Genomic DNA, 50,512 nt, shown 5'->3' on the forward strand with positions numbered 1-50,512 from the left:
GTGGAGCAACTCCACCTGCTGTTGACTTCAATGGCGGTGGATGTGGACGGGCGTCCCGGCCCGGATGGTTTCGGGGTGCGGCTTTACGCCAGTCATCGCCGGGCCAAGGAAGCCACTCCGATCGAATCCGGCACGCTGGAGTTGATGATGTTCGACGGGCGATTGGCCGGTGGTGAGCTTGAGGCGGCGACCCCGCTCAAGACGTGGCGGTTTGCCGCCCAAGAACTGAAGGCTCGCGCCCAAAAGACGGAAATCGGGACCAGCTATCGCTTCATTCTTTCCTGGGGTGCTCAGCGACCCACCAAGGGCACGATCACGATTGTGGCTCGTTACGAGCCTCTGCGGGGAAGGCCCGTCCGCTCGGGACCGGGAACCATCCCCATGTCCGTGCCTTGACCTTTGACCGTCCGGATCCCCCCGGGTCAATCAGCCCGCGGTTGCTTCCAGCATTTCCGGATTTCGCCGGTTGCGCCAAGGCCGAATTGCTGTAACCTCCTCCCGGTCCAGTGGTCTCATCGAAAGTGCGCTTCGCATGAAAGAGGCGTTTGGAACCTGATTTTGGATCCCTGAGGGTTATGCTTATGATGTCGAGTGAACGTGGTGGCGGCATGGTGAAATGGCTGGTCGTCTTGGCCTTGCTGGGCGGCGCGGGTTGGGGGGGGTATCTGTATTGGCAGAAGCCAAAAACCGACGTCCCCGAGTTGAAGAAATCGAAAGTGGCCCGCGGGAACGTAACCCAATCCGTGACCGCAAATGGCTCGATCACTCCCGTGCGATTGGTCGAGGTCGGGAGCCAGATCTCGGGAGTCATCACCAAGCTGAAGGTGGACTTCAACGACAAAGTCAAATCCGGTGACGTCATTGCCCAGATCGATCCTGCCACTTACGAGAGAGCTCTGGGGCAGTCCGAGGCGGAACTGGCGAACTCCCAGGCGGCTCAGGAACTCGCCCAGCTCAATTTCGAACGGGGCAAGGAACTCTTCACCGGCAACCTGATTTCAAAATCCGAGTATGATCAGCTCCGGGTCAGTCTAAGCCAAGCCCAGGCGAACGTGAAAACCCGCCAGGCCAACGTAGAACGCGCCAAAGTCGATCTCAGCCGCACCACCATTTACGCGCCGATGGACGGTGTCGTGATCTCTCGTAAAGTCGAGGAAGGCCAGACCGTCGCCGCCAGCATGAACGCTCCCACCCTTTTTGTCATGGCCAACGACTTGACGAAAATGCGCATCGAAGCCGCCGTATCGGAAGCCGACGTCGGTGGACTTGAAGAAGGACAGGCCGTGCAATTCACGGTCGACGCCTTTCCCGGACGCAACTTCCAAGGCAAGGTCCAGCAAGTCCGCTTCGCCCCCACCACCAATCAAAACGTGGTCACTTACATCACGGTGGTCGAAGTGGATAACAAGGACATGAAGTTGCGACCCGGCATGACCGCCAACGCGAAGTTCATCACTGCCGAGCGAAGAAACGCACTCACGATCCCCATGGCGGCAGCGCGTTTCAAGCCGCCCGCCGGCTTTGCCGTTGCGGGTGCCACGAACGCAGCTCCGGGAGCGCCTTCTGCGGCGGCCGGAACCGGTGCCGTCACGTTGATCGAAAGCGGACCCTTTGCGGGATTGCCCGTCATGCCTTGGACCACCGGCGGGGAACGGCGCCGTCCAACCGATCAGGAACGCGCCGATTACATGGCCTCCCTGACGCCTGACCAAAAAACGAAGTATGAGAAAATCATGACCGACATGCGCGCCCGCTTTGCCCAGCGCGGCGGTGGCGGTGGGGGCGGTGGGGGCGGTGGGGGCGGTGAAGGCGGCGGGGGCTTTGGGGGTGGAGGCGGGTTCGGGGGTGGAGGCGGCGGCGGCGAGCGAAGGAGGAGCACGGAATCCGAGGGTCCACGAACCGCAACCCTCTACCTGGTTGAGCAAGAGAAGATGCCCGGGGGAGGCGAACGGGAGATCCTCAAACCGGTGACCGTCAAACTGGGGATCAGCGACGGGACAAACATCGAAGTGCTGGAGGGATTGAACGAGGGAGACACGGTCGCCAGCGGAACCGTGGTCGCCGCGACCGCGGCAGCACCGGCCAGTCCCCTGGCCAATCCGTTCGGGCCACAACGTCGCCGCTAATGCCGGCGGCCCCTGCGGGTATGGATCCCATCATCAAGCTGGAGGATTACCGGCGAACCTATCGCAATGGCAGCTTGGAAGTTCATGCCGTGCGCGGGGTGAACTTGAGCATTTTCCCGGGCGAATTCGTCGCGATCATGGGCGCCAGTGGATCCGGCAAATCGACCATGATGAATACCATCGGGTGCTTGGACCGGCCCACCGGCGGGAAATATTTGCTCGACGGAGTGGATATCAACTCGCTGAACCGCGATCAGTTGGCGGACTTGCGGAACCAGAAGCTCGGCTTCGTTTTTCAAGGGTTCAATCTGCTGACCCGCACTTCCGCCAGCGAAAACGTCGAACTCCCCATGCTTTACACCCGACCTCCCATCCCGGCTCAAGAACAACGAATCCGGGCTTTGGAGGCGTTGAAAATGGTGGGGCTTGCCGATCGCGGGGATCATCATCCCAATCAGTTGTCCGGCGGACAACAGCAGCGCGTGGCCATCGCTCGCGCCCTGGTGAACCGTCCCCGGGTATTGCTGGCCGACGAACCCACCGGAAACTTGGATACCCGCACCAGCATCGAGGTCATGGGAGTTTTTCAGTCCCTCAATGACCAAGGGATTACCATCGTGATGGTGACCCACGAGCTCGATATTGCCCGGTTCGCCAAGCGCAAGGTCGTCATGCGCGACGGCCTCATCAAGACGGACGAAGCCGTGGCCGATCGCTCCTTCGCGGCCGAGGAACTGGGCAAACTGGAGGCGGAGCAAAAAGCGGTTCATCTGGACTGACCCATGTTCGCGATCCTCAAAACTTCACTGCGCGCCATCCGGCGCAACATCTTGCGTTCATTTCTCACGATGCTGGGCATCATTGTCGGCATTTCCGCCGTCATCGTCGGCGTCAGCATGGGGGCTGGCGCCAAGGCGGAGGTGGACAAAGCCATCGCCAGCATGGGGAACAATCTACTGATGATTTTTTCTGGGAACATGTCTCGGGGAGGCGTTCGCGGCGGCTTTGGCGGTCAAGCCTCTTTGACGGACCGTGATTACGAGGCCTTGCGTCGCGATGTTCCCGGGGTGGCGGCGGTCAGCCCGGAAGTGCGGGATTCCGCCCAAGTGATGGCCGGCAATCAAAACACGCGCGTCAACGTGACCGGGGTCAGCGAGGAATACGCCGACATCCGCGCTTGGAAATTCCTTTCGGGTGAGAACTTCACCGATGTGGATGTTCGGTCCGCGAACAAAGTCGCCTTGATCGGAAAGACCACCGCGACGACACTTTTCGGCGAGGGCATCGATCCGGTGGGCCAAATCATCCGGATCAAGAATGCCCCCTTTACCGTGGTGGGTTGGCTGGCTCCGAAAGGGGCCAACGCGTTTGGATCCGACCAGGATGACGTCGTCCTTGTTCCCTATACTAGTGCGATGAAGCGATTGACCGGCGACACGCGCTATCGATCCTTCAGCGTTCAACTGGAAAGTCCGCAAGCCATGACCGAGGCCACCAATGAAATTACCACCGTGCTCCGCCAGTTACACCAAATTACGTCGGACAAGGACGACGATTTCACCGTTCGCAGCCAGCAGGACATGAATGAGTTCATGAACGCGAACAATCGCATCATGACGGTGTTGATAGGGGCTTTCGCGGGAATCTCGCTCGTGGTGGGCGGCATCGGCATCATGAACATCATGCTGGTGAGCGTGACCGAGCGCACACGGGAGATCGGGATCCGGCTCGCGGTGGGGGCCAGGGCGCGGGACGTATTGCGCCAATTCCTGATCGAGGCCGTGGTGTTGAGTGTGGCGGGTGGTTCCCTGGGCATTGCCACAGGTTACTGGCTGGCGCCTCTGCTCACGAAGTTCGCGGGGTTTCCCACCTTGATTTCGAGCGGTTCCGTGGCGCTGGCTTTTGGCGTGAGCGCCGTGATTGGCGTGGTCTTCGGTTTTTTCCCCGCGCTCAAAGCCGCCAATCTCGATCCAATCGATGCCCTGCGCTACGAGTAACCCTGCGGTCTTGAGCGCCACGGTTTCGGGTTGAACTCTCGCGCTTCCGCCCGCGCCAACCTGCCGCGGCGATCTCCTCCCGCTCCATGGCCCGCCCTGGGTGGATGCCTGCGCCCCCTGGCAGCACCCTTGCCCGTTGAACTTGCCTTGCCCCTTTGAAGACACGCCCTGAAGCGGCGTGATGAACGCCACGCCCCGGCGCTGCCGCGTGCATCAGCGAAAACCTGTGGATGCCCGGCTCTTCAAGTCCCGATCCGGTGCCTCCCGAAGCCGTTGTCTGTCGTGTGGCACAGGCTGCCCAGCCCCGTGCATCCCGATGTTGTTGGTAGGGCGGGCCTGTCCCAGCCCGCCGCCTACTGGATGCAAAACATCATGCTCCGGCGGCGCGCCGGGACGGACGCGCCCTACCTGCATCACCGGCAACATCGGGATGTGCCGTGCCCAGCCTGCTATATCGCCGACGGTCCGTCGGCCCGGCGGGTGAAGAACGAGGCCCTGCCATTTTCTCCACGTGCCAGGTCCCTTCGTCGCCCCGCAGGTTGCGGCAGCTTGCGCCACAACAGACAGGGCTGTCTGTGTCAACATGACAACCCGGTCACCGAGAACCTCTGGATGCACCATCATCTCGGCAACAGGTGAGAAGAATCTCGCCTCTTCCACTGAGGAGTCCCATGTTGACCGGCTCATGGGAACCTTGATCGCCGCGAACGAGATCTCCGTCGCCTTCGACCACCGGGTCGTTCTCGACCGGGCCTCCCTGGCCATTCACGAAGGCGACCGGGTGGGGTTGGTTGGACGCAACGGTTGCGGCAAGACCACCTTTCTGCGGTTGCTGGCCGGCGAGCGAATTCCCGACGATGGCGAAATCACCCGCCGCCGTGAGTTGGTGGTCGGTTACCTTCCGCAGGACTTCGCCCTTGATCCCGCCGCCACGGTGCATGAGAACGTGCGTGCCGGCGCCCGCCACGTGATCGACCTGATCGGGGAATTCGAAGCCTTGCCTCACGACTCCCCCCGCCACGCCGACCTTGAGCATCGTATTCAGGCGCTGGAGGGATGGACCCTCGACCAGCGCCTGGCCACAGCCATGGCGCGTCTGAATTGTCCTCGTCCCGACGCGCGAGTGGGGCCGCTTTCCGGAGGCGAAAAACGGCGGGTAGCCCTCTGCCGCGCCCTCGTGGCGCGGCCTGATTGTCTCATCCTCGACGAACCGACCAACCACCTGGATCCGGATGCCATCGAATGGGTCGCGGAATTCCTCGAGGAATTCCGCGGTGCTTTTCTCGTGGTGACCCACGATCGCTATTTCCTGGATCGAGTCGTCCACCGCATGGTCGAGCTCGCGAACGGGAAATTTTTCTCTCACGAGGGGAATTACTCCGAATATCTCCTGGCCAAGGCGGAAAGGGAATCCTCGGACGCGTCGGTGGAACGGAAGAGGCAGGCGTTTCTGCGCCGGGAACTCGAATGGGTCCGGGCCGGAGTCCGAGCTCAACGTCGCAAATCGAAGATTCGCTTCGAGCGTTACGACGAGGTCGCTGCGAACGAGGGGGTTCGGGTGGAGGCGGACATGGAGTTGGTGATCCCCCCGCCGCCACCGCTTGGCAATCGCGTGGTCGATATCACCAATCTCGGAGTCGAGTTGGGTGGAAAACGGCTGATCCGGAATTTTTCTTTCTCGTTCGAGAATGGACGGCGGGTCGGTGTGGTGGGAAGAAACGGACTCGGCAAAACCACGTTTTTGAAAGTCATTCTGGGGGAAATCGAGCCGATCGAAGGAACGGTGAAGCCCGGTTCACTGACGAGATTCAATTATGTGGACCAGGGCCGGATGCAGCTTCGGGAGGAATTCACCGCCTTGGAAGAAGTCAGCGATGGCACCGAATTTGTGATTTGGGGCGAGGCCCGGCTGTCCTTGCGGGCCTACTTGAAGCGTTTCTTATTCGATGACGACCGCATGACCACGCGCGTCAAATACCTCAGCGGGGGAGAGCGGAGCCGGTTGCTCCTGGCGAGGATCCTCAAGAACGGCGGCAACTTCCTGATCCTCGACGAACCCACCAATGACCTGGATCTTTCCACGCTGCGTGTTTTGGAAGAGGCGTTGATTGCGTTTCCGGGCGCCGTGCTGGTGGTCAGCCATGACCGCTACTTTTTGAACCGGGTTTGCACCGACGTGCTGGCTTTCGAAGGAGAGGGACGGGTTGCGCACAGCGTGGGGGACTACGACTATTATCTGGAAAAACGCGCCCGAATGGAGGCTGGTTCCGCGAGGAAGATTGAAACGGATCGTAGAGCAGGAACCCAATCCGCGCCGACTTCGAACCTGACCGCGAAGCCCCGGAGACCGGGAAAACTCTCGTTTCAAGAGGGCCGGGAACTGGAGGGCATGGAGGGTCGGATTCTGGAAGTCGAAGCGGAGATTGCCCGGATTGAAGGCCTCTTCGCCTCGCCGGATTTCTACCGCACGCACACCACCCAGGCGAAAACGATGACCGAAACCCTGGACAAACAACGCCAAACGCTCGCCCAACTTTACCTGCGCTGGGAGGAACTCGAGCAGATCAAAGCAGGGAGTTGAGGTTTTCATTTGACTTCAAAGACATGACATTGTATATACAAAGCAAGTACATGGCGTATTCAATGTCATCTCAATATCCAGAAAGTCTGCGATATGGAATTCGATTGGAACAATCCGCCGATTGAGTGGAGCAATTCTTTAACGTTGCGCGACATCGAGGAGTCGTTTGAAGATCCCTTTGCCATCCGTTTACTGCCCGATTCGCCACGGTTTGCCGTGCAGGCGCGGTATTTCAATCTGGGACGAAGTTCGGGCGGGGTGGGAATTTTTAGCGTTTACCGAACCAACGGCAAACAGATCCGGGTTATTTGCGCTCGGATCATGGAAGCCGAAGAGAACTTTTTTTATCAACGCAAGCTGAACGTCGCACTGGCCGCTTAAAGCGCAAAGCATTGCCATGCAAGTGTTAACCAAATGGGAAGAGGTTCCGGTGTTCGACAGTGAAATGTCGGAAGCCGCCTATTGGGCCGAAACCCGGGTCGATCTTCGTTTGATGGAGACGTCCGTGGCTGCCGGTGCGGAAAACACGGAGTCCGTGACCATGAGTCTGCGTATCGATCCGCGAATGCTGTCCAAGATCAAGCGCCTCGCGCGGTCGCGCTACCTGAACTACCAGAGCATGATCAAGCAATGGTTGAGCGAACGGTTGGAAGAGGAGTTGAAGTGAATTGCTTACGCCGGCCCAAACTCCCATGAGATCCCTTTGCCACCCCATCGAAGCTCGCCTCGGGAAGGCGTTCACGTTGATCGAGCTCCTGGTGGTGATTTCGATCATCGCGGTTCTGGCAGGATTGACCACTTCGGTCGCGGGGCGGGCGACTTCGGCGGGACGGATTTCCCGGACCCGCGGAGAGCTTCATCAGCTCCAAACCGCCATTGACGCCTATCAATCTCAATTGAATTTCTTTCCCCCGGACAACCGGATGAATCCCGCGGTCAATCCCCTGTTTTACGAATTGAGCGGGGTGGTTACGACCGATGGTTTGACTTTCCAGACCAAGAACAGTTCGGAGAAAATCTCCTCGACGGCCTTGAAAAACTATTTCGGCGTGGAAGGCATCCTGAACCAGGCCAAGGAGTCTCGAAATGCACGATCTTACGCCAACTTCAGGTCGAGTCAGTACGCCGAAATCAGCGTGAATCCCGACGTGGAAGTGCTGGTCGCCCCGGTCAAGATGCCTTTGGCGATCCAGGGACGAACCCTTGTCCAGCCCATCCCCAACAAGCCGGGGTTGAATCCATGGAAATACGTTTCAACCAGTCCGACGAACAATCCGTCCCGCTACGATCTTTGGGTAGATTTGATCATCGCGGGCAAGACCAACCGCGTGGGCAACTGGTGAGGCGCCGAAGACTTGAACCTATCATTCCTCGAACCATGAACTGTAAAACACTACCTCTTTCCGGGCTTCGCCGCGGCTTTACGCTCATCGAGCTGTTGACGGTGATCAGCATCATCGGGGTGCTGGCGGGTTTGCTCATCCCGGCCGTTTCAAAAGCCAAGGTCAAAGCACAAGTGGCGCGGGCCAAGACCGAAATCAAGGGAATCGAGGCCTCCATCGCAAGCTACGAGGCACATTATCACCGATACCCGTCGTCTCCTGCCGCCCGCAGAGCCGCCAGCCCTGACTTTACCTACGGCACCGCGCACGACGCCGAAGGAGACGGGAGTTTCATCATTCTGAACGACAAAAAGGGCAGGCCCCTCGCCTCGATCGGCAATAACGATCTAAGGCTGTATCAGAATAGCAACTCGGAGGTGGTCGGCATCCTGCGGAACCTCACCAAGTTCCGAGATGGACGCGAAAACACCGCCAATCGCAACTCGTCTCAGAACCCGGACAAGACCGACTTTCTCAACGCCAAGGACGTCGAAGGATTTCTGCCCGGTGGGATCGGACAAGACGGCGTCTATCGCGATCCCTGGGGCGCTCCTTACATCATTTCCATCGATCTGAACGCCGATGGCAAATGTCAGGACGGATTCTACCGCAAACAAGCCGTTTCGATGATTTCCGGCAACAAAGGACGCAACGGATTGTCGCGTTTGAACGGAGTGGACACGTTTGAATCCAGTTCGCCCATCATGGTCTGGTCGTTGGGGCCGGACGGCAAAGCCGACGACAAGATCTCCGGTGACTTGGGCGTGAATAAGGATAACATCGTAAGCTGGTGATCCCTGTCATGGTTGGCCCTGTCTCTGCTTTGATTTGAGCATGAATCTTCACCTCCCACTCTCCGCCCGGTCCGGGCGCGGGCTCCGGCTCGCGTTCAGTTTGATCGAGTTGCTCGTGGTGATGGTGATCATCGGCATTCTGGCGAGGATCGCACTGCCGGCGTTCAAAGGATTGGGGCAGGGCAATGTCTCCGCCTCCGCGAATCGACAATTGCTGGACGAACTGGCTTTCGCCCGCCTCACCGCCATCAACGAGCGGACCACGGTTTACATGGTCTTCGTGCCGTTGTTGAGCCAGGCCGACGCCCAGGCTCATCGCGTCAAGTTGCGCACCCCGCGCCAGCTCCGGCAAATGACCAATGTGTTAGGCAAGCAACTGACGGGCTATGCCCTCTTCACCAAGCGGGGGGTAGGTTCACAGCCAGGCCAGTTGAGCCCGCGCTATCTTACCGAGTGGAAAGCATTGCCGGAAGGAATGGTTTTTCAGCAGGGAAAGTTCGTACCGGCTACCGGCAGGATGAACGTCTATCAGAAGCCGTTCTGGTTTGATGCATTCCCGTTTCCGTCCGCCGATGCACCGGAATTCAGGCTGCCCTATCTCGCGTTCAATTCGTCCGGCCAGCTCGTGGGTTCCCAGGATGAGATTATCCCTCTCAGCCGCGGGACCGTGTTTTTCGGCCGCGATGCCGAGGGCAACGCCGTGGGGCAGGCGGACGTGGACATTTCACCGAAGGATAATACGAACTCCGTGCTGCGCGTCGGCTGGCTGACGGGGCGCGCGAACGTGATCAAACCCGTGCTGCCATGAAGATTCCATCGCTGCACCGATCCCGAATCCGAAGCGCCAGCGGCTTCACCATGATCGAAATTGCGCTCGCCCTGGGCGTGGTGGCCTTTGCCTTGGTGGCGCTGATCGGGGTGCTTCCCACGGGGTTGACCGTGCAGAAGGACAATCTCGAGGACACGATCATCAATGAGGATGGAACCTTTCTGCTCGAAGCCATCCGCAGCGGTTCCCGGGGGGCGAATGAACTGACGAATTTCGTCGAGGCCATCACCGTGTCCAATCGAGTCGACGGCTCCACGACATTCACCAACGACCCTCTCGCGACTCGCTTTCTCACCAATGGAGCGGCGGTGATCGGGCGGCTCAGCACGCCCAAGTACAGCGTTCGATCCGACGGGACCTTTCTGGAGAACCGCGTTACCGCGCGTGTGCGCGCCATCAGCGGCTCCGCCATCAGCCGGGATCCGGCGTTGAAGGATTTTGCGTTTGTCTATCAGGCGACGGTGGAGGTCGTGCCTTTCCAACTGTTGCCGCGAGAGGCGCTCGATGACCAGGCGGGAGGCTTGTCGGCCTTCGAGCGGGAATCGCGGGCGGCGAACCGGCGTCTGACGGAGCAAATGAGCGTCAATTCCTGGGAGATCCGCTTGAGCTTGCAATGGCCGCTTTATCAGGAAAAGGGCCAGTGGCGGGTGGGCCGGAACCAGAAGACTTTCCGCACCTTCGTCGCGGGCCAGCTTGTGACGCAGAACGGACTTTCCTTCATCGTCCCGAACACCTTCACGCGTTTGGAGCCTCCCAAAGCATCTGGAAAATGAGCGCCCCTGTTTCCCATCGCGCGTCCAAACGAGTGGCCGGCTTTACGGTGATCGAGCTGCTGGTGGCGGTGTCCGTGCTCTCCATCATCGTCTATGTGCTCTTCAGCATTTTCAACCAAACGCAAAAGGCGTTGCGAAGCAACATCGCCCAGGTCGATGTGCTCGAATCGGGGCGCGCCGCCATGGAGTTGCTCATTCGCGAGGTTTATGAGATGAGCCCCACGCCGGCGCCGCTGGTGGCGGAAAGCGAGCTTCGCAACAGTTTTCCATTTCAAATCAACTTCATGAGTTATTTGAGCCCGCGGAACAGGCGAAGTCCCGTGGGCATTCCCTTTCCCCCGCCCCCTGCAGTCCAGCCCCAGGAGCCTTATCCCGCGTTGATCCAGGATCTGCTGACGCCGCCCCTGATCCGGAACAATGTCGTGCAAGACCTGTTTTTCATGACCCATCAGCAGCGGAGTTGGAAAGGCATTGGCTTCCGTGTGCTGCCCGACCATACGCGGACGAATGATGATTCCTGGCGGCAACGGGAAGTGCGCTCACTGTATCGATTCGAAACGCGCGCTCGTGAATTCGACGTGACCACGTCCACCCGCAATCCGGGTTGGAGTTTTCTCCGGGCGGCGCCCCTGCCGGAGAACGACCCCACCAATTTTTTCAAGATCGCGGACGGCGTCGTTCATTTTCGAGCCACCGCCCTGGATTTCAAGGGCCGCCCGTACGATTACCTGATGCGCCGGACCAACGCCCCGGCACCCCTGGGGCTCCCGGCAAACCTGTTCGTGAACGACCCCTTGTACGCGAGCAATGTTTATGTGCTCAGAGACTCGCGCGACTTTGAAACCGCGACGGTCTTCGTCATGGACGCATTGCCCAGCTATGTGGACATCGAACTGGGAATCCTCGAGCCGAAAGTGGTCGAGCAGTATTATGCGATTCCCGATCTGAACCAGGGACGCGAATTTTTGCGTAAACAAGCCAGCAAGGTTCACCTCTTTCGCAAGCGAATCCCCATCCGCGCCGGCAACCGATGAAGAATAAGAATCAAAGCGGAGTCGCGCTCGTTCTGACCCTGGTCCTCCTCGCCGTGGTCACGTTGATGTCCGTCCTCTTTCTCGGCATGAGCCGGCGGGAGCGCGCTTCCATCCGCGTCACGGAGGATCAAACCGATGCTCGCCTTGCCGCGGACACCGGCCTGGCGCGCGCTCAGGCGGAAGTGGCGGGCCGCATCATGGCGGAGAGCAACTTCTTCAAGTACGACTTGATGGTGTCCACCAACCTCATCCGCGCGGCCGGATTCGACCGTTCGTTGGGCACCAATCCTTTGAACGTGGCCTATCTCAACGCGGACAATGGAGGCGCGTTGGGGGGTGATGACCTGCGGCGGATGCTGTCGAATCTGCGCTATTCGCCTCGGGCCCCTGTTTTCGTGCCCACCAACGGGCCGAACACCAACGATTTCCGATTCTATCTCGACCTCAACCGCAACGGCAGGTTTGAGGAAAACGGGCTGGTGACGATGGTCGATGACCGCGGGGTGGCGATTCAAGGCCAGGATGGGCGGCCGTCCCGGACCCCGATGGTAGGGGATCCGGAATGGGTCGGCGTGTTGCAGCATCCGGACAGCCCCCATTCGTCCACGAACCGTTTTATTGGACGCTACGCTTATATCGTGATGCCCGCCGGCAAGTCGCTGGATCTTAATTTTATTCATAATCGGTCCAAGTTCACGACGGACCGGATCCTGGCCAACGAAGGGTATCATCGAAACCAGGGTTTTGGGTCCTGGGAATTGAACCTGGCGGGTTTCCTGAGGGATCTGAACACGAATATGTGGGACTACGCCTATGCCTATCAGAATTTGGCATCTCCTAGCAGCGGGTTTGCCTTCAATGACGCCAATGCCTTGCTGGCCTATCGTTACCAGGACAGTCTGAACAACCTGGCCAGTGTGCGGGCCATCTTTACCCAGAACGGCGCCAATGCGTTTCGATTCGACCGAATCGACGGTTATGCCCGGGCGGTTCAGGGGGACACCCCGCCGGGCGCCAGCGATCCCGACAATCCGGACTTTCGATGGGCGGGCAGCGACAATCCGAGGGATTTTATTGACATCATGGAACTGTTCGACGGGGACGATTCCCGCGGAGGGTTCACGAACCGTTTTCGGACCCCTAGTTTCCGCCGGAGCACCTATGATCGATACACCACGTACCGCGCTTTCGCGCAATTGGGGGTCGATTCGGCCCCGGTGAACCGGGGCAAGATTCATCTTCACTATGATACGGTCGCGGCACGTCCGACCAACTCGATCGCGTGGGAGCCGGTGGCCTTCTTCACGAATGCGGCGCTCCGGATTTTGCGGTCTGAGTTGGTGGCCGTCACCAATGGCAATACCAAGGATTATTACATCGGGGAGTATCTTTTCCGGCCCGGAATCCCAGTGACCCATGAACTCGTCCTGACCAATCTCTCGATCCCCATCTTTCCCTTCAACGCTTACTCCCCCGCGGTTCATCGCGCGTTGCAGTTGTCGGCGAACATTTTCGACGCCACGACCAACCGTGTTGATAATGGCTTTGTTTTCCCCTCCGTTTTTCGTCCGGTGTTCATTCGAAGCGGAACGAACATTTTTATCTCGGGTTATCGTGAAGTGGGTCGCGGTGGCGGCGATGGAAGAGGTGAATGGAGCAGTCTTCCCTGGCTCGATGTGCGCGTGCCGAACCAGAATTCGCGCATCGGGAACACCACCCACGCCAACGTCCTTGGTGTCCCGTGGATCATCGGGGCCAAGAAAGGGTTTCCCAATTTCAACGAATACCAGCTCCAAACGGCGGCTCAGGTCACGCGGAAGCTTGAGTTTCGCAAAAAGTCCTTCACGGACCGGGGACCGTTCGATGTGCATCAGATGTACATCGTGGGGGTTTCCAACACGTTCGGCGTTGAAACATTTCATTCCTACACCAACGATTACACGCGCCCCACGCGCCTGCTGATCACAAACTCCGTGGCGGGCGCCTTATGGGACCGGCGAGCCAACCGGGCGTTGGGCACCCTCAACCGGACCATCTCGCGGAACGAGATTCGGACCTGGCGGGCGGGCGAGATTTACGTTCCGTTTGCCACCAACATGGTGTTCATTCCCGATTCTGCTTACTTTTCGCTGCCGAGCGGTGACTTGCGTCCGCTCTCCACGCGTCCCACCTTCGATCCCAATCCGCAGCATCCCACTCCGGAATGGGATCTGATCATCACCAATCGACTGACCATGATCGCGATCGATGAGGCGACCCGGCGAGTGGTGGATTTCGTCAACTTCGATCAATTGCCCAGCGGATTCAATGTGACGACGAATCTGCTCAAGGAGCCAAACGTGCTGAGCAGCCGTGAATACTCCGACAGCTCTTTTTGGCTCAGCAACCGGCTGAGTAACGCCGAGCTTCCGGCGGGTCACACGAACCAGATCTATGTCTCGTCGAACGATGTTTTGTCGGATACCGATTGGGCCAGTTTTTCACTCAATCCCGTGTCGGGTGCCGACAAACGTAAGGCCATCGACGGCTTTCGCATGTTCCTTGGCTTGACGCCGTTGTTCTCGAGCGGACGCCTTCAGCCTTCCACGAACTTGGTGGTGCAAGTGCCGTTTTCACCGTCCCGCAAGTTCCTCCAGACCATGAGTTGGCAGGCCAACGATCCGTTGGTGCACACGCATATTCTGGATTTGACGCATGAGGATTACAGCAACCCGGATCTGGTCATTCCGTTGAAGCCGCCTTTGACGGTGGAAAGCAAATCGAATCTGGGACTGATGAACCCGCGTTACGAACCCTGGGGTGGATCGAGCAACCGGACAGATTCGCCATCGTACTATGACATCCGCCACAAGGATCCGCTCGTGCGCAAATCAGATGATTGGGCGTTTCCGACCAACAAGTTTCCGACCATCGGCTGGCTGGGCCGCGTTCACCGCGGGACGCCCTGGCAGACCGTTTATTTGAAGGCCTCGGGGCCCCTGGACACCAATTCGTGGTGGAAGTGGGCCGGCACCCTGGGCACACATCCAACCAACGACTGGAAGTTGATGGACCTCTTCACGGTGGCGCCGAACAACAACGCCGCGCGCGGGCTGTTGTCTGTCAACCAGACCAACATCGCGGCATGGTCCGCTGTGTTGAGCGGGGTGAATTTGACCACGAACACGGTTGCCCCTGCTCAGATCAACCGGTTCACGAAGGCCGAGTTCGGCACCCTGGTGGCCGAACCCGCGAGTCCGCAATTGCAAAGGATCGTGGGCGGGATCATGCGTGGACGCACCAATTGGTTCGGTGGGGTCTATCCGTACTTGGGTGCGGTGTTGTCCGTGCCCGAGCTCACGGTGGGGAGCCCGTTCCTCAACTTCACGAATTTGAACCAGGTGCGCCATGGCATCGATGACGCGGCCTACGAACGCATCCCTCAACAGATCATGTCGTTGTTGAAGGCGGACGAGCCGCGCCTGGTGGTGTACTCCTTCGGCCAGGCCCTGAAGCCGGCTGGTCCCCCGTTCAGCCCGCCCTCCATTGTGGCCGGCGGTCCGTTTTACGGGTTGTGCACGAATTATCAGGTGACGGGGGAGGTAGTCACCAAGACGGTGTTTAGGGTGGATGGGACCGTGCAGCAACCGAGGATTGTGGTGGAGACCCACAACGTGCTGCCTGCGGAATAGGCGCGAATTCGAAACATCATAGGTATGCGACTCAACAGCCGTGCCTGGTTTGCGATCAGCCTGCTGCTCTTTGTGGCAGGCGGTGTGCTCTGGCACTTGGGAGAGAAAAAGAGGAAGGGCAGGGAGCCCGTGAGAATTCCTGCGGAATCAAGACCCGCCCTGCCTGAGTTGCGCAGCGTCGCTTCATCGGCGACTCCGGTGGCTGCCGTGCCGACGAGTTCAAAAGCCCCTTCGAAGAGCTCCGACCGGTCGGTTGCCTTGCACCCGCACCGGCTGCGCAATTCGGCCGAGCCCTACCGGGACCTGATGCGGAGCGACGCGGCGATTCTGTTGCGCAACGCCGCGATCAACAGCACCAACGGCGTGTCGATTGAACCTCCCCATTCGTTGCGCGCCGAGGGCGATCCTGGCAGTTACGTGGCGCAATCGCGCGGTGTGGCCGGGGAAGCCTTTCGAGAAGCGCTGCGAACTGCCGGAGCCACCATTGTGGCCTATGTGCCGAACAACGCGTTCTTGATCCGCGGCTCGGCCGGGACGGCGTCGAAATTGAAACAGGATACGCGGATCCAGGCCGTCATTCCGTTCGAGCCTTACTTCAAGCTCGATCGAACGTTGCTTGATTTGGCACTGGGCACCCAGTCGCTTCCGGACCAAGCGCGGTTGAATTTGCTGCTGTTCGCCGACGAGGCCGAGGCCACCGTGGAGCGGTTGGGGGCGATGGGCGTTAGATTAGAGTCGCGTGAGCGTTCCCCGTTCGGCGAGTTGGTGAAAGTCGAGCCGACTGGTGTCGATTGGGTTCGCCTGGCTCATTTATCCGGAGTGCAGGCGATCGAAATCAGCCGCGCGCGAGTGCCGGTGAACGATCTGGCAAGGGTGCGGCTTGGGCTCGCTCCCGACACCACGAACAGCGCGAACTACCTCGGGTTGACGGGCAAAGGGGTCCTGGTGGGGGTGAATGACAGCGGGGTGGATGCCGGCCACCCCGATTTGGACGGACGCATCAAGACCACCGGCACGAACAACCTGACGCTGAGAGACCCGGACGGCCATGGAACCCATGTGGCGGGGATCATCGCGGGGAGCGGGAAGCAATCCGGCACCGTGTCGAACGCGCCGGGATCAATCTTGGGCGCGAATTTCAGGGGCAAAGCGCCCGAGGCCGATATTTTTGCGCTTTATATCGGAGCCCGGCGGCGCGGGTTGTCTGTCTCACGTGATGTGAACGATTCGTTTCTTCAGGAGACCGCCGCGAGAACCAACGTTTTCATCTCCAACAATAGCTGGGCTTACGTGGGTGCGAACGATTACGAATCCGCCGCGGCTTCTTTCGACGCCGCGGTGCGCGATTCCCTGCCGGGTTCGACGGGTTCCCGCCCGATGACCTATGTCTTTGCGGCCGCGAACGAGGGCGAGGGGGACGATCAAGGGTTGGGCGGCTTGGCCCAGACCATCATGTCCCCGGCCACGGCCAAGAACGTGATTAGCGTGGGGTCGGTGGAATCCCCGCGATTCATCACGAACGCCCTCATCACAACCAATATCTCCGGCACGAACGTCGTGATTCGGACCAATCAGGTTTTTTTGCGCGAATCGGACTCGAACGACGAGGTCTCGAACTTCTCCAGCCGCGGCAACGTAGGCTTGGAACTCGAGGGTGAGTTCGGGCGGATGAAACCGGACGTGGTGGCGCCGGGAAGTTACATCGCGTCGGCCCGGTCCCGGCAATCGACCATCGATACGAACAACACGTCCGGGCGGCTGGATGATGAAATGAACCGTCCGTTCGAGCCTCATTACGTGATGGTGTCGGGTACCAGCATGGCGGCTCCGGCGGTGGCGGGATATCTGGCCCTCGTGCAGGAGTTTTTTGAGCAACGATTGAGCCGTACGAACAGCCCCGCGCTGATGAAGGCGCTGCTCATCAACGGATCACGGTCGCTGGGACGCAAATACGATCTGAGCCCGCGTGGATTGATCACCTACCAAGGGTGGGGCCAGCCGAGTCTCACGAACTCGATCCCCTCATTCTATCAGACTTTCGCGGGCAAGCCCGGTTCCGAGGGCGTGCTGGGATCGCCGGAAGTCAATGAGGTTCCGCATGTTTTCCTGGACCAAGGGACCCATTCCCCCTCAGCGCGCGACGCCGGACTTCTCAGAGCGCACGCGCTGGCGACCGGGGAAAGTGACGCGTTCGATTTGCGTCCCTCCGAGCCTGGTCGGGTGTTGCCGATGCGCTTGACCTTGGTCTGGACCGATCCGCCTGGAAATCCGGCGGCGGCGGTGAAGCTCGTCAACGACCTGGACTTGGTGGTTTCGAATACAGTGACCCGGCAGGTGTACTATGGGAACAATATTGAGCCCGGCAGCGATTTTAACACCCCGAGCGACACGAACAGCCCTCCGGCCACGGACTTGGTGAATAACGTTGAAAACGTGATTCTCCCGCCACCCCTGGGCGAACACTATGTCATCACCGTGCGGGCCAAGCGGGTCAATGTCAACGCGGTGACGGCCAACAGCAGTGGGATTGTTCAAGACTACGCCCTGGTGGCGTCCATCGGTGACGGCGAGGTGACCAACGCTTTTCGATTCGCCCGCCCTGTGCCTTTGGTGGCGGAAACGGCCCCTCCTCCTCCGCTCATCTCGGTGACCAATGGTGTGGCCTTGTTCAATCAGCGAGTCGGCGCCCAATTCCCGCTGACCAACAACACCCTGGGCCAGGTCAGTCAATGGAACTTTTATGTGTTCACCAATCTGGTGCTGTCGAACAACATCTCCGGTCTGACCAACGGCAGCAACGTGGCCTTCGTGACCTTCTTCCCGCCCAATCTGGGCAAACCCCGCCAAGCGGAATCCGACCTGGACCTTTACGTCTCCACCAATTCCGCTCTGACCAATTTGGATCCGGCGGCAGTGAGCGCGTCCAGCAAGTCCACCGACCGAGGCGGGACGCAGGTGGTTTTCTTTACCAATGCCCCTTTGGGAGCGGTGTATTACGTGGCGGTAAAATCCGAAGATCAGCAGGCAGGCGAATTCGGCCTTTACGGGCTCTCCACGGACCAGCCTTTCACCCGGGTCAACCCCGATGGATCGCAAACGATTTTGGGACTGCCCCTGAATGCGCCGATTCCGGACGGTTCTCCGGAACGTCCCGCCGCCGCGGTGGTGATCGGCATCGGCACCACTCCCATCACGATCCTGCGCGCCCGCGTGGAGAACCGGATCATCCATGAATCGATCGGGGACTTGACGGGCAATTTGAGCCATGGAGACAGATTTGTCGTGCTCAACAATCATTATTCCTTCGCCGATCCGACGGTGACGAATCATTACTTCCTCTATGACGATTCGAATGCGGGCGATTTTCGCAGCGGTTCGAGGCCGACAGATGGACCTGGCAGCTTGAATGATTTCATGGGAGAGGAAGGCCGGGGCGTATGGCTGTTAAACATGGTGGACAACAGTCCAAGCCACGGCGGAACGAATGTCGCCATGAACATCTTTCTGGATCCGCTGCCGGATCTTGGCAACGGTTCGGAGTTCAGGGGCACGGTGCTGGCGAACCAGTGGAACCTGTTTTCCATCGAAGTGCCGTCGGATGCCCTGAATTTTACGATTCATGTGGCGCAAATGACGGGGCCGCTTGATGTGTACGCCCGCTATCGGTTTGCCCCGACCCTGCTTGACTATGACAAAGCGGCGTTCCTGAGTCCTCCTGCGGGTTCCTTGTTTTACGGTGAAGGAGACCAGCCACCCTTGCGCCCGGGCCGCTACATCATCGGGTTGTACAATCCGAACGCGGTGCCGGTGAATTTCCGCGTGATTTTGAACATCGAACGCAGTCCGCGGGCGGAGTTGGTGCAGACCTACTCGCCGGAGGGGGAAGGCCAGCTGATTCTGGACGACGCCTTGACGCTTTCAGATGTGCAGGTGGGTGACAATCGGCAGGTCGTGCGGGCGAGGGTCGGGGTGCGGATCGACCATCCCCGCGCCGCCGACTTGGTGCTGAGGCTTGTCAGTCCAGGCGGGACGCGAATCTTGCTCTCGGAGAACCGGGGCGGGCTGGACTCGCTGGGTTTTGGATCGGGAGACGGCACCAACATGGTCTTTGGCGGTTTTGCCGAGGACACCAATATCGTGGCTGGACCGATCAAGTACGCCCGCCCGCCCTACACCACGACCCTCACCGTCCACACCAACGTTTTATCCAACTTCGAGAACTCCCTGGTGAGGGTGTATGACGAGGGAGAGAGCATCGACGGATGGCTGGTGGATCGTATTTTCCGTTCGACCAATTCGCCGCTGGACGACTTGAACCAGAGCTTTCCAAGGGTGGCGAACCGACTTGGGCTCGCACAGGAAGGCACGAACTATTTGCAATTGGGCCGGGCGAGAATAACGCGATCCATCCCCACGCGCCCGGGACAGCAGTATCGATTCAGCTTCATTTATCGGACTGACACTGGAGGCACGGTCAACGCCCAAGTGGCGATCGATGGCGGGTTGGCGGCTTTTCTCACCGGAGATCCCGTGCAATGGCAAAGCCTGAACCTCGATTTCATCGCGACCCAGAGTTTGACACGCATCGACATCAGTCCTGCGTTCAATCGCCCGGGCATGTTGCTGGATCAATTTCAGCTCGTGGAATCGAGTGGAACGATTTATTATCTCCCCGAGGAAACGCTGAAACCCCTGGAGGGGGAGACCGCGTTCGGGAGATGGACCTTGCAAGTCGAGGACACGCGGGCGGGACCGGCGGGGGCGACTCTGGCGCCGACGCTCTTCAGTTGGCAACTGCAGCTGATTCTGACTCGTCCGAGCTTTCCGGTCACGCCGTTGCAAGAGGGCGTGTTTGTGAGCGGACAGGTGGCGGGTGACGAGATCCGTTATTTCTTGCTGGATGTGCCGAGGGAGGCCTTTGCCGCGACCAACGTGCTCGCTTCGGCGGGAGACTTGGTGCTGCTTTACAATCCGAGAGGATTGCCGAACGGAACCCTGGCGGGTGACATTGCCATCGACTTCAATGGTGCAGGCGATGTGAATGATCCCGCTGTCGAGTTCCTCATCCTCAACACCAATGATGTGCCTCTTTTGACACCGGGACAGCGGTACTACCTTGGGGTGGCCAATTTGAATCCCCGGGAAACGAACACCTTCGATATCGGGGTCCTGCTGGGACGAGGCCCTTCCAGTGTGATCGGTCCGATGTTGCTGACCAACGGCGTGGCGCGATCGGGCAGTCTCGCGGCGACAAACGCGCTGGATTATTATGAGTTTCGAGTCTCTCCCAACGCCTACAACGCGACCTTCGAATTGATCCCCGTGGATGGCAATGTGGACCTGGTCCTTCGCAAGGCTTTGCCGGTGTCGAATCCACTGCCGACGCCCTTCCTTTACGATTATGCGAGTGGAGAGCCTGGCACGTCGCGCGAGGAGATCATTGTGGTGACGAACTCCGTCCCCGTGCCTTTGACCCCGGGTCCGTGGTATCTCGGGGTGTATAATGTGGACAGCAACCGGGTGAACTACACGGTCAGGGTCACGGAAGCGCTCAGTCCTTACACGATCACCCCCTTGACGAATGGAGTGCCTTTGCGGGCGAGCACCGCGAGGTCCGCGGTGCTGACGAATTACTTCTCGGTTGCCGTTCCGTCGGCGACCAACCTGAGTGTTCGGTTCGATCTTTACGACTTGAGCACAGGCGCGGAATTGATGGCGAAGAAGGGGGACATTTTCGAGATCGACCAATTCGATTTTCGCACCAACTCCGCTCCGAATGGCGCCACTTCATTGACGATTGCGGGGAGCCCGTTGCAAAACCCGGGAGGAACATGGTTCCTGGCGGTGGCGAATCCCGCGTCTCCCAATGTGAACTTCACCATTCGGGCGACGGTGCTGACCAACGGTGAGCCTTCGATCCTGGTTTTGACCAACGCGGTGGCTCGCACGAACTACCTGTTCGGTTCGGGCGTCGATGGGCCGCTTGATTTCTATCGTTTCCAAGTCAGTCCCCGGGCGAAGTTCGTTGATTTTGAGCTGGGGGTATTGTCGGGCGAGGTGGACTTGTTATTGACGCGAGGGCCTGGGTTGCCCGCCACGAACCGTTCAGATTACACCAGCGCCCTTCCGGCGCCCCAAAACGAAATCATCCGGGTCGCGCGCGGTTCGACCCCGGTTTCATTGGAATCAGGACCTTGGTACGTGGCCGCCTTGAACCGTTCAGACTTTCCGGCCACCTATTGGATTCGAGCGACGGAGACTGACGCTGGCCGGGTCAAGGGCGTGGCGGCGAACACGACCACCACCGAGTACGCGGTGGTAGGCCCCCACGATTACTTCCTCCTCCATGCCAAGGCCGGCCATGCGCTGGCATTGGTTCAGGTGGAATCGGGCTCCACGAACGCGGGACAGCTCGGCTTGCTTTTGAAGAAAGGACTGCCGGTGCCCAGCCCGACCGATTTCCAATTCTTCGACCGTTCAGATGAGAGCGGTGAAGCCTGGATCGGATGGAACCGTCAATCGCTGCCGGTGCCTCTTTCGGCGGGAGAATGGTATGTGGCGGTGGAGAATATCGGACCGGGGCCGCTGCCTTACCGGTTCTCTTACACGGTCTTTGCCGAAGGTGACCTGTTCACCAATCGAGTGGCGCTCACCGTTGGGGAAAGCGCGGACTCTCTTTGCGTGCGCTGGACGGGCGTGGCGGGAACCGCGTATGTGGTTCAAGGAACCACCAATCGAGTGAATCCGGTCTGGACGCTAGTCTCCGGCGCCATCCTGGGCACGGGATCGGAGCAAAGCGTTTGTTTAGCGAAGCCCACGTCTTATGTGGAGTTCAGGATCTTGGATGGAAAGGCGGCACCGCCCCCGCCTCCGCCCGCCAACTTGGCGATCTCACCCTCGGTCAATGTGACGCCTGAAAGTTTTTGTCTGAGCTGGGCTTCCACACCCGGAATCACCTACCGGGTGGAAGGAAAGGCGGATTTGTTGGATGGAACTTGGGTGGCGGTCTCGCCTTCCATCGTGGCGGCTGGGAACAGCACGGCCTATTGCGTGCCTTTGGCGAATCCAAGCCGGTTCTTCCGAATCGTGGCGCAGTAGGGATGTAAGCGTTCGCGCCCCACCGCGACGAGAAGCCGCAGACGGAAGAATATGAAGGGGCGCTAACCCGCATATTTCATGCACGGGACGCCCGGTGAGGACACCGGGCCTACAAACACGGAGGCAGTCGCGATGGTAGGCCGCGTGCCCTCACGCGGCGTACTGTCGCGGATTCAAGCTCAGCATGAAATATCCGGGCTAAGATTGGCCCAGTCCGCCTACAATCTTGTGTTGAAGCGGCTTCCACCTCGTGCATCAGGAGGTTGTCTGTAGGGTGGTGCAGGCTGCCCAGCCTGACGTATCGCCGACGGCCCGTTGGCCCGGCGGGTGAAGAACGAGGCCTTTCCATGCTCTCCACGCGCCGGGTTCACTTCGTCGCCCGGCAGGCTGGGCAGCCTGCGCCACAGCAGACAGGGCTGTCTGCGTGACCACGAAAACCCGGTCACCGACAACCTCTGGAGACACCGGCTACCAGCTTCCTCCCGACCCAGGATCTGGAGCCTTTTGGACCTTTCCCAAAGGATCCTTGGCTGAGAATCGGAAATCCAGGATCGATCAATCCTTTCCTGGATCGCGCCCGAGTCCATGCCCGTTTCCAGGATCGAGCAGAAACGAGACGAGGTCGAGGACTTGATCCTGCTGGAAAACGTTGATGATGCCGGCGGGCATGTTGGACAGGGAGGACTTCGCTTTTCGTTTCACGTGGGATTTGGGAATGCGCACCAGCTCCTCCATGGCGGATCCCGTTCGAAGAAACCAAGCATCGGAGGACTCGCGCTCGACGCGTCCGGTGACGGTTTCCCCGTCCCGTAATTCCAACTCGTAGGAAGCAAAATCGTCCGCGACGGACTTCGACGGGTCCAGGATGGACTCGAGGATTTGGATGGGGCTTTGGCGGTTGCCCAGGCCGGTGAGGTCGGGGCCGACAGCGCCGCCGGAGCCGTTGACACGGTGGCATTGGGCGCAACCGATTTTTTCGAAGAGGACCTTTCCGCGTGATGCATTTCCATAAGGCGGCGTGGCGGAGAGGGACGACTCGAAATCCTTCAGGTTCCATTCGCGAACGAATTGGAATTCCGGAGTCAAACTTTGAATCCATTCCTTCATCAAGGCGACGGCCTGGGTGTCCACGCGGGCGCTGACGAGAGGCGGCATTTGGCCTTTGCCACGCCGGGAGAGCCGGTGGAGTAGAATGGATTTCTCGGGAGCGCCCGCGGCAACGACTGCGGCGTCCGGAATGCCGAAGGTATCGTGTTGGGGGCGCGAGCCGATGAGATTCATTTTGGATTCCTCACGGGTGAACTCGAGTTCCATCCGGGCGTTGCCGCCGCCCGCCTCGACGTGGCACACGGAGCAATTGGCGTGCAGATAGGAACGCGCGCGGGCACTCAAGTCCTCACGGTGGTCGTAAGGATTGACGAGCGCGCTCGTCGAAGGTTCGGGCTTGGACGGGGCGCCCTGGAGAATCCCGAGACGGGCGAGGGCGGCGATCTGGTTTTCTCCCGGGCGATGGAAGGAGTTGGTGCGGTTCATCTGAACCAGACTCAGGCCGAGGGTGTAATTGACTGCCCGGGCGTGACAGGCCATGCATTCGGCGCGGCTGGGTATTCGCCATGCTTGAGTCTGGAGGGCTCCGGATTCATCCCGGAATTTCAGAGTGAGATCCTGGCCTGATTTTTCGACCAGGTGCGCTTCGGTTTGTTTTTCATTCCACCGGTAGGAATAGCCGACCCATTCGCCATCCTCTCGGAGCAAAACCCGGGTTTCGACGCGGCGCGGGATTGGAGGCTGGGTGGAGACAAATCCCAACGTGAGGGTTTGGGCGATCACCGAGCCGTGAGCGAAGTTCCATCCGCGGCTGGGGGCGAATGCGATCGTGTTGGTGCCAGGAATGGCGAGCCATCGCTGGGCGTGTGCACCATCGGTCCAAGCCGGGGCGTTCACGTCGTAAGGGATCACACCAGGGGATGGGCTCAATTTTTCGATGGAAGAAAACAATCCGGTCTCGCTCAGTTTGGTGGGAAACTTGGGGCGGGGGCCGCTCGCGGGCCTTGGCTTCAGTTGGTACAAAGCTCCGGCGTGATCGACGATGAGCAGGCGTCCGGATTGATCGACTCTGAACGCTGCGATTTGCAGCGTGGTGTCGGCCAGTTCGCGATTCCAGGTCAGTTTGCCATGGCGATGCCGGGCGCCCCAGATTTTGCCCGTCGAATAGTCGCCGTAAACATAAACCCCGTTGAGGTCCGGCAACGGGTCCCCGTAGTACACCACGCCCCCGGTCAGCGAACGAAAATCGGCGTGGGAATGTTCAATGAGTGGGGCGACGATGGGGGTAGGACCGCGTTTCCGATGAGGATTGAAAGGATGGCTCCCTTCATAGATGCTCCAGCCATAGTTCACCCCTTTCTGGACCAAAGCCGCGCTTTCCCAGAGGTCTTGGCCGTTTTGACCAACCCAGATGTCTCCGTTCCGAGGGTCGATGCCCATGCGCCAGGGATTCCGAAACCCGTAAGCCCACGTCTCGGGACGAACGCCCGGTGTATTCACGAAGGGATTGTCGGCAGGGACGGCATAAGCTCTGTTTCCCTCTGTGCGGTTGACGTCGATCCGGAGCAGTTTGGCCAGCAACCGGGTCATGTCTTGTCCGCTGTCCCACGTGTCGGAGTCGCTTGTGCCATCGCCGCTGGTGATGTAAAGCATCCCGTCCTTCCCGAACCACAGATCCCCTCCGTCATGGCCGGCAGAAAGCCATTCGATGATGATTTGTTCCGAGGCGGGATCAATGCGTTGCGAATCATCGCGAGGAACGGTGAAGCGGGAGATGCGATTCGACCGCGAAGCTTGATTCCAGGGACCGTTGTTGAAGACGTAGAGAAACCGATTGCTCTCGTAACCTGGATGGAACGTCAGGCCATAGATCTGCCGATTGGTTACCGACATGAGAAGGGCGGCCGAGTTCACGTCCGGCGAATTCTGGAAACGCCTGATTTGCCACGGCTTGGGATCTTCTGAACCAAGATCGACGACAAACAACCGGTCCGTTCCTGGCTCCGGAGCGATGTAGATCGGATTTTGCAGCGCCAACCGGGGGAAGACTTTCTCTACCACGTAGGGCGGAGGGGGTTCCGGGGTTCCGCGCAATCGGGAGGTCGTCCAGAGCGGACGCGTGGTGGAATCCGGTTCGGCGGCAAAGGTCGAGCCCATCCCTTGCGCGAGGAAGATGAATGTGACGGCGAGTGGGTGGAGGACGCGATCCTTGAAACCCGCGAGCATGGACTTCGACGACCGTTGGGGAAGGGCTTGGAGCCCAAGGTCTGCTCGAGCATGGCCAGACTTTTCGTAGGGGAGCATGGGTTTGAGCATGGCGCAGAGGCTGGGGCTGGGGCGAGTGGAACTTGAGGGTTGCAAAGAAAAAGCCCGTTTTTCCGTGAGGAAGACGGGCTTTGGAAACGAGTTTTCGCTCGGGGGCGTTCGGGGGCGACCGCGATGTTGATCAGGCAGCCGACTCGACGACGGATTTGAGCTGATTGGCTTCGACCTTTATGATGGCATTTTCCCGTTTGAAGCTTTCACTGGAATCGCTGGCGTGGGCCGCATTGACCATGATGGTGGAGCCGAATTCCTTCCGAATGGAACCCGGTGGGGCCTTGGAGGGGTCGGTCGGGCCGAGCACATCGCGGATTTTGTTGACCGCATCCGGACCCTCATAGATCAAGGCAACGCATTTTTCAGTGCCGGGCTGTGCCAATTCGCCGGGAGCGCAATGAGAAGCCGCGCGGCCTGCCATGAAGGCCACGATGTTGTCGAATTGTTGTTCCCCGAAGAGCGGCCCGAGGATTTCTACGAGTTTCCTCGCGTCTTCGGGCGGTATGACGAAGCCCATTTCCTTTTCAACCATGGCTTTCGTCTTGGCGGCCATCACATCCTTGAGTTTATTCCGAAGGACATCCCGCACGGGACCGTAGAACTCCATGGCCTCGGCGACGCTCATGCGGTGGACTTTGATCGCAACGATGGAGAGACCGGTGCGCGAGAAGAAGTCGATGACATTGCCGGGACGTCCGGTGGGGAACCGAAAATTATCGGGCTTGATCAGGACGAGCGTTCTTTCCGGGGTCACGCCCGGCGGGTAAACGATGGTATTCTCCACGAGACCGCCGTCGGAGTCTGAAAAGCGTGTCCAAAGTTTCAGCTTCTGCTCGGCTTCTTCCAAGGATGGGGCGGCGAGGACAGCGGGCTCGAAGTATTGGACTTGTCCGTTGTCGTCCGTGACCAGATCGCCATACGTATCGCGGATTGTTTCGCCTCCGCGGCGGTCGAGGCTAAAGGAACCGACGACGGACCGGATTTTTCGAACCGCGTCTTCTCCTTTGAAGACGAGGAGCATGACTCGGCGGCGCCGGCCGGACTTTGAATCCGGCGCGAAATTCTTCAAGACATAATCGCGGATGAGTTCCTGAATCTTGCGATCTTGGGGGTCCTTGGAAGAGACGATGCTTTCGGCGTACTGCTGGACCAATTCCTGGCTGGGTCCGAACATTCGGGCAGCAACTAATTCAAGCCCGGTTCGTGTGATCAGGCGAGCGAGGATTCCGCCGGTCCGGGATTTGGCAAGGGAGTGGGGGGTGATGAGAACGTAAGCGAGTTGAGACATAGGATCAGTTCAAACCGGTCCCGAAGCCGAAGGAGGTGGAGTCTGGGTGGAAGGTGTTACCGCCTTTCCGCCAAGGATTTTGAACATAACGACTCCGCAGGTTGGACACTTGCCCTTAATGGCTTTGCGCCCATTCTTCATGAGCTCTTCCACCGCGTCAGCGATCTCTTTCTTCGCTTTGCACTTGAAGCAATATCCCTCTGGCATAACCGGAACAGGAGCAAAGTCGTGAATCGACCTCGAAACTGCCGGAAAAGCTTACGGGGGGCTTTGGAGGACCGTCAACGTGGAAATCCCGAGATTTAAGTTGTTTATAATGAGTATATTAGATCAGGAGAATTCCATCGGATTCAGCTCCTGAAGGCCATTTGGGCATGATCCAATGCGGGCCTAGGCCGGATGGGAGGCAACCTTGTACTCTTCTCTCAAGGCTGTTTTAAGGATCTTTCCGGTGGCGTTTCGAGGCAGTGCGGTTTTGAAAACCACTTTCTTGGGGATCTTGTAATCCGCCAAGTGGGCGCGGATGTGGTGCAGAATGGCCTTTTCATCCCCAGTCACTCCATCTGTAAGCGCCACATAGGCAACAGGCTGCTCTCCTTTGCGGACATCAGGCACACCAATGACAGCGGCTTCCTTGATGCCGGGGATTTGATAAATGATTTCTTCAATCTCTCGAGGATAAACGTTGATCCCGTTGACCAGAAGCATGTCCTTCTTGCGGTCGGTAATGAAGTAGTATCCGTCAGCATCGCGGTAACCGACATCCCCCGTGAGGAGCCATCCTTGTCGGATGCATTGGGCGGTTTCTTCAGCGCGATTCCAGTAGCCCGCCATCACATTGCCGCCCCGGACACAAATTTCCCCGACAGCACCGATGTCGAGATGTCGTCCGTCGTCATCTTGGATGCTGACTTCGACATGGGGGATGGGGATGCCGATGGAGCCCGGCTTGCGAACACCTCGAATGGGGTTCAGGGAAACAACGGGGCTGGCTTCGCTGAGGCCGTAACCTTCGATGAGTGGAATGGGGAATTTGCGATCGAATTCCCTCAAAATCTCAGCGGGAAGTGGTGCGGCACCGCTGACGCAAAGGCGCAGAGGAAAATCGGCGGGCAGCTCGGCCTGATGTGTCAGGGCGCGGAAAAGTTGGGGGATCGCCGGGAGGATCGTTCCGCGCTTGGCGCAAATTTCGGACATGATTTGGCGCGGGTGATGGACACCGCCGATGAGCAGAATGGATCCTCCCACCCTGAGGGGCAGGAAGATGCATACACAAAGCATGAAGCTGTGGAACATGGGCAGGAGCAGGATGAATCGATCTCCGTCCACCGCTTCGAGCATCGCTCTGCAACTCTCGACGTTATGGGAGAGATTGCCATGCGTGAGCATGGCTCCTTTGGGACGACCGGTAGTTCCGGACGTATAAATCACCACAGCGAGATCCTGCGATTCCCGTTGGACGGGGGCGGGGAGGTTGGACGGCCGGACTTCTTTGGCTGGAAGGCTTTCGACTTCCAAGACTCCCAGGCCAGGCCTCCTGGATTGAAGGAGAGTGGCCGCGTCCTTTTGATCCGTTTCCGTGATGAGGACGCTGATGCCGCCGTCGTTGAGGATGAATTCGACTTCGTCCGGTTTGAGAAAGTTATTGATGGGGACGGCGACGGCGCCGCAGCGGAGGATGCCAAAAAGAGAGGTGATGAATTCGGGCCGGTTGCGAACCCAAAGGGCGACGCGATCACCGGGTTGAACGTCATGACGGTCCGTGAGGATTTGGCCGACAGCGCCTGCTTGATCCAGCAGGTTGCGATAGGTCCATTCGGAACTATCCCAAAACACCGCCGTTTTTGAGGAATGAGATTGCTCGGATCGAGCCAAAGCAGAGAACAAGGGCGATGAGTTCATGGAGACACGGAGTATTCCGCAGGAGCGATATTTTGCCAAATCCAAACCCCGTCGATTCGCTCGATTTTTGCATTGCTGAAACAACTTGCGCTTCTTCGCTTCCAGGCTAAGCTTGTTTCCAGGGCAAAGTTGTTCGCCTTAGAACCAACTCTCATCACAATCATGAAAAACGTTTCCAAACTCATTGCCGCGTTTGCGTTGGCCACTGCTGTGGCTTTTGCCGCGGACGAAAAGACCATCAAAGGCGAAGGCCTTTGCGCGAAGTGCGAGCTCAAAGAAGCCAAGTCCTGCCAGAATGCGATCAAGGTCAAGGACGGCGACAAATCCATCGTCTATTACCTCGAGCAGAACGACGTCAGCAAGGCGTTCCACAAGAATCTGTGCTCCGGCACAGCGAAGGTGGTCGCGAAAGGCGAAGTGAAAGAAAAGGACGGCAAGAAGATCCTGATTGCGTCCAAGATCGAGCTTGATAAGTAATCCGATTTCGAATCTCTCCAACTCTCCGGTCGAAAGGCCGGAGAGTTTTTTTATGGGCCGAAGGCTTTTTCGGCCTGCAGCCGGTAGAGGCTGACGAGATAACCGTTTTCCCTCCAATCCCCAACCTGAAGCTCGCCACATACCGTCACGGGTTGGTCCAAAACGGGTTTGATGCCGCGCGGAAAGGTGACATTGATCCACTCGTTGATTTTCGGAACTACTCCGTAGCAGCAGAGGTTTTGATCCCGAACGAGCAGGAATTCGACGGCCAATCCTTCGTCCATTTTGAGAGGCAGAATGAATCCGCGAATGGCGACCTTCGCTCGATCGAGGGCGCGAATGTCCTCGGGAATGAGCGCGAGCGCTTCAGCTGAAGCCTGCGCCAGGTTGGTGGAACCGTCGATCCAGCGAGCATCGAGTAGAAATTCAAATCCGGATAATCGTTCGAAACCCAGTCGTTGGAATCCGGCGAGTTCCGAGGATTCGGGTTCCGGGGGCGGTGGAGGCAACGATTTCGAACCGCGGAACTTCGGAGGGGCAATGGGTTCGACGGTGATGGGGTTCGTATCACCCCGGTGCCAGGCCTGCAACTGGCTCTCGACAGCGCGCTTCTGAAAGGAGGCGGGTTTCGGACGTTTCGGCCGATTCGAAGTGGAGACCGTGGTATTGGTTTCTGACGAAAGGAGATTCGTGGCGAATCCCTCCTGACGGATCGGTTTGCCGCGGAGGCCTGGATTCGCAACCGTTTGGGATTTGGACCGTGAGGGCGGCGATAGCCACCACGCAGCGAGAGCGATGATCGCCAAGATCGAAAGGAACAACCGGAAGGATCTATGGCCAACGTTGGTGCTGCCGCGTTGGTTGCTTCCTTTCAAAGGGCGCGATTACTTGGCTGCGGGGAACGAGAAGACGACGTTGGTGAAAGTGGCTCCGCGGACCTTGATTTCTTTGAGAGTGGCTTTGAATGATGTGGCCGTCTTGAGCCAGTCTGCCTGGCCTTCGAAGAGGGAGGTGCTGCCGGCGGTTTCCCCGGTGGCGGAGTTGGCCTTCGGCATCAGCTTGAGCTCCTTTTCGTCGCCCGCCCCCGTGATCCTTAGATCGAGGGACGGAGCGGGGAGCCGAATGAAGTTCTCCATGTGACCATCGAGCACGTAGGCGGAGACCGTGCCGTTGGTGGTGTTGACGAGGAACTCCAATTGCGCGTGATGATCTCCAAGTTCGACCCCGATGCCGCCATGCGGCGGTTCATGGTGATGTCCTCCCCCGCTCGTCCCATGGCTGGAAGAGGATTGCGAGCGGTCAGAGCACGCGGTCAGGGCAAGAACCAAGGTGAGGAGCAACGAACGAAGGGCGGGAAGGTAGAGCGATTGCATGTCGGATTAGGATTTCAGTTGTGCACGGAGTCGATAGAACTGTTGTCGCATGGGCAGAATGCCGAGCGCAAGATTCACGGCAACCCGCTCCAGCGTCGGATGAGGCGCCACGACCCTGGGTTGAACGGGAACTGATTCCGGTTTTTCCACCAGGGCCGATCGTGACTCCAAACTCCATTCGAGGTCGGTGGCCTCGGCATTCCGGGTCCACATTAACTCGATTTCTCGCGGTTCGCCAGAGGAGAGTCGGATTTCGATGCTTTCCGGCTTGGAAGGTCGGGTCGGATCGGTCCCGAAAGCGTATTCGAGAAGATTCGGGAGGCCATCTCCGTCAGGGTCCTGGTCCGGACCGGACTCCGGGGCCGTTCGAGGCCAATGGCGGATCTGCCACGAGGCGAATGGCGAAAGAGCGGGCAGAGGGTGGACATGAACCTCGAACGCGGTGGGGAGGGTCTGTAACTCCTGCCTGTCCTGGAGCCGTGTTCCGAAGGCTTCGAAATGAAGCCGGTAAACGCCCGGCTTGGTGAACCCCCAATTCAGATGTTCGTGGCTGCCGGCAATGGGACGCGTGCGATCCTCCAGGGTCAGTCCGTCGGATGAATTGAATCGAACGTCGAGCGAGCCCAGAGATTCTGCCTGCCAGGCGAAAAAATGGCCCGGACCCTCGACTCGCACGAGTCGCAACTCCAAGCGACCGTCGAAAACGTTTGGGGGAATGTCCTCGGCGGAGATCCCCAGGAGAATGAGGTTGGGATCCTGCGACTGCGGCAGGACCCAAAGCGGGTCGCCTTCTTGTCCAAAGGGGGTTCCGGCTGGAAGTTGAAGGCGCGCTGCCTCCTTCACCAAGAGGAGTGCTTGGTCGGATGTGTAGTTCGTGCGGGCATCCTCGTCACGAAGGACGATGCCACTGAGCTTCCTCTCAGTGGGGTCGAAAAGAATTTTGAAATCGACGTGTTCCGTGGAGAGAACCGTTTTTGGGGTGAAAGCCGCAACTCCAACGGAGCTCAGGATCCAAGCGCAAACCCAGGAAACGGTCAGGCGCCAGCTCGAGGGGGTGGGTCGTTCTGGATCCGGCTTTCCCGGAGATGGCCCGCACTCTTCATTTCTGTTCCTCGGAGTTCGATGCATGGCGACCCGCATCAGACCCTAAAGGATGACACCATTCAAGTCACTGCCGGGGAAGGGTGAGTTTGCGTCCAAGCACAAGGCCCAGGCCCAGCATGAGGAGCAGGACCGGGGCGGGTTCGGGAACGACGTGGAAACGAACGTCCACCGGGGCCGAGGCGACGAAGCGTGCGCCTTCGACCAGAGTGCCTGAAGCCTGCAATACCAGCGTGTAATCACCCGGGGAGGTGAAGGCCCACGAAAAGTCCTGATGTCCGCCGGCCAGAAGGTTCACGGTATCTTCCGGGCTGATTCCATTGCTGGTATCATAGCTGATGGTGGGGGTGGCGGTGACGCCGCTGGTGCGATAGAGGAAGAAGTGACCGGGCCCATTGATCCCGAGGAGGTCCACTCGAAGTTTGTTCTCGGCAAAAACGCCCGGTTCGATCTCTTCGGCGGCGAGGCCCAGGAACGGAAGATTCTCGTCCTCGATTTGCGGCAGGACGTGAATGGAACGACCGGGTGCTCCCAGGAAACTGAATCGCGCATCCGTCGGGACGCGGGAGGCGGCTTTAGAGCCGATCACCAGGACGGCTTCATTGGGGGAATGTTCCTGGTCCGTCGTTTCATCGTGGATGTGGGCGTCCCATGAGTTGTCCTCATATGCGAATCCGATGTCCACGTGTCCCCGTTCGATGCGGACGGGCTGGGCCAGCAGGGGCAGGGGGGTGGCGGTAAAAACGAGGAGAGTCAGTGCGGAGGCGAGGGGAATCGGCTTGGAGTAATGCATAAATGGGAAATTGGGTTTCAAGGTTCGGGTGGCTTGGCAAAATTGTCGTTGAGTTCGATACGCTTTTTGAGGCGGGCCGCGTGGTGAATTTCCAAGTGCCCGTCGGCATAAAGGTAGTTGTCAGGACCGGAGAGTCGTTGCGCGTCGTTGCGTCTGGATCCGTGCCGGTCGGGTTGGATGTCGGTCAGGACTGCATCCCATCCACGAAACCAATTTCGCGAGTGGGTGTGATCGGCAAAGATGCTGGGGCTGACGGTGTCGGCGACCGTGAACACCGTGATGGTGCCGGAGGGCATCTTCAGTTTGGAGAGATTGCGATAACTCTCGAGGACGTTGCCGAAGGGATCGAGCCGGTCCACCGCGATAAATTCGTTGAGGACGTAGCTGGAGCTGTGGTTGGTCAATCTCTCGTTGGATCGAGGATCAGCGGGGCACAATCGGAGGCGATCGACGGCTCCGATATAGGGTCGAAGGGTGAAAATCCAGGATCGATTGGTGTCTCCGATGCCGTGGGTGGTCTCGGGGAACCAACCTGAATAATCGTCCGCGTAGAGCGACAACCCGATGCCGATCTGCCTGAGGTTGGAGCTGCAGGCGGTGCGGCGGGCCTTATTCTTCGCCGCCCCCAGGGCGGGCAGGAGCAGTCCGGCGAGGATCGCAATAATGGCAATCACCACCAGGAGCTCGATCAGCGTAAAGCCGGGCTTGCGGTTGAAGTTTCGGACTGATTTCACGGTACGGAATGGATCTTAAGCAAGGATCCTGGCGCGACGGCGGATTTTGGATTGAGGCAATACGAACTGCCTTGGGATTAGGGGATCGCAAACCGCCCCTGGGGTGGGGAGGATGCGTGGGAGCCGGACGGCTGAAGAACAGCTCCAGGAGAAAGCTACGAGAGGGAAGGCGGGGCTCGAGCCAGGTGAAGGCGCGAGGCAGAACTAGAAAAGAATGGAAAGGAGAGCCTCGCTTTGACGAGGACGAAATCGATCGGGCGGGAGGGTGCTAGGGAAATCGGTGATGAGTCCAATTGCCCATCCATCAACAAGGTGACCGCGCAATGATGGTCCTGGCTGGAGGCGTCATCGTGGATGCACTCATGAGCCCAGAGCCACATCTGGAGCAGGAGCATGCCGAGGAACAACGCCAGAACGGCCGTGGCGGCGAAGTTGGAGAACTTCCCATGCAAATGCGCCAGGATGGAGTTCTTCCGTTTCAGGGGAGAAATAGAAGCTGGACCCGCCCATCATGCAAGTCTTTTGCGAATAATTTGCAAGATTCGGAACGGTTGATCTTCTGCGACAAGCCAGCGCGCCTAGGAACATGAAGCCAGCACAACCTGAAGCGGTATCACGCTGAAGACGGCGGTTGCACATGGTGAAGACTGGCAAAGGCCTGGATGAGAAAGACATGACGACGAACGAGGGGTTCTTCGCTGTTTTAGGTGGAATAGAGCGAGACCTTCGCTCCTCCTACGGACAGGTCGGAAGACTCCAGATTTTTCAACGTGCTGCGGCGGGTCGAAGGACCACCCAGCCGCACTCCAGGACAAAATGAGAACCACTACGGAAGAAGTAGTGCTTCCTGACAACCTCAGATCAAAGGAAAATCTGTCGTCCCTCCGGGACTTCACCACCTTTGGCTTGCCCCAACCCAGCGATGAATCGTTGGGCTTTTGTTTTTCGACCTCCGGGCTAGCCGACCGCCTCACGTCGACAGCGGTCGCTACCATGCCGTCACGGATCCTTCTTCAAGCTCGTGGCGTGGTCTTGCAACCATTGCAAATCGCGGTTGTCCCGCATGTTCGTGAACTCCCGCTTCTGGCCCTTCTTGAGTGGTGGGGTCGTGCGCGGATCCACCCAACGATGGATCTCCGTATGGCCGTCGGCGAAACTCAACCCGCCCGCCTTGTTATGAAAACTCCCCGGAAAATTGACCAACTGCGCCGCCCCCCCTTTCTCCATGTTCACCGCGTAATACCCGTCGTCGATGCTGTCCTCGCGTTCATCGATGAAGACCAAGGCCTCCGACGGCGACGGCTTCTGGATCTGGGAGACCCGGGCAAACGTGATGTATCCTGCGTTCCACGGGGGCGCGTTGTGGCCCATCCAGCCGCTCATCGAGATGCTCCGCACCCGCGGACGCGACACCCCGCCATTCTGCACCGTGATCCGGTCGGCCGGACATTTGTAGGCCCCAGCCGTCTTCGTATAGAGACCGAGTTGGGCGTAACGCTCGTCCAGAATCAGCAGCGTGTTCGTGTTGTCGGGGTTATTGGCCGCGAAATCGAGCCAGCCCGACACCCAGTTGAACGAGCCCTTCTGGGACCACAGATTGCCCGGGATCCAGTCGTTCCAGTCATGGGTGTACATGGTCCAGGCCAGTTGCATGGTCTTCAGGTTATTCATGCAGTAAATGCCCTGGGCCTTGGTCTTCGACTTGCCCAGCGCCGGCAGAAGCATCCCGGCCAGGATCGCGATGATCGCGATCACGACGAGCAATTCAATCAGGGTGAACCCCCGCGACCGATGAACCAGATCAGGGTCGCGACGCCGGAGGAGAATATTCCAGTGCATGGAGTGCAAACAGGTCAGGGTTTGGGGTCGAAGGCAATCTACCCCGCCTCCCCGATTTATCAACGCCGCAATTCGTCCTCCACCGGGCGGCCTTACGTCTCGATGGGACTGGGAGAGGGGACATTTCGTGGGGCGCGGAGGTGGCCCGTGTATCCCGATGTTGTTGGTAGGGCGGGCCTGTCCCAGCCCGCCGCCCACGGGATGCAAAACATCATGCTCCGGCGGCGCGCCGGGAGATTCACACGGCGATCGTCGACCTACGCATGCCGCGAATGACGGGCATCGAACTCCTGGAGAGAATCCGCAGCCATCATCCTTCCATTCAGGTGCTGATCCTGACGGCCTATGAATCACTGGACACGGCCAAGCAGGCTTTGAGATTGGGAGCACTTGACTACCTGACGAAGCCTTATTCTGTCGAGGTGATCCACAAAGCGGTTGCCCGGGCGATGGAACGGGCGGATCTCGAAGGGCAGCGCGGCCGGGTGGAGGGGCAGATCGAGGAACTGCATGAACTGCTGCGTCTGCACCGGTTGACGGAGCAGATGTTGAAGGAGCGAGGGGAGATTTACGCGAGTGTCATTCACGACTTGAACGGGCCCTTGACTGTGATTGCTTCGTTCGCCGATTTCCTTCACCGGCAGTTGGACGAAATGCCGGACCTCAAGACCGGAAGCTGGCGTGATTTTCGCGAGAAGTTTCAAAGGCTCCATGTGCAGGCCTCGAATTGCGTCAGGATTAGCAGGAGGTATCTGGGGTTATTGCGCGATGAACATTCCCAGGAGTGCCGTGTGAGTCTCAATCGGACTCTGTCCGATCTGAAAGATCTCCTGGCCGGAACGTCCCACGTTGTCGGTCATGATTTCACGGTGCAGCCTCTTGAAGTCGATGTGGCCTTGAGGATTCACGGCACGGACTTGTTGCAAATCCTGCTCAATCTTTCCATCAACGCCTTTCAAGCATGTGAAACTCCGCATCGAGTGGCGTTGACCGCTTCGGTGATTCCCTCTTCCAGCCTGCCCTCCCCCTGGGTGGAGGAGTCCGGAGAGCGCTGGGTTTTTGGGGACCATGTGCCCCACGGTGCCACCCATTTCGCCGAGGTCTCCGTGCATGACGATGGGGGCGGGATTAGTGCGGAGAATTTGGAACGGCTCTTCAAGGATTCCTTCACCACCAAACCGCCTGGGACCGGCACCGGGTTAGGCCTGATGATTGTCCGGCGACTGGTCCTGGAGGCGGGCGGATTGATCCATGTGCGCAGCAAGCCTGAGGTCGGCACTTGTGTGAAGGTCCTTTTCCCCTGCGACCCCGCTCATTTTCCTCAAGAGTAAGAAATGAGGAACACCTGGTTTAAGGTTCCGCGAGAGTTGCGGCCTTGAGCCAGCGGGCGAGCCATGCATGCACTTCCTGGTAGAATAGCTTGCTGTTTTCGCCCTTGAGAATCCAGTGGTTTTCGTCCGGCCAGACCAGCAGCCGCCCGGGTACTTTCTGCCTCTGCAAAATGTTCCACATCTCCACGACGTTGTTGAGCGGCACGCGATAATCGGATTCACCGATCGAAAGCAGCATGGGAGTTCTGAAAGAGGCGGCGTAGGCGGCCGGGCTTTGGTCCAGCCACGCCTTGGGGTTATCCCAAAAGGGCCCCCCCATCATCAACTCGCGGTGATAGATGGCATCGCTGGTGGACCACTGAGCGTAAAGGCTCGCCAGCCCGGCGTGGCTGATCAAGCAGCGATAACGCGTGGTGGTGGCTTCGAGCCAATTGGCCAAGTGGCCGCCATAGCTGGCGCCCGCCGCCGCTTGGCGGCGTCCGTCGATGAAGCCGTACCGGCGTATCGCTTCATCGGCTGCGGCATTGAGGTCCTCTGCCGGACCGCGGAGTGGATCACCGAGGATGGCGCGGGTGAATGATTCCCCGTAGCCGGTGGAGCCCACGTAGTCGGTGAGGAGCACGACGTAGCCCGGTTGGGCGAGCAAGTGATAATTCCAACGAGTGGTGATGGCGTCCCGCCACATGTTGGCATGTCCGCCATGGATCAGGACCAACAGTGGATATTGTTGTTGTTCCTCGAATCCAGGAGGGAGGGCGAGGAAACTGTGAATGGCGCGGCCGGTTTTGTTGGTGAACCAGAACTCCCGGAGTTCCGGCCAATCTAGAGCCTGTGCTTTCGAGGTGTTGAAAGAGCTGAGTCGTTTCAGTTCTCCCGAGGTGAGGTTGGCCCGATGGGTTTCGACGGGGACGTGCGCGGCCCCCCAATTGCCAAAGACCACCGGATCACCCTGGGCCGTGGCGACTTCGATTCCCGACCATGCGCCTCGCTTGGACGCGAAGTGCCGGACGGGATCGGCGCCCGGCGGCGCACTCGTCCAGAGCCCCACGTGCCCCGAATCTTCGGCGGTAAAAGCAACACGCGCGCCGCCAGCAAGTATCGCGAAGTGATCGATGGACCGTTCGAAGCGCGGCAAGACCACCTGGGGATGGGTCATTTCCGGCCATGGGGCGCTCATCAGGCGTTGGAGGGCATAGTAATTCGTTCCCACATCGGCGCTGGAAAGGAAGTAAAGCCTTTGTCCGTCGGTGGTAAACTTCGGGCTTCCCGCATTGAAGGCGCCCGTGGTCAGTTTGCGAATCGTCGCTCCAGTGGCGGGAACTTGATAAAGATCGAAGACTGGTTGTGCATGGGCGGCATGATGGAAATTCGTGGTGGCCACGAAAACGAGGGAAAGGCTGTCCCGAGTCCAGGCCGGTTGCAAATGGTCGCTGGAGCCTTCGTCTCCGGGACCACGAAATCCCGGTTCTTGGACGAGCGAAGATTCCGCCAGTAGGTCCGTCGGCGTCGTGGTGCCCTCGGCATCGACGACGAACAGGCGGGTTTGCGAATCATCGAGCCATTTGTCCCATCGCCGGATGGGGAAGCCGTCATAGATGCGAACCTTCGATTTCGCTTTCTTGCGTTCTTCGAAAATCTTTTTCGTCTGGCCCTCGTCCTTGGCGCCGCGAAAACTAGTGCCTTGAAAGGCGATGAACCGGCCGTCCGGGCTCCAAACGGGACGACGTGCTCCCAGGGTCATCTGGGTCAAGCGCCGGGCTTCGCCTCCCGCGACGGGGATCACGTAGATCTGGGCGGAATCGTCTCCTTCGCGTTTCGCGACGAAGGCGATCTGAGTGCCATTGGGATTCCAGGCGGGAGCGGATTCTTTTGCCTTGGCGGTGGTGAGCTTGCGGGGTGGTTGTGAGCCGTCGGCCGGAAGGATCCAGAGATTGGCTCGTTCTTCCTTCTCGTCGTAGCTGGGTTCGGAGACCGGGAGGACGACCCAGCGTCCGTCGGGGGACGGAGCGGGAGCGCCCGGTTGCTTGAGCAGCCACAGATCTTCGTGAGTGAGCCCGGGCTTGGCGGCGTGAGTTGGAAGTGAGGCGAGGGCGAACAAGGTAAAGACTGTGCCCAGGGAAAGCTTGATGCGTTGAAGATTGGTCATGCGGAGGCTTCAATCATGCCGCCGCTGAGAAGGGTGACAATACTTTTGCCGGTCCGGGAGGGATGACTTTGCTTGGGTGAACCTCCCGACGAACTTGATGCTGAAGTTACTCACCATTCCGCGCCCCGGCCCGGCGGAGTTTTCTGGCTTAGAACGGCAATTGAATCGCATCGGTCTCTCACAAGGTATTGAAGATAAAGCCTTTGCGAATCACTCGTCAGATCCATCAAGAACTGGCCTCGTGCATCTTCATTTCTTTCTCATCCAGGCCTTTGCAAATCTTCACTTCGTTCAACTGCTGGTTTAGGGTTGAACTCCTTCGGCAGGGTATCCTGGGTTCAAGGAATTGTGCGTTCAGAACCGTTCAGATCGTTGAGAATCGACCTTAAGGTTTAACTGCCGAAAGCCGGAGTGAAGTCCGCGTGATCTCCGCAGGGTTGCGTTTTCAACGTTTTCCGGGGATTGGTTTCTCCATGATGCTTCCGGCGATGCGCCGCATTCTGGCGGTGTTCCTGTTCCTCACCGGACTTCCCGGGGGGATGGGGCTGCTCTGGCCGCACGCGTCGGACTTCTCGACCGGGTGGAGAATCTATCGACTCGCGGACCGCATGGCGGACACGTTTTCGTCCTCGATTACCGTGAGTTCCAAGACCAACGTCTGGATTCGGCACGGTTCGGATTTTGACCGCATTACCCGGATGGATGGATACGGGGTTCGCACCTATGCGGCGCCGGGAGAAGGCACTTTCCCCGTGCATGAGAGCCGCAGTGGCCAGTTATGGTCGATCTATAGCGAAGGAGTGATGCTTTACTTAGGCGACCGTTGGGAGGCTCATCCCATTCCGGAGATCCGCCAGTTGATCGCGTCCGAACCCCTCCGGATGATCAAGCCCATTCCGATTGTGCCCGCGGAAGTTGACCATGTTTTCATTTTACTTCCCGACCGGTTGATGAGTTATGAGGCTGACACGAGACAGGCAACGGCCGTTCTTTTGGCCGCGGACTCTGGGTTGGAACGTTTCAACGAAATGACGGAATCCATGGCTGGAGGGTTGTGGATCACGGGCCAGAGGGGCATTGGGCGTCTTGAGGGGCCATTGCGGCAGGTGCGAACGGGTCTTCGATGGCAGCCATGGCCGGGACCGGCGGGCTATCAGGCTTTTCAACGGCCGGTGGAGTCCTTCACGGGAGGGGTGGTTACGGTCGCCGAGCGAACCGGTGGGGAACGGGTGGTGACTTCCTTTCGCGCTGAGCGTTGGGAAGTGATCGAAGCGCCCTCGACGCGCGTTCGATTCGCCTGGCAGATTGAGCCCGGCCATTTTTGGGCGTGCAGCCGGGACGGGCTGTGGGAGTGGAACGGACAGGTCTGGAGGATGGTCCAGCAGAGCGACCTGGATGTGTCAGGATTCAACGACGTTGCCCTTGAGCCGTCCGGTGTGTTTTGGCTTGCCACCACCGATGGCGTGGTGCGGCGAGGTCCCAAATTCTGGACTCGATCCCGCGGCACGCAGCATCCCGAATCCACGGTCCACGTCTTTCTGGCGGATCCGGCAGGAGCGGCCTGGTTTGTCGGACCGGATGAAATTTTGCGCCACGAGGGTGGGCGCTGGGACCGGTATAAATCTCCGGCGGCCAGCGAATCCGCGTTGGAGAATGTCCGACTGGCGGCTTTCCATGCGGGGGATGCCATTTGGATTGGGCGTTCTGAGCAGATATGGCGTTTTGACCTGGCGTCGTCGCGTTTTGAGCGGCGGCCCCGCGAGTTGGGGGGGCGCAAGCTCCTGGGGCAGTTGCGGGACGGGCGCGTGGTCTTGGAGGGAAAACAGGGGAAATCCTTGGCGATGTGGATCGAAGGCAAGGAGGGAGCGGAGATGTGGTTTCAAATCGATTCGGAGGTGGGGCTCGGGGAGGAGGTCTCCGCATTCCTGCAATCAGAAACCTCGGATGTCTGGATCGCGGGCAATGGCTTGGTCTTGCGCTGGCGGCAGGGCGAAATTCAATCGTTCGGAAGGTCGCACGGATTGATTCCAGTGCGGGCGCAGTGCCTGATCGAATATTCTCCAGGCCACATTTGGTGCGGGGGCGGGGATTTGGTGCAAGAGTTTGACGGCAAGGGATGGCGGGTGATTCGCTCCGGCTTTGAGCGTGTTCATCAGATGCGGCGGATGCGGGATGGCGGGGTTTTGGTGGCCTCCACGTCCGGGTTGCACCGTTATTTCGATGGATCTTGGTCTTCCGACGGTTTGGACGAGGGGTTGCCGAGTTTGGCGGTGTATGACGCGGGGGAAGATTCCCGCGGGCGCCGGTGGGCCGCCACCGTGCGGGGTCCGGTGTTGGCCGATGAGTCGGCGGACGTGGATCCGCCCCGATCCACGGTGGTGCCGGCGCGGGAGAATCGGGGGCTGGCAGGGGCGGAATCGCACCGGTTTTTGATTCGTGGTTTCGATCGTTGGAAGGAGACGCCGAGCGAACGGTTGCTCTTTTCGAGGAGTTTGGATGGGGGCGCCTGGACGCCGTTTCAGTACGAATCTTCGGTCACGCTGGCCGGTTTGGCGGCGGGGACCCACCGCCTCGAAGTGCGTGCCATGGATCGGGCTTGGAACCGTGAGCGCACGCCGACCGTGATGGAGTTCACGGTGGTGTTGCCGTGGCATCGAGATCCGCGCTTGGTCGGGCTTTCCATCGCGGGTTGTTTGGTCGTGATGTTTTTCGCCGGATTGGCGGTCAACCGGCATCGCCGGCTCGTGAGGAGTTATGCCGAGGTGGAGCAGATTGTTGCGCAGCGAACCCAGGAGCTGGAGCGGGCCAACGAGGAACTGTTGCATAGCCAGAAAATGCGCGCGTTGGGAACGCTGGCCGCCGGGGTTGCCCATGACTTCAACAACATTCTTTCCGTCATCAAAGGATCGACCCAGGTGATCGAACAAAACCTGGAGGACCGGGACAAGGTGCTCGCCCGGGCGGAGCGTATTCGCACCGTCGTGGATCAAGGATCGACTTTGGTCAAGGCCATGCTGGGCATGGGCCGCGGTGCGTCCGAGGCTCCCGTTGAATGTGACGTTCGTGAGTTAGTGGAAGGTGCCGCCAAGTCCCTGGGGGAAGCGGTTGCCAGCGCCGCCACCCTGGACGTTCAAATCGATTCCGGCACGCCTCGTGTGGTGACCGTGCGAAACCTGGTCCAACAAGTCCTCCACAACCTTTTCGCCAACGGTGTGGATGCGATGGGCGGCGGGGGGGTGCTCCGCATTCGTGCGCGTGCCCTCACGCAGTTCGACAGTCACATCCTGCTCCCGCCCGACGGTCCGGGGCCGTGGGTGGAACTCTCTGTGACCGATTCGGGGACCGGCATGGATCCGGACGTGCTGCCTCGAATTTTCGAGCCTTTCTTTACGACCAAGGCGTTTTCCAAGCGCCGGGGCACCGGGCTTGGCCTGAGCATGGTTTATGAGATGGCGAAAGGATTGGGCATAGGCCTGCACGTGCGAACCTCCAAAGGGCAGGGCTCGACGTTCAGCTTGGTGATCCCGTTGCAACGAGGAGGGGGAATTCGCGGAGCCCCAGCCGCACTTGCTCCGGGTGGCCGCATGGAACCGCCCTTTCTCTCTCGATGAGCGCCGTGTGTTTCTGCTCGCGGGTGTCCGTTTGGAAATGAATTCAACCGCAACGCGGTTGCGGCTTTATCCCGCCAAACGGAAATAGGTTTTCGTCACAACCCCGTCGGGGTTGGATTCCATGGGCGAACCGTGACCCAAGGTAGCTCGTTCCTCGCAACCTTGGGCTTCTTGGCGGGACGATTTTGAGTTGCGTGACGTCGGTGGCGACGGGTTGAAGGACTGTTCCACCTTCGCCTTCACGTCGGCATCCCTCGTCGTCAGCAGCGGGTCAGGGGCGTTTGAGTGCTCGAAATGGTTGTTCCGGAGTTTTTGAGTGGGCCGCGATACGCCGTGGGTGGGTGAGTTGGTCTGGTTCTTGCTTTGACTCGGAATATCGGATTTCAGCCTCAAAAGTGTCGAATACGGAACGTTTCTTTCAATCTCTGAGAACTTAACTCCCAACTTTGCCATTCTATGTTCCCTCGAGCCCGCACTGCCTACTTCGAAACTGAGAGCACATCCCAAGGCCTGTTGGTGGTGGATTTGCGCCGTCAATTGACCCACGAATTGGACCCGCTGCTGGCGTTGATTTGGGAGATGTCCGACGGGGTGAATTCCGTTCCAACTTTGCTCGAAAGGGTGAAGCGACAGCTGGATCCCGCTGCCACGGAAGCATCCGTGTGGAGCGCCCTCGATTCGTTGACTGAGATGGGCTTGATGGAGCGGCGCGTGGCTTCCCCGGTAGGGCATTCCCGCCTTGCCCGCCTTCGCCAGGAAATCGACAGTGGTTTGCAGCGCCCCGTCATGGATGCAACAAAAGCGGTGTTCCATGCTCACGCGCCTGATTGAACGGCCCCCGAGATCCACGCCTAACCGATTTCACAGGTGACCTCAGGACTCTTCCCATAGGTGTGGTTTCAGACGGACGGTCTATCACGAGCGGACCTTCCCGGCGCGTCTGGAGCCCTGCTGAATCATGCTTCGGAAACGAAGCGAATCGTTCAGCAAGTTGGACAGGATTTTTAGGATAGGCAGGACTTTGACCCATGGGGTGGCTGTCCCGCGATGTGAGCATTCGGTCATCTTTTCCTTCTCTGTGGGTCCAGGGGCCTGCTTGATCGCTTGCGGGGCGATTCTGTTTTCGAGTTGAATGGCTTGGTTGAATTCGAGCCGAAAAACGACTGAAGCTTCCAATCCTCCTGTGGATGCGCAGCGTCTCTCGGTGGGGCGAAAATGGCTGTTCCGTGGTGTAGCGGCCTTGGGATTGCCGTTGGCCTTGTTTTTCTTGCTCGAGGCGGGCCTGCGGCTATTGGGATACGGCGATCCCACCTCATTTTTCCTTCTGAAGGAGGACCGGGGGGCCAGGTACTTGACACCGAACGAGAAGTTTGCCGTGCCCTTTTTTCCACCGGGACTCTTGCGCCGTCCCGTGCCGATGAGGGTGGCGGTGCCCAAGCCGGAGGGGACGTATCGCATTTTCGTGTTTGGAGAATCGGCGGCCATGGGAGATCCGGACCCGGCGTTCAGTTTCGGGCGTCAGTTGGAGGCGTTGTTGCGCGACCGATTTCCTGGAAGCTCGTTTGAGGTTGTGAACACGGCTTTCACGGCCATCAATTCACACGCGATCCTGCCGATGGCTCGGGAGTGCGCAGCCCACGGGGGGGATCTTTGGATCGTTTACATGGGCAACAACGAATTGGAGGGACCGTTTGGGGCGGGGGCGCTGTTGGGACCCCGGGCGCCTCCCATTCCGGTGGTTCGCGCCGCGCTCGCGGCCTCCTCCTGGCGCGCCGGGCAAGCATGGCGATCCATGGCAGCCCGAATGAAGGAAGGAGCGGCGGGGTCGGCGGGATGGCAGGGAATGAAGAGGTTGGTGGAACATCCGGTGCCACCGGATGATCCAGCTCGGGAGAGAGTTTATCGGAATTTCGAGGCGAATGTGGTGGATCTGTTGAAGATTGCCCGCGCCGCGCAGGTTCCCGTGGTGCTGTCCACGGTGGCTTCGAATTTGCGGGATCACTCGCCTTTCCTTTCCAGTCTGGGAATGGGAAAAAGTCGTGAGGAGGAGTCGTCCATTCGGAGCTTGGTGGAAGAAGCAGCTCGATGGGTGGATCAAGGTCGGGCTGGGGAGGCTTTGTCGCTTCTGGAAAAGCGTGGGAACGACCGAACGCTTTATGCCGAATGGCATTTTCAGAAGGGGAGGGCGTTGCTCGCCGCCGGTCAGACGAACCTGGCCTTTTCTTCATTGCAAAAGGCTCGCGATCTCGATGCTCTTCCGCTCCGCGCCGATTCGAGAATCAACGGATTGATTCGAACCTTGGGCAGGACTGGCGATGGCGTTTCCTTGGTGGATGTGGAAGGGGAGTGGATGGCGGCGGGCGATGGTGGGGCGTTGGGCGGGGAATACTTTTTCGAGCACGTCCACTTCACGTTTGAAGGAAACTATGGTCTTGCTCGCGCAGTGGCGGAGGCGGTTCTTCCCCGTTTGCCGGCATCCCTTCGCGCCCGGGATCGTGGAGGTTGGGCCGAGGTGGAGTGGACGCGCCGGGTTTTGGTTTATTCGCGCTGGAGCGAGTTGAGTTCATGGGAACAGATGGCGAGGCGAATCTCGGGACCTCCATTTACGAATCAATCGACCTTTCGAGCCACCGCCGACGCTTACCGAAGCAAATTGGAGGATTTGCGCGCAGGCATGAACGCTGCCGAATTGGGTCATGCTCTGAATGCAGCGCGTGAGGCCGTCGAGAAGACTCCCTCCGATCCGCATTTGGCCACGCAGTTGGCCCGGTTGTTGGAAGCGGAGGGAAACATTGAAGAGGCGGTTTCCACCTGGCGGAGGGCGAGGTCGTTATTACCCGAGGCCCTGACGAGTCTGTATGAACTTGGACGGCTGGCGCTGAAGCAAGGAAAGCCCGACGAATCCGTGGATGCGTTGAGAGAGGTCATGCGGCGGCGTCCGGAAGCGATGGAGGCGGGGTTGGAGTTGGTCCGGGCATTGGCGGGTGGCGGTCAACTGCCGGAGGCTTTGAGCCTGGCGGAGCAGTGGGTCGGGAAGGCTTCGGAGTCTCCCGAGGCGTGGCTGGTGTTGGGAGCGGTTCGCGAGCGATCGCAACGGACGAACGAGGCCATGCTGGCTTATCGGGAAGCGGCCTCGCGGGGAAGCGAATCGGCTCGAGTGTCAGCGAGTTTGGAAGCCGCCCGAGTCCTCAGCCTTTCGGGACGTTTCGGGGAGGCGGCGGAATGGTATCGACGTGTGTCTCTCGCCCAGCCCGGCAACGCCGCTGCGCGGCTCAACCTGGCGGATGCGCTCGCCAAGGGAGGACAACGTGAGGAAGCCACCACGGTCCTGAGGGAACTGATTGCAATTTACCCGCAGCATTGGGAGGCGAGATATTTGTTGGGGATCGAACTGGCGATGCAGCAGAAAGTGAAGGAGGCGGAAGCGGAGTTCACCGAGGTCATTTTGCTCAAGCCGGACTTTGCCCGGGCGCATTTGAATTTGGGTGTCGCTCTGGCGCAGCAGCAGAGAATGGGGGAGGCACTCGCGCGATTTCAGGAAGTGCTGAGGCTTGACCCGAAGAATGATCAAGCCCGGCAATATGTGAAACTTATTGGGGAGTTGAAGTAGCCCGGCGCTGCGGGTGGGTGATTTCGATGGATGAGGTTGACGAAGCAAGGGCGTTGGTGGTGAGTAATCCTCCCGGCCAGCGCACGACCACAGCCGAGTTTTCGGACGGCGGCGCGAAGACCTGGACGGCACCGTGCTGAGACCAATAGCCCGAGCCGGCTTGAATCTCCCGAGATTGAGTGCGCCCGTTGGATGAACGAACTTGCACCAGGGCGCCGAGGGCGGAGGGATTGGTCTGATCTCCGCGCAAGGTGACTCGAAGTCCCGGTGGCGCTCCACGATTGCGGTAGAGTTTGGTGGCAGCACCGTTCTGGGTAATGACCAGGTCCGTGCGCCCGTCCCGGTCAAAATCGGCGGCCGCCGCCGCACGTTGCTCTCCGTCAGCGGCCAGTCCGCTTTGCCGCGAATTCAGGGTTGCGAATCCTCCCGTCCCATCTCCCAGTGCGAGCAGTCCCCGTCCGCCGTCAAGACGGGGCCGGTCCGCGGGAAGGCCAAACAAGTTTTGAGCCAGGGCCAAATCCTCGAAGCCGTCATTGTTGAAGTCCATGACCGCGATGCCGAAGATGGGAGCGAACTGAGCCGCGGACGGGAGAGGGGATGCCGCGAAGTAGTCTCCGCGATTCAGGAGGACGATCGATTCGAAAACGGTGGAGGAACGCGTGGCGAAATGGGACGCGTGTTCGCCAAGTGCTTCTTCGGTCGAGGCTCGGGCGAAAGAGGCATGACTGGGGAATCGGCTTGGCAATGACGGCAGGAGCCGGGAGAGGCTCGTGAGACTCGCCCAAGGAGCAAAGCGATCCGCTTCGGGATTCCAATAGGACTCAAAGCATTCGACCGTGCCGTCGGAATCAACATCCGCAAAACGAATCTGGATGCCGTGTTTTTGCCTCGAGGCGTAGAGAGAATTGAGACCCCAATTGCCGGCGACAAGATCCAGCTTTCCATCCCCGTCGAAGTCGCCGCTGGCCACGCTGATCCAATGTCCGGCGAGATCGGACAAGGTCTTGAGCCCGGCACGGGACGCTTCGTGTTCCGAGGACTCGCGCCATTGCACTGGAGGATTCCAAGGTTGCAGGTGGCCCTGATGGCTTTGGAAAACTTGGATCGGGCCCCACTCTCCGGCCAGAACGAGCTCAGGCCATCCGTCCCCGCTGAGATCGGTCCACAGGGCCGCGGAGACGAGTCCGGCTTGGGTGAACTGAGCTGTAAGGTTGGAGTCGATTTGCCACCGGCCTTCCTGGAATTTGAGCAGCAGCGAGGAGGCGGGAGCGGGGTACTGGCCCGGACGGGCGCGTCCTCCGACGAAAAGCACTGGGGGCGAATTGGAAAAAAGTGAGCCCATGGCCAATGGACCGAACGCGCTGGTTTGGGCGGAGACCACGTCGAGGGGGGTGAAGCCAGGGGAGGAGATTTCGCGCAATCCAGGACCGAGAGCGGTGCCGTCTTCGAAGTTTGACAACGCGCTGAGAATTGCCGCCGGCTTGTCTTCCCGCTGAGTCATGAGCAAGCCTGCGAGATCCCTGGACACGGGCGAGCGAGTCCAGGGCGTTTCCGATCGTTGAAGTCTTCCTGCGGAATTGAGGAAGACGGCGGGGGTGCCACTTTTGCCTGAACCGAGAACGAGGTCATCCCAGCCATCCTGATTGATATCGCCCCAGGCCGCGGCGGGACCAAGTTGACTGAGCCGCTGGGGGAGGAGCGGTTGGCGCGACCAATCGTCGAAGGTGTTCTCGACGTGCACATGTTGGAGCATTTGGGATAAATCCTCGAACAGCGGCGGTGGGGAGGCGGTCTGGGGGCTCGCTTCCGCCTCGGCGCGGGTTTCCTCGATTTCGTAGAGGTGGTTGGGGGCGGCGTTCGTGATGAACGTTTCGCTTCCGCCGCGCCACGCGATTTTGATGGAAATGCCCTGCCGGGAATCACCGCACGCAAAAGTGCGCACGCTGTCGTCCCCGGAGAGATAGCGTCCGCCCGCGATCATTTCCTGGCTCTGTTCCGGGAGAGGGGGTGACCGGACGGTGATGCGGGCTCCGATGCCCTTGGTATTGGGGGCGCGGCCGCGAAGGCGGATCGCGATGCGTTCCCCTCCACCCTCATTTCGGTAAAGTGCGGCGGCCTCATTGAAGTTGTTGAAGACCACGTCCGCGTCGCCGTCATTGTCGAGGTCCGCAAGGGCCATGCCCTGGGAGACAGCGGCCAGATTGAAATTCCATGCTTGGGAGCGATCCTGGAAGCGAAGTCCGTGCTGATTGCGGAAGGCGAGGTTTGGGGTGGCGAGGCGGGGGAAGGCTTTGCGGGCTTGGAAGATTTCGTGAGCGCTCAAGGTCCGTCCGGCGCGCAATCGCTTGATTTGTTCCGCCACGTCCGCGTCGCGGGCGGCGCGTTCCATGCCGTTGGAGACCAGCACGTCCTCCCAGCCGTCGAGATCGACATCGAGGAAGAGGCAGGTCCAGGACCACTCGGTGGCATCGAGGCCGGCGAACGCCGCGATGTCGGTGTAGGTGCCGTCACCACGATTGAGGAAGAGCGTGTTGAAACCGTATTGTGGACGTGTTTCGAGATCCCCCACCGCCACCGGCATGAGGATCGCTTCCGGAATTTCACGAAGACGTTGCGCGTGGCTGCGGCTGGCCATGTCGAGGACGAGAAAATCGTCCAAGCCGTCGCGGTTGATATCCGCGAAATCGACGCCCATGGAAAAGCGGCTCGCATGCCGGAGGCTGTGGGCGGGAGCGAGTTGGAAGCGTCCGCCGCCACGATTGATCCAAAACCGGTCCTCGGTTTGAAAATCGTTGCAGACATAGAGATCGGGAAGCCGGTCTCCATTGACATCTCGGATCATCACCGAGAGCCCCCAGTCGAGCGGCGGATGCGTGAGCGGCTTGCCTTGGGCATCAAGGAAGCGGCCGCGGGTGAAGGGGGCGAGGACGAAGTTTGTGCCGCGCTGGCTGAGATAGACCGCGTCGGGTTCACCGTTTTCGTCGATGGTGCCGCCCGGACCGACGGTGAAGCGGTCGCGCAAGTCCGGCTCTTGAACCGAGCGTCCGTTGAAGGTATCCATGACTGTTTTGCCCCCGCTACGTTTGAATGTGGCGCGGGCATGGGGGATGTCGAGCAGGCCGGATTGACGGTAGTTGGCGATGTAGAGATCGAGAAATCCGTCGCCATCGAGATCGCCGAGGGCGAGGGACATGGCGCCCCGATTCGTGTTGAGGAGAAACGGCGCGGGGGTGAAGCGGCCGCGCGAGTCGTTGTAGAAGACGAACGTTCCATTCCCGAGCGTGTTGACCACGAGGTCGAGGTCATGATCGCCATCGAGATCGGCGAAAGCGCATCCGGTGGAGGTGAGGTTTGGACATGCAAGAGCCGGGGAGGAGAGTGGGGTGATTTCCTCGAACCTCCAGCGACCGAGATTGCGATAGAGGCTGTTCTTGCCGTGGGTGCTGGTGAAATAGAGGTCGGTCCACCCGTCGCCATCGACGTCGCCCGCCGCGAGTCCGGCGCCGTTGAGCAGAATCTGGTTGGTGAGATGACGCGATTCCGGGACGATGTTGGTGAAGCTGACGCCGGTGCTGTCCGGTGTGAGCAAGGAGAATCCTGGGGGACGCGTGCCGGGTTGGAGTGGGGCGGCTTTTCCTCCGGGGATGGGTTTCCAGTCCAATGCGGGAACCTGGAGTGAGCTTAGAAAAAGGGCGAGACTCAGACAGAGTGATCTGAAGCCTCGGCTCATCATGGAGGTGAGCAGGGCCGTGGACCTGGGCTCACGGATCGAGTTGGAGGAGTAGGAGACCAAAGTGGAAGGATCGGATAAGGGCCAGGCGGGAGTCAAATCGAGAGCAGTTTGAGGTGAGGAGGGTGAGAGGCATCCGTGTTTGGTGGTGGAGGCGCGGCTTTCGCGCCGGTTCAACGTCCGCGCACCCGCTGGCGAATGTTTGGGAGGAACGAGCTACCTTGGGTCACGGTTCGCCCATGGGGGCCAACCCCAACGGGGTTGTGACGAAATCCTATTTCCGTTTGGCGGGGTCAAGCCACAACCGCGTTGCGGTTGAATTGATTTCCAAACGGCAACCCAAGGTAGCTCGTTCCTCGCAACCTTGGGCTGGAGGACACAATCCCTTTGGGATTGAGGGCGGGATTCCGTCGCCGTGGGCAGTGCCCATTCTGTGGCCCATTGAGAAAAACACGACGAAGAATGAGGCCTATCTTTGATGGATCTGGTGAGTGATTCGGAAAGGCTTTATCGCCTGGACCTTGCGAAGTTTCATGAAGGGCAACGGCCGTTTTCAGCAAAAGAACTCCGCCGGGTCGAGGTGCGGAATGGTGAGTAACTTCAGCATCAAGTTAGTCGGGAGGTGAAACGGGGATTCATCGTCAGTTGGGGGGGGGCGGCGCGGATTCAGGGGCCGGGATTAAGGCTCTGGCTGGTTCCTGGAAAAAAGCAAAGCCGGGCCTTGCGGCCCGGCTTTGTTGGGGGATCTGAGTCTAGTGGATCCGTTTCAAACTATTGTTTGGAGCGGAAGAACTTGGCGGGTCCGTCTGCGGTGGTTTCGTACGGACTTTTCGCGTTTTGCACCGGAGTGTACGGGCCTTCGACGTTGACCGCTTGCTCGAGGTTGCCCCCGCTGAACGTGACCGTGACCTTGCCCGCTGCGGCGC

General features: G+C 59.4%; 32 protein-coding genes (1 of these 32 running past the window's edge). 19 read left to right on the top strand and 13 right to left on the bottom strand.

Annotated elements, in window-relative coordinates:
- The 4 genes from FJ404_01490 to FJ404_01505 form a co-directional block, all read left to right on the top strand.
- Positions 1–396, top strand: the 3' portion of a protein-coding gene (locus FJ404_01490; GenBank protein MBM3821554.1) for a hypothetical protein. It extends 90 nt beyond the left edge of the window; the window shows 396 of its 486 coding nt (coding positions 91–486); the start codon falls outside the window, past its left edge; its stop codon occupies positions 394–396.
- 179 nt (positions 397–575) lie between these two features.
- Positions 576–2,126: an efflux RND transporter periplasmic adaptor subunit gene (locus FJ404_01495; GenBank protein ID MBM3821555.1), complete on the top strand. Its 1,551-nt coding sequence runs from the start codon at positions 576–578 to the stop codon at positions 2,124–2,126.
- Between the two features lie 20 nt (positions 2,127–2,146).
- Positions 2,147–2,905 (top strand): ABC transporter ATP-binding protein, encoded by a 759-nt coding sequence (locus tag FJ404_01500; GenBank protein MBM3821556.1) that lies wholly within the window; start codon positions 2,147–2,149, stop codon positions 2,903–2,905.
- Positions 2,906–2,908: 3 nt separating this feature from the next.
- Positions 2,909–4,123 (top strand): FtsX-like permease family protein, encoded by a 1,215-nt coding sequence (locus FJ404_01505; protein ID MBM3821557.1) that lies wholly within the window; start codon positions 2,909–2,911, stop codon positions 4,121–4,123.
- A gap of 213 nt (positions 4,124–4,336) precedes the next feature.
- On the opposite strand, the gene FJ404_01510 is transcribed toward FJ404_01505, so the two are convergent.
- Positions 4,337–4,549, bottom strand: a complete 213-nt coding sequence (locus FJ404_01510; protein ID MBM3821558.1) for a hypothetical protein — start codon at positions 4,547–4,549, stop codon at positions 4,337–4,339.
- Positions 4,550–4,808: 259 nt separating this feature from the next.
- Between FJ404_01510 and FJ404_01515 the strand changes: the two genes are divergently transcribed.
- The 9 genes from FJ404_01515 (at position 4,809) to FJ404_01555 (ending at position 22,285) form a co-directional block, all read left to right on the top strand.
- Positions 4,809–6,704 (top strand): ABC-F family ATP-binding cassette domain-containing protein, encoded by a 1,896-nt coding sequence (locus tag FJ404_01515; GenBank protein MBM3821559.1) that lies wholly within the window; start codon positions 4,809–4,811, stop codon positions 6,702–6,704.
- 93 nt (positions 6,705–6,797) lie between these two features.
- The gene (locus FJ404_01520; GenBank protein ID MBM3821560.1) at positions 6,798–7,085 is read left to right on the top strand and encodes a hypothetical protein; all 288 of its coding nucleotides are present in this window, start codon (positions 6,798–6,800) and stop codon (positions 7,083–7,085) included.
- A gap of 16 nt (positions 7,086–7,101) precedes the next feature.
- A complete protein-coding gene (locus tag FJ404_01525; protein MBM3821561.1) occupies positions 7,102–7,371 on the top strand; it encodes a hypothetical protein in 270 nt (89 codons plus the stop codon).
- Positions 7,372–7,396: 25 nt separating this feature from the next.
- Positions 7,397–8,047, top strand: coding sequence for a type II secretion system protein (locus FJ404_01530; protein MBM3821562.1), 651 nt, complete (start codon positions 7,397–7,399; stop codon positions 8,045–8,047).
- A 35-nt stretch (positions 8,048–8,082) separates the two neighbouring features.
- Entirely contained in the window at positions 8,083–8,880 is a 798-nt protein-coding gene (locus tag FJ404_01535; GenBank protein MBM3821563.1) for a prepilin-type N-terminal cleavage/methylation domain-containing protein, read from the top strand.
- Positions 8,881–8,920: 40 nt separating this feature from the next.
- Complete coding sequence (locus FJ404_01540) at positions 8,921–9,688, top strand: prepilin-type N-terminal cleavage/methylation domain-containing protein (GenBank protein MBM3821564.1); 768 nt, start codon at positions 8,921–8,923, stop codon at positions 9,686–9,688.
- Positions 9,689–10,322: 634 nt separating this feature from the next.
- Positions 10,323–11,516, top strand: coding sequence for a type II secretion system protein (locus FJ404_01545; GenBank protein ID MBM3821565.1), 1,194 nt, complete (start codon positions 10,323–10,325; stop codon positions 11,514–11,516).
- On the top strand, positions 11,513–15,187 hold the full coding sequence (locus FJ404_01550; GenBank protein ID MBM3821566.1) for a hypothetical protein: 3,675 nt from the start codon (positions 11,513–11,515) through the stop codon (positions 15,185–15,187). The genes FJ404_01545 and FJ404_01550 overlap by 4 nt, the downstream gene beginning before the upstream one ends.
- Positions 15,188–15,211: 24 nt before the next feature.
- Positions 15,212–22,285, top strand: coding sequence for a hypothetical protein (locus FJ404_01555; protein MBM3821567.1), 7,074 nt, complete (start codon positions 15,212–15,214; stop codon positions 22,283–22,285).
- 555 nt (positions 22,286–22,840) lie between these two features.
- Here FJ404_01555 and FJ404_01560 read toward each other — a convergent pair.
- From FJ404_01560 to FJ404_01575, 4 genes are all read right to left on the bottom strand, one after another.
- Positions 22,841–25,648 (bottom strand): c-type cytochrome, encoded by a 2,808-nt coding sequence (locus FJ404_01560; GenBank protein MBM3821568.1) that lies wholly within the window; start codon positions 25,646–25,648, stop codon positions 22,841–22,843.
- A 130-nt stretch (positions 25,649–25,778) separates the two neighbouring features.
- Complete coding sequence (locus FJ404_01565) at positions 25,779–26,939, bottom strand: nucleoside-diphosphate kinase (GenBank protein MBM3821569.1); 1,161 nt, start codon at positions 26,937–26,939, stop codon at positions 25,779–25,781.
- 9 nt (positions 26,940–26,948) lie between these two features.
- Positions 26,949–27,146: a hypothetical protein gene (locus FJ404_01570; GenBank protein MBM3821570.1), complete on the bottom strand. Its 198-nt coding sequence runs from the start codon at positions 27,144–27,146 to the stop codon at positions 26,949–26,951.
- A gap of 183 nt (positions 27,147–27,329) precedes the next feature.
- The gene (locus FJ404_01575) at positions 27,330–28,841 is read right to left on the bottom strand and encodes a long-chain fatty acid--CoA ligase (protein MBM3821571.1); all 1,512 of its coding nucleotides are present in this window, start codon (positions 28,839–28,841) and stop codon (positions 27,330–27,332) included.
- A 162-nt stretch (positions 28,842–29,003) separates the two neighbouring features.
- Between FJ404_01575 and FJ404_01580 the strand changes: the two genes are divergently transcribed.
- Positions 29,004–29,318 (top strand): hypothetical protein, encoded by a 315-nt coding sequence (locus tag FJ404_01580; protein ID MBM3821572.1) that lies wholly within the window; start codon positions 29,004–29,006, stop codon positions 29,316–29,318.
- Between the two features lie 50 nt (positions 29,319–29,368).
- Here the strand turns inward: FJ404_01580 and FJ404_01585 are convergent, their stop codons facing one another.
- The 6 genes from FJ404_01585 to FJ404_01610 form a co-directional block, all read right to left on the bottom strand.
- The gene (locus FJ404_01585; GenBank protein MBM3821573.1) at positions 29,369–30,193 is read right to left on the bottom strand and encodes a DUF3299 domain-containing protein; all 825 of its coding nucleotides are present in this window, start codon (positions 30,191–30,193) and stop codon (positions 29,369–29,371) included.
- A 9-nt stretch (positions 30,194–30,202) separates the two neighbouring features.
- Complete coding sequence (locus FJ404_01590; protein MBM3821574.1) at positions 30,203–30,691, bottom strand: hypothetical protein; 489 nt, start codon at positions 30,689–30,691, stop codon at positions 30,203–30,205.
- 6 nt (positions 30,692–30,697) lie between these two features.
- Positions 30,698–31,831, bottom strand: a complete 1,134-nt coding sequence (locus FJ404_01595) for a hypothetical protein (GenBank protein ID MBM3821575.1) — start codon at positions 31,829–31,831, stop codon at positions 30,698–30,700.
- 28 nt (positions 31,832–31,859) lie between these two features.
- Positions 31,860–32,585 carry a PEP-CTERM sorting domain-containing protein gene (locus FJ404_01600; protein MBM3821576.1) on the bottom strand — a complete coding sequence of 242 codons (726 nt, stop codon included), beginning with the start codon at positions 32,583–32,585 and terminating at the stop codon, positions 31,860–31,862.
- A 17-nt stretch (positions 32,586–32,602) separates the two neighbouring features.
- Entirely contained in the window at positions 32,603–33,319 is a 717-nt protein-coding gene (locus FJ404_01605; GenBank protein ID MBM3821577.1) for a DUF1559 domain-containing protein, read from the bottom strand.
- Between the two features lie 999 nt (positions 33,320–34,318).
- Positions 34,319–35,158 (bottom strand): type II secretion system protein, encoded by an 840-nt coding sequence (locus tag FJ404_01610; GenBank protein ID MBM3821578.1) that lies wholly within the window; start codon positions 35,156–35,158, stop codon positions 34,319–34,321.
- A gap of 263 nt (positions 35,159–35,421) precedes the next feature.
- On the opposite strand from FJ404_01610, the gene FJ404_01615 reads away from it, so the two are divergent.
- Entirely contained in the window at positions 35,422–36,489 is a 1,068-nt protein-coding gene (locus tag FJ404_01615; GenBank protein MBM3821579.1) for a HAMP domain-containing histidine kinase, read from the top strand.
- 19 nt (positions 36,490–36,508) lie between these two features.
- Here the strand turns inward: FJ404_01615 and FJ404_01620 are convergent, their stop codons facing one another.
- On the bottom strand, positions 36,509–38,635 hold the full coding sequence (locus FJ404_01620) for a S9 family peptidase (GenBank protein MBM3821580.1): 2,127 nt from the start codon (positions 38,633–38,635) through the stop codon (positions 36,509–36,511).
- A 97-nt stretch (positions 38,636–38,732) separates the two neighbouring features.
- Here FJ404_01620 and FJ404_01625 point away from each other — a divergent pair, with 97 nt between their 5' ends.
- The 4 genes from FJ404_01625 (at position 38,733) to FJ404_01640 (ending at position 45,856) form a co-directional block, all read left to right on the top strand.
- Positions 38,733–38,942, top strand: a complete 210-nt coding sequence (locus FJ404_01625; protein ID MBM3821581.1) for a hypothetical protein — start codon at positions 38,733–38,735, stop codon at positions 38,940–38,942.
- Between the two features lie 166 nt (positions 38,943–39,108).
- Positions 39,109–42,246 (top strand): hypothetical protein, encoded by a 3,138-nt coding sequence (locus FJ404_01630; GenBank protein ID MBM3821582.1) that lies wholly within the window; start codon positions 39,109–39,111, stop codon positions 42,244–42,246.
- A 456-nt stretch (positions 42,247–42,702) separates the two neighbouring features.
- A complete protein-coding gene (locus FJ404_01635) occupies positions 42,703–43,077 on the top strand; it encodes a hypothetical protein (GenBank protein ID MBM3821583.1) in 375 nt (124 codons plus the stop codon).
- A 301-nt stretch (positions 43,078–43,378) separates the two neighbouring features.
- Positions 43,379–45,856 (top strand): tetratricopeptide repeat protein, encoded by a 2,478-nt coding sequence (locus FJ404_01640; GenBank protein MBM3821584.1) that lies wholly within the window; start codon positions 43,379–43,381, stop codon positions 45,854–45,856.
- On the opposite strand, the gene FJ404_01645 is transcribed toward FJ404_01640, so the two are convergent.
- Positions 45,837–49,589: a hypothetical protein gene (locus FJ404_01645; protein ID MBM3821585.1), complete on the bottom strand. Its 3,753-nt coding sequence runs from the start codon at positions 49,587–49,589 to the stop codon at positions 45,837–45,839. The genes FJ404_01640 and FJ404_01645 overlap by 20 nt on opposite strands.
- Positions 49,590–50,512 lie beyond the last annotated feature (923 nt).

The organism is Verrucomicrobiota bacterium (genome assembly GCA_016871495.1).
Lineage (GTDB): Bacteria > Verrucomicrobiota > Verrucomicrobiia > Limisphaerales > VHDF01 > VHDF01.

Excerpts from the sequence above, each read along its gene's own strand:
- FJ404_01495 (MBM3821555.1), top strand. The coding sequence starts at position 576 with ATGCTTATGATGTCGAGTGAACGTGGTGGCGGCATGGTGAAATGGCTG.
- FJ404_01500 (MBM3821556.1), top strand. The coding sequence starts at position 2,147 with ATGGATCCCATCATCAAGCTGGAGGATTACCGGCGAACCTATCGCAAT.
- FJ404_01505 (MBM3821557.1), top strand. The coding sequence starts at position 2,909 with ATGTTCGCGATCCTCAAAACTTCACTGCGCGCCATCCGGCGCAACATC.
- FJ404_01510 (MBM3821558.1), bottom strand. The coding sequence starts at position 4,549 with ATGTTGCCGGTGATGCAGGTAGGGCGCGTCCGTCCCGGCGCGCCGCCG.
- FJ404_01515 (MBM3821559.1), top strand. The coding sequence starts at position 4,809 with ATGGGAACCTTGATCGCCGCGAACGAGATCTCCGTCGCCTTCGACCAC.
- FJ404_01520 (MBM3821560.1), top strand. The coding sequence starts at position 6,798 with ATGGAATTCGATTGGAACAATCCGCCGATTGAGTGGAGCAATTCTTTA.
- FJ404_01525 (MBM3821561.1), top strand. The coding sequence starts at position 7,102 with ATGCAAGTGTTAACCAAATGGGAAGAGGTTCCGGTGTTCGACAGTGAA.
- FJ404_01530 (MBM3821562.1), top strand. The coding sequence starts at position 7,397 with ATGAGATCCCTTTGCCACCCCATCGAAGCTCGCCTCGGGAAGGCGTTC.
- FJ404_01535 (MBM3821563.1), top strand. The coding sequence starts at position 8,083 with ATGAACTGTAAAACACTACCTCTTTCCGGGCTTCGCCGCGGCTTTACG.
- FJ404_01540 (MBM3821564.1), top strand. The coding sequence starts at position 8,921 with ATGAATCTTCACCTCCCACTCTCCGCCCGGTCCGGGCGCGGGCTCCGG.
- FJ404_01545 (MBM3821565.1), top strand. The coding sequence starts at position 10,323 with ATGGCCGCTTTATCAGGAAAAGGGCCAGTGGCGGGTGGGCCGGAACCA.
- FJ404_01550 (MBM3821566.1), top strand. The coding sequence starts at position 11,513 with ATGAAGAATAAGAATCAAAGCGGAGTCGCGCTCGTTCTGACCCTGGTC.
- FJ404_01555 (MBM3821567.1), top strand. The coding sequence starts at position 15,212 with ATGCGACTCAACAGCCGTGCCTGGTTTGCGATCAGCCTGCTGCTCTTT.
- FJ404_01560 (MBM3821568.1), bottom strand. The coding sequence starts at position 25,648 with ATGCTCAAACCCATGCTCCCCTACGAAAAGTCTGGCCATGCTCGAGCA.
- FJ404_01565 (MBM3821569.1), bottom strand. The coding sequence starts at position 26,939 with ATGTCTCAACTCGCTTACGTTCTCATCACCCCCCACTCCCTTGCCAAA.
- FJ404_01570 (MBM3821570.1), bottom strand. The coding sequence starts at position 27,146 with ATGCCAGAGGGATATTGCTTCAAGTGCAAAGCGAAGAAAGAGATCGCT.
- FJ404_01575 (MBM3821571.1), bottom strand. The coding sequence starts at position 28,841 with ATGAACTCATCGCCCTTGTTCTCTGCTTTGGCTCGATCCGAGCAATCT.
- FJ404_01580 (MBM3821572.1), top strand. The coding sequence starts at position 29,004 with ATGAAAAACGTTTCCAAACTCATTGCCGCGTTTGCGTTGGCCACTGCT.
- FJ404_01590 (MBM3821574.1), bottom strand. The coding sequence starts at position 30,691 with ATGCAATCGCTCTACCTTCCCGCCCTTCGTTCGTTGCTCCTCACCTTG.
- FJ404_01595 (MBM3821575.1), bottom strand. The coding sequence starts at position 31,831 with ATGCGGGTCGCCATGCATCGAACTCCGAGGAACAGAAATGAAGAGTGC.
- FJ404_01600 (MBM3821576.1), bottom strand. The coding sequence starts at position 32,585 with ATGCATTACTCCAAGCCGATTCCCCTCGCCTCCGCACTGACTCTCCTC.
- FJ404_01610 (MBM3821578.1), bottom strand. The coding sequence starts at position 35,158 with ATGCACTGGAATATTCTCCTCCGGCGTCGCGACCCTGATCTGGTTCAT.
- FJ404_01615 (MBM3821579.1), top strand. The coding sequence starts at position 35,422 with ATGCCGCGAATGACGGGCATCGAACTCCTGGAGAGAATCCGCAGCCAT.
- FJ404_01620 (MBM3821580.1), bottom strand. The coding sequence starts at position 38,635 with ATGACCAATCTTCAACGCATCAAGCTTTCCCTGGGCACAGTCTTTACC.
- FJ404_01625 (MBM3821581.1), top strand. The coding sequence starts at position 38,733 with ATGCTGAAGTTACTCACCATTCCGCGCCCCGGCCCGGCGGAGTTTTCT.
- FJ404_01630 (MBM3821582.1), top strand. The coding sequence starts at position 39,109 with ATGATGCTTCCGGCGATGCGCCGCATTCTGGCGGTGTTCCTGTTCCTC.
- FJ404_01635 (MBM3821583.1), top strand. The coding sequence starts at position 42,703 with ATGTTCCCTCGAGCCCGCACTGCCTACTTCGAAACTGAGAGCACATCC.
- FJ404_01640 (MBM3821584.1), top strand. The coding sequence starts at position 43,379 with ATGGCTTGGTTGAATTCGAGCCGAAAAACGACTGAAGCTTCCAATCCT.
- FJ404_01645 (MBM3821585.1), bottom strand. The coding sequence starts at position 49,589 with ATGATGAGCCGAGGCTTCAGATCACTCTGTCTGAGTCTCGCCCTTTTT.